Source organism: Ruegeria sp. D1(2025) (assembly GCF_056536425.1).
Genome location: NZ_JBQFPO010000008.1, coordinates 1 through 55,649 on the forward strand (window position 1 = coordinate 1; position 55,649 = coordinate 55,649).

General features: G+C 58.6%; 57 protein-coding genes, 1 tRNA gene and 1 pseudogene (1 of these 59 running past the window's edge). 27 read left to right on the forward strand and 32 right to left on the reverse strand.

Features of this window, described 5'->3' with window-relative positions; translation table 11 throughout:
* Positions 1-340 (reverse strand): hypothetical protein (locus tag ACR1XU_RS16755; protein WP_480907463.1); only part of this gene is annotated, 340 nt, incomplete at its 3' end.
* A gap of 316 nt (positions 341-656) precedes the next feature.
* Here ACR1XU_RS16755 and ACR1XU_RS16760 point away from each other — a divergent pair.
* Positions 657-1,082, forward strand: a complete 426-nt coding sequence (locus ACR1XU_RS16760; RefSeq protein ID WP_480907570.1) for a cation:proton antiporter domain-containing protein — start codon at positions 657-659, stop codon at positions 1,080-1,082.
* A 1,162-nt stretch (positions 1,083-2,244) separates the two neighbouring features.
* On the opposite strand, the pseudogene ACR1XU_RS16765 reads toward ACR1XU_RS16760, so the two are convergent.
* Both ACR1XU_RS16765 and ACR1XU_RS16770 read right to left on the reverse strand, forming a co-directional pair.
* Positions 2,245-2,670 (reverse strand): annotated as a pseudogene (locus ACR1XU_RS16765) (integrase core domain-containing protein); the annotation flags it as partial.
* Between the two features lie 478 nt (positions 2,671-3,148).
* Positions 3,149-3,769: a response regulator transcription factor gene (locus ACR1XU_RS16770; RefSeq protein WP_480907465.1), complete on the reverse strand. Its 621-nt coding sequence runs from the start codon at positions 3,767-3,769 to the stop codon at positions 3,149-3,151.
* A 135-nt stretch (positions 3,770-3,904) separates the two neighbouring features.
* On the opposite strand from ACR1XU_RS16770, the gene ACR1XU_RS16775 reads away from it, so the two are divergent.
* Both ACR1XU_RS16775 and ACR1XU_RS16780 read left to right on the forward strand, forming a co-directional pair.
* A complete protein-coding gene (locus ACR1XU_RS16775) occupies positions 3,905-4,384 on the forward strand; it encodes a molybdopterin-binding protein (RefSeq protein WP_170617483.1) in 480 nt (159 codons plus the stop codon).
* A gap of 48 nt (positions 4,385-4,432) precedes the next feature.
* Complete coding sequence (locus ACR1XU_RS16780) at positions 4,433-6,970, forward strand: hybrid sensor histidine kinase/response regulator (protein WP_480907467.1); 2,538 nt, start codon at positions 4,433-4,435, stop codon at positions 6,968-6,970.
* 604 nt (positions 6,971-7,574) lie between these two features.
* On the opposite strand, the gene ACR1XU_RS16785 is transcribed toward ACR1XU_RS16780, so the two are convergent.
* A tRNA-Thr gene (locus ACR1XU_RS16785) sits at positions 7,575-7,650 on the reverse strand.
* Between the two features lie 180 nt (positions 7,651-7,830).
* On the opposite strand from ACR1XU_RS16785, the gene ACR1XU_RS16790 reads away from it, so the two are divergent.
* Positions 7,831-8,706: a hypothetical protein gene (locus tag ACR1XU_RS16790; protein ID WP_480907469.1), complete on the forward strand. Its 876-nt coding sequence runs from the start codon at positions 7,831-7,833 to the stop codon at positions 8,704-8,706.
* A 193-nt stretch (positions 8,707-8,899) separates the two neighbouring features.
* Here the strand turns inward: ACR1XU_RS16790 and ACR1XU_RS16795 are convergent, their stop codons facing one another.
* Complete coding sequence (locus tag ACR1XU_RS16795) at positions 8,900-9,169, reverse strand: DUF2312 domain-containing protein (RefSeq protein ID WP_170614681.1); 270 nt, start codon at positions 9,167-9,169, stop codon at positions 8,900-8,902.
* Between the two features lie 163 nt (positions 9,170-9,332).
* Between ACR1XU_RS16795 and ACR1XU_RS16800 the strand changes: the two genes are divergently transcribed.
* The gene (locus ACR1XU_RS16800) at positions 9,333-9,551 is read left to right on the forward strand and encodes a hypothetical protein (RefSeq protein WP_170614682.1); all 219 of its coding nucleotides are present in this window, start codon (positions 9,333-9,335) and stop codon (positions 9,549-9,551) included.
* 10 nt (positions 9,552-9,561) lie between these two features.
* Here the strand turns inward: ACR1XU_RS16800 and ACR1XU_RS16805 are convergent, their stop codons facing one another.
* Positions 9,562-9,777 (reverse strand): hypothetical protein, encoded by a 216-nt coding sequence (locus ACR1XU_RS16805; RefSeq protein ID WP_170614683.1) that lies wholly within the window; start codon positions 9,775-9,777, stop codon positions 9,562-9,564.
* Between the two features lie 253 nt (positions 9,778-10,030).
* On the opposite strand from ACR1XU_RS16805, the gene ACR1XU_RS16810 reads away from it, so the two are divergent.
* Genes ACR1XU_RS16810 through ACR1XU_RS16825 form a run of 4 tightly spaced genes read left to right on the forward strand, consistent with a single transcriptional unit; the run spans position 10,031 to position 12,222 of the window.
* Positions 10,031-10,894, forward strand: a complete 864-nt coding sequence (locus tag ACR1XU_RS16810) for an MBL fold metallo-hydrolase (RefSeq protein WP_170619544.1) — start codon at positions 10,031-10,033, stop codon at positions 10,892-10,894.
* A 33-nt stretch (positions 10,895-10,927) separates the two neighbouring features.
* Positions 10,928-11,350 (forward strand): YeeE/YedE family protein, encoded by a 423-nt coding sequence (locus ACR1XU_RS16815; protein ID WP_321254338.1) that lies wholly within the window; start codon positions 10,928-10,930, stop codon positions 11,348-11,350.
* Positions 11,350-11,781, forward strand: coding sequence for a DUF6691 family protein (locus ACR1XU_RS16820; protein WP_170807957.1), 432 nt, complete (start codon positions 11,350-11,352; stop codon positions 11,779-11,781). The genes ACR1XU_RS16815 and ACR1XU_RS16820 overlap by 1 nt, the downstream gene beginning before the upstream one ends.
* A gap of 9 nt (positions 11,782-11,790) precedes the next feature.
* Positions 11,791-12,222, forward strand: coding sequence for a TIGR01244 family sulfur transferase (locus tag ACR1XU_RS16825; protein ID WP_170807956.1), 432 nt, complete (start codon positions 11,791-11,793; stop codon positions 12,220-12,222).
* Here the strand turns inward: ACR1XU_RS16825 and ACR1XU_RS16830 are convergent, their stop codons facing one another.
* The 5 genes from ACR1XU_RS16830 to ACR1XU_RS16850 all read right to left on the reverse strand — a co-directional run bounded on the left by ACR1XU_RS16830 (position 12,223) and on the right by ACR1XU_RS16850 (position 18,087).
* Complete coding sequence (locus ACR1XU_RS16830) at positions 12,223-13,332, reverse strand: FliM/FliN family flagellar motor C-terminal domain-containing protein (RefSeq protein ID WP_480907473.1); 1,110 nt, start codon at positions 13,330-13,332, stop codon at positions 12,223-12,225. It lies immediately after the preceding gene.
* A gap of 77 nt (positions 13,333-13,409) precedes the next feature.
* Positions 13,410-16,088: an ATP-binding protein gene (locus ACR1XU_RS16835; RefSeq protein ID WP_170614689.1), complete on the reverse strand. Its 2,679-nt coding sequence runs from the start codon at positions 16,086-16,088 to the stop codon at positions 13,410-13,412.
* Entirely contained in the window at positions 16,076-16,390 is a 315-nt protein-coding gene (locus tag ACR1XU_RS16840) for a hypothetical protein (protein WP_170807953.1), read from the reverse strand. Before ACR1XU_RS16840 ends, ACR1XU_RS16835 begins: the two co-directional genes overlap by 13 nt.
* A complete protein-coding gene (locus tag ACR1XU_RS16845) occupies positions 16,387-16,767 on the reverse strand; it encodes a response regulator transcription factor (RefSeq protein WP_170680831.1) in 381 nt (126 codons plus the stop codon). The genes ACR1XU_RS16840 and ACR1XU_RS16845 overlap by 4 nt, the downstream gene beginning before the upstream one ends.
* A 78-nt stretch (positions 16,768-16,845) precedes the next feature.
* Positions 16,846-18,087, reverse strand: a complete 1,242-nt coding sequence (locus tag ACR1XU_RS16850; protein WP_480915638.1) for a short-chain fatty acyl-CoA regulator family protein — start codon at positions 18,085-18,087, stop codon at positions 16,846-16,848.
* A gap of 278 nt (positions 18,088-18,365) precedes the next feature.
* Between ACR1XU_RS16850 and ACR1XU_RS16855 the strand changes: the two genes are divergently transcribed.
* The 4 genes from ACR1XU_RS16855 to aat all read left to right on the forward strand — a co-directional run bounded on the left by ACR1XU_RS16855 (position 18,366) and on the right by aat (position 21,598).
* Entirely contained in the window at positions 18,366-18,902 is a 537-nt protein-coding gene (locus ACR1XU_RS16855) for a LuxR C-terminal-related transcriptional regulator (RefSeq protein WP_170614692.1), read from the forward strand.
* Positions 18,903-19,054: 152 nt separating this feature from the next.
* Positions 19,055-19,558: an acetyl-CoA carboxylase biotin carboxyl carrier protein gene (gene accB / locus ACR1XU_RS16860; protein ID WP_170614693.1), complete on the forward strand. Its 504-nt coding sequence runs from the start codon at positions 19,055-19,057 to the stop codon at positions 19,556-19,558.
* Between the two features lie 9 nt (positions 19,559-19,567).
* Entirely contained in the window at positions 19,568-20,917 is a 1,350-nt protein-coding gene (gene accC / locus ACR1XU_RS16865; protein WP_170614694.1) for an acetyl-CoA carboxylase biotin carboxylase subunit, read from the forward strand.
* Between the two features lie 48 nt (positions 20,918-20,965).
* Positions 20,966-21,598: a leucyl/phenylalanyl-tRNA--protein transferase gene (gene aat / locus ACR1XU_RS16870; protein WP_480907476.1), complete on the forward strand. Its 633-nt coding sequence runs from the start codon at positions 20,966-20,968 to the stop codon at positions 21,596-21,598.
* Here aat and ACR1XU_RS16875 read toward each other — a convergent pair.
* The 6 genes from ACR1XU_RS16875 to ACR1XU_RS16900 form a co-directional block, all read right to left on the reverse strand.
* Positions 21,562-21,921, reverse strand: coding sequence for a DUF2155 domain-containing protein (locus ACR1XU_RS16875; RefSeq protein WP_170614696.1), 360 nt, complete (start codon positions 21,919-21,921; stop codon positions 21,562-21,564). The genes aat and ACR1XU_RS16875 overlap by 37 nt on opposite strands.
* Complete coding sequence (gene mlaD, locus ACR1XU_RS16880) at positions 21,918-22,370, reverse strand: outer membrane lipid asymmetry maintenance protein MlaD (protein WP_170614697.1); 453 nt, start codon at positions 22,368-22,370, stop codon at positions 21,918-21,920. The genes ACR1XU_RS16875 and mlaD overlap by 4 nt, the downstream gene beginning before the upstream one ends.
* Before the next feature lie 12 nt (positions 22,371-22,382).
* Positions 22,383-22,766, reverse strand: coding sequence for an NADH:ubiquinone oxidoreductase subunit NDUFA12 (locus tag ACR1XU_RS16885; RefSeq protein ID WP_170680842.1), 384 nt, complete (start codon positions 22,764-22,766; stop codon positions 22,383-22,385).
* A gap of 79 nt (positions 22,767-22,845) precedes the next feature.
* Positions 22,846-23,205 (reverse strand): RidA family protein, encoded by a 360-nt coding sequence (locus ACR1XU_RS16890; protein WP_480907478.1) that lies wholly within the window; start codon positions 23,203-23,205, stop codon positions 22,846-22,848.
* Between the two features lie 125 nt (positions 23,206-23,330).
* Positions 23,331-24,599 carry an ATP-dependent Clp protease ATP-binding subunit ClpX gene (gene clpX / locus ACR1XU_RS16895; RefSeq protein WP_170614700.1) on the reverse strand — a complete coding sequence of 423 codons (1,269 nt, stop codon included), beginning with the start codon at positions 24,597-24,599 and terminating at the stop codon, positions 23,331-23,333.
* 133 nt (positions 24,600-24,732) lie between these two features.
* Positions 24,733-25,365, reverse strand: coding sequence for an ATP-dependent Clp protease proteolytic subunit (locus ACR1XU_RS16900; protein WP_480907480.1), 633 nt, complete (start codon positions 25,363-25,365; stop codon positions 24,733-24,735).
* Between the two features lie 341 nt (positions 25,366-25,706).
* Between ACR1XU_RS16900 and ACR1XU_RS16905 the strand changes: the two genes are divergently transcribed.
* From ACR1XU_RS16905 to ACR1XU_RS16915, 3 genes are all read left to right on the forward strand, one after another.
* Entirely contained in the window at positions 25,707-26,048 is a 342-nt protein-coding gene (locus ACR1XU_RS16905; RefSeq protein ID WP_170614702.1) for a metalloregulator ArsR/SmtB family transcription factor, read from the forward strand.
* A 244-nt stretch (positions 26,049-26,292) separates the two neighbouring features.
* Positions 26,293-26,502: a hypothetical protein gene (locus ACR1XU_RS16910; protein WP_480907482.1), complete on the forward strand. Its 210-nt coding sequence runs from the start codon at positions 26,293-26,295 to the stop codon at positions 26,500-26,502.
* Positions 26,503-26,796: 294 nt separating this feature from the next.
* Positions 26,797-27,363, forward strand: a complete 567-nt coding sequence (locus tag ACR1XU_RS16915; protein WP_480907484.1) for a type II toxin-antitoxin system Phd/YefM family antitoxin — start codon at positions 26,797-26,799, stop codon at positions 27,361-27,363.
* An 87-nt stretch (positions 27,364-27,450) separates the two neighbouring features.
* Here ACR1XU_RS16915 and ACR1XU_RS16920 read toward each other — a convergent pair whose 3' ends face one another.
* Positions 27,451-27,903 carry a hypothetical protein gene (locus tag ACR1XU_RS16920; protein ID WP_170680848.1) on the reverse strand — a complete coding sequence of 151 codons (453 nt, stop codon included), beginning with the start codon at positions 27,901-27,903 and terminating at the stop codon, positions 27,451-27,453.
* Positions 27,904-28,071: 168 nt separating this feature from the next.
* Positions 28,072-28,557, reverse strand: a complete 486-nt coding sequence (locus tag ACR1XU_RS16925) for a hypothetical protein (RefSeq protein WP_480907486.1) — start codon at positions 28,555-28,557, stop codon at positions 28,072-28,074.
* Between the two features lie 375 nt (positions 28,558-28,932).
* Between ACR1XU_RS16925 and ACR1XU_RS16930 the strand changes: the two genes are divergently transcribed.
* A complete protein-coding gene (locus ACR1XU_RS16930; protein ID WP_480907488.1) occupies positions 28,933-29,502 on the forward strand; it encodes a hypothetical protein in 570 nt (189 codons plus the stop codon).
* Positions 29,503-29,592: 90 nt separating this feature from the next.
* Here the strand turns inward: ACR1XU_RS16930 and lepA are convergent, their stop codons facing one another.
* The gene (lepA, locus tag ACR1XU_RS16935; RefSeq protein ID WP_170614709.1) at positions 29,593-31,392 is read right to left on the reverse strand and encodes a translation elongation factor 4; all 1,800 of its coding nucleotides are present in this window, start codon (positions 31,390-31,392) and stop codon (positions 29,593-29,595) included.
* 519 nt (positions 31,393-31,911) lie between these two features.
* On the opposite strand from lepA, the gene ACR1XU_RS16940 reads away from it, so the two are divergent.
* Positions 31,912-32,223 (forward strand): hypothetical protein, encoded by a 312-nt coding sequence (locus ACR1XU_RS16940; RefSeq protein WP_170614710.1) that lies wholly within the window; start codon positions 31,912-31,914, stop codon positions 32,221-32,223.
* Positions 32,224-32,288: 65 nt separating this feature from the next.
* On the forward strand, positions 32,289-33,239 hold the full coding sequence (locus tag ACR1XU_RS16945) for a LysR family transcriptional regulator (protein ID WP_480907490.1): 951 nt from the start codon (positions 32,289-32,291) through the stop codon (positions 33,237-33,239).
* On the opposite strand, the gene ACR1XU_RS16950 is transcribed toward ACR1XU_RS16945, so the two are convergent.
* On the reverse strand, positions 33,236-33,679 hold the full coding sequence (locus tag ACR1XU_RS16950) for a low molecular weight protein-tyrosine-phosphatase (protein ID WP_480907492.1): 444 nt from the start codon (positions 33,677-33,679) through the stop codon (positions 33,236-33,238). The two genes, ACR1XU_RS16945 and ACR1XU_RS16950, sit on opposite strands and share 4 nt — an antisense overlap.
* Before the next feature lie 28 nt (positions 33,680-33,707).
* Here ACR1XU_RS16950 and ACR1XU_RS16955 point away from each other — a divergent pair, with 28 nt between their 5' ends.
* Positions 33,708-34,403 carry an NAD-dependent deacylase gene (locus ACR1XU_RS16955; protein ID WP_480907574.1) on the forward strand — a complete coding sequence of 232 codons (696 nt, stop codon included), beginning with the start codon at positions 33,708-33,710 and terminating at the stop codon, positions 34,401-34,403.
* Positions 34,404-34,463: 60 nt separating this feature from the next.
* Positions 34,464-35,072, forward strand: a complete 609-nt coding sequence (locus ACR1XU_RS16960) for an HdeD family acid-resistance protein (protein WP_480907494.1) — start codon at positions 34,464-34,466, stop codon at positions 35,070-35,072.
* Between the two features lie 98 nt (positions 35,073-35,170).
* On the opposite strand, the gene ACR1XU_RS16965 is transcribed toward ACR1XU_RS16960, so the two are convergent.
* The 5 genes from ACR1XU_RS16965 to meaB form a co-directional block, all read right to left on the reverse strand.
* A complete protein-coding gene (locus ACR1XU_RS16965; protein ID WP_480812287.1) occupies positions 35,171-35,644 on the reverse strand; it encodes a copper chaperone PCu(A)C in 474 nt (157 codons plus the stop codon).
* Between the two features lie 40 nt (positions 35,645-35,684).
* The gene (locus ACR1XU_RS16970) at positions 35,685-36,035 is read right to left on the reverse strand and encodes a hypothetical protein (RefSeq protein WP_170614715.1); all 351 of its coding nucleotides are present in this window, start codon (positions 36,033-36,035) and stop codon (positions 35,685-35,687) included.
* Between the two features lie 397 nt (positions 36,036-36,432).
* The gene (gene rpmB, locus ACR1XU_RS16975) at positions 36,433-36,720 is read right to left on the reverse strand and encodes a 50S ribosomal protein L28 (RefSeq protein WP_170614716.1); all 288 of its coding nucleotides are present in this window, start codon (positions 36,718-36,720) and stop codon (positions 36,433-36,435) included.
* Between the two features lie 222 nt (positions 36,721-36,942).
* Entirely contained in the window at positions 36,943-38,079 is a 1,137-nt protein-coding gene (locus ACR1XU_RS16980) for a Hint domain-containing protein (protein ID WP_480907496.1), read from the reverse strand.
* Positions 38,080-38,244: 165 nt separating this feature from the next.
* Positions 38,245-39,222 (reverse strand): methylmalonyl Co-A mutase-associated GTPase MeaB, encoded by a 978-nt coding sequence (meaB, locus tag ACR1XU_RS16985; RefSeq protein ID WP_480907498.1) that lies wholly within the window; start codon positions 39,220-39,222, stop codon positions 38,245-38,247.
* 123 nt (positions 39,223-39,345) lie between these two features.
* Here meaB and hrpB point away from each other — a divergent pair, with 123 nt between their 5' ends.
* From hrpB to ACR1XU_RS17000, 3 genes are all read left to right on the forward strand, one after another.
* Positions 39,346-41,793: an ATP-dependent helicase HrpB gene (gene hrpB / locus ACR1XU_RS16990; protein ID WP_480907500.1), complete on the forward strand. Its 2,448-nt coding sequence runs from the start codon at positions 39,346-39,348 to the stop codon at positions 41,791-41,793.
* A 177-nt stretch (positions 41,794-41,970) separates the two neighbouring features.
* Positions 41,971-42,429 carry an NUDIX hydrolase gene (locus tag ACR1XU_RS16995; RefSeq protein ID WP_170614720.1) on the forward strand — a complete coding sequence of 153 codons (459 nt, stop codon included), beginning with the start codon at positions 41,971-41,973 and terminating at the stop codon, positions 42,427-42,429.
* Positions 42,430-42,519: 90 nt separating this feature from the next.
* Positions 42,520-43,998, forward strand: coding sequence for an inorganic phosphate transporter (locus ACR1XU_RS17000; RefSeq protein ID WP_170614721.1), 1,479 nt, complete (start codon positions 42,520-42,522; stop codon positions 43,996-43,998).
* Positions 43,999-44,004: 6 nt separating this feature from the next.
* On the opposite strand, the gene ACR1XU_RS17005 is transcribed toward ACR1XU_RS17000, so the two are convergent.
* The gene (locus tag ACR1XU_RS17005) at positions 44,005-44,979 is read right to left on the reverse strand and encodes a 2-dehydropantoate 2-reductase (protein ID WP_170680873.1); all 975 of its coding nucleotides are present in this window, start codon (positions 44,977-44,979) and stop codon (positions 44,005-44,007) included.
* Positions 44,980-45,130: 151 nt separating this feature from the next.
* Here ACR1XU_RS17005 and ACR1XU_RS17010 point away from each other — a divergent pair, with 151 nt between their 5' ends.
* Positions 45,131-45,850: a response regulator gene (locus tag ACR1XU_RS17010; protein WP_170614723.1), complete on the forward strand. Its 720-nt coding sequence runs from the start codon at positions 45,131-45,133 to the stop codon at positions 45,848-45,850.
* Between the two features lie 346 nt (positions 45,851-46,196).
* Here ACR1XU_RS17010 and aspS read toward each other — a convergent pair whose 3' ends face one another.
* The 4 genes from aspS to ACR1XU_RS17030 all read right to left on the reverse strand — a co-directional run bounded on the left by aspS (position 46,197) and on the right by ACR1XU_RS17030 (position 50,449).
* Positions 46,197-47,972: an aspartate--tRNA ligase gene (gene aspS, locus ACR1XU_RS17015; RefSeq protein ID WP_480907502.1), complete on the reverse strand. Its 1,776-nt coding sequence runs from the start codon at positions 47,970-47,972 to the stop codon at positions 46,197-46,199.
* 79 nt (positions 47,973-48,051) lie between these two features.
* The gene (locus tag ACR1XU_RS17020) at positions 48,052-48,723 is read right to left on the reverse strand and encodes a CPBP family intramembrane glutamic endopeptidase (protein ID WP_480907504.1); all 672 of its coding nucleotides are present in this window, start codon (positions 48,721-48,723) and stop codon (positions 48,052-48,054) included.
* Positions 48,720-49,367, reverse strand: a complete 648-nt coding sequence (locus ACR1XU_RS17025; protein ID WP_170680879.1) for an aminotransferase class IV family protein — start codon at positions 49,365-49,367, stop codon at positions 48,720-48,722. Before ACR1XU_RS17025 ends, ACR1XU_RS17020 begins: the two co-directional genes overlap by 4 nt.
* Positions 49,322-50,449, reverse strand: coding sequence for an aminodeoxychorismate synthase component I (locus ACR1XU_RS17030; protein ID WP_480907506.1), 1,128 nt, complete (start codon positions 50,447-50,449; stop codon positions 49,322-49,324). The genes ACR1XU_RS17025 and ACR1XU_RS17030 overlap by 46 nt, the downstream gene beginning before the upstream one ends.
* Positions 50,450-50,627: 178 nt before the next feature.
* On the opposite strand from ACR1XU_RS17030, the gene carB reads away from it, so the two are divergent.
* Together carB and ACR1XU_RS17040 are read left to right on the forward strand one after the other, a co-directional pair.
* The gene (carB, locus tag ACR1XU_RS17035) at positions 50,628-53,972 is read left to right on the forward strand and encodes a carbamoyl-phosphate synthase large subunit (protein ID WP_480907508.1); all 3,345 of its coding nucleotides are present in this window, start codon (positions 50,628-50,630) and stop codon (positions 53,970-53,972) included.
* A 219-nt stretch (positions 53,973-54,191) separates the two neighbouring features.
* Positions 54,192-55,316 (forward strand): beta-ketoacyl-ACP synthase III, encoded by a 1,125-nt coding sequence (locus ACR1XU_RS17040; RefSeq protein ID WP_480907510.1) that lies wholly within the window; start codon positions 54,192-54,194, stop codon positions 55,314-55,316.
* Between the two features lie 65 nt (positions 55,317-55,381).
* On the opposite strand, the gene ACR1XU_RS17045 is transcribed toward ACR1XU_RS17040, so the two are convergent.
* Positions 55,382-55,649: the 3' portion of a hypothetical protein gene (locus ACR1XU_RS17045; protein WP_170614729.1), read on the reverse strand. Its footprint extends 194 nt past the window's final position; 268 of the gene's 462 nt are visible here — the last part of the coding sequence; the start codon falls outside the window, past its right edge; its stop codon occupies positions 55,382-55,384.

A 55,649-nucleotide genomic window follows, 5' to 3' on the forward strand; every position in this document is an offset into this window, starting at 1 on the left:
AACGGGCCACGGTTTCGAACCATTCCTGCGCGTCAGCAACCAATCGCTCCGTCGAGTGGCGCTGCCATTCCGCCATACTCTGAAGGGCTTTCGACGGTTCCGACGGGTTAGCGTAAGACACTTCTCGCGCAGCTTGCAGGGCCGTTCGGACCGCCTCATGTCGCCGCTCGAACCAATGCTGCGCAAAGGCCTCTGTTTCCTCAAGCATTTTTTCTTGCGCGTCCCAGAATTGTTCGATCTGGGCACCGAAGGCCAGATTGCCAGACATGGGCGGCTGCATATTCTTGAAAACGTCCACGAGTGAAGCCGGGTAATATGACTTGGACTTCTTTGTCGACATCGAAAATTCCTCCTCATTCCCTGATTGACCTATTGTGCCACTTGCGGTGGGCATCCGCCTTAATACAGATCAATATCTCTTATTCTTAGGATCCTCGGTTCAGACCGTGTAAGGATATTCGCATTCGCTCCGACATCAGTTCCTACAAGGCAGGGTCGGAGTTTGAGTAGTCTAGACAAGAAGTTAACGCTTGGTTTTATGTGCACGTTGCCGTCTTTCTGATTACCCTTGGTGTCCTCATCCTTGCCGGATTGGCGTGCCATCCGCTTGTCTGACCGGGCGCTTGAAAACGGGAGAGCCTCTGAAAGCCGAAGCGGTGTGTTTCGTCTTTCTGACAGCGGGTCTTTCGCTATTGCTGAAGGTTTCGTTTCTTTTATCAGGCATGGTTGCAGGCGCAGTTGTCGGAAATCTTGCCCACCATCATGACCGTGCTTTTCATGAGATCGAGCACATTCAATGGCCATTCATCATCCCGTTCTTCCTGTTGGCTGGCGCCACGTTGGATATTGAGGCCTTTGGCTTGATGGATTGGGCCGGTACTCTTTTCCTGATCTTGCGCGCCGTGGCACGCCTTGTCGGGGGGTTATTGCGGAGCAACCCTACGCCGCGAATGATCCCATCCCTCAGCAGCGCGGATTTTTCTTGCCTGCGGCGCTGCGACGCGGAGCCGGGTCAGGCAATCACGCTAACTACATGTTACTTCCACCCTTCGGGGGGCCCGCGTTGCTCTTGTCCCCTCTAGCTAGCTTGCAGCGCGGGCCAACTAGTACCGTTCGTTTTTCTGCTGTGCCTGTCTCGCCGCCGCTGATGATGCGCAGCGAGAGTTGAACCTTTACGACCCACAACCGCATAGTTGATTTCGGCGACTGATATGTCAGCAGGACCTTGTGCAAGCAGTTCGCTCGGACTTTTAGTAAGATACCGACATCTACTATGGAATTGCTGACATTGACGCTTCTACTTCCTTCAATCTAGAACAGCACGTCGCCAACTGGTGCGCCGGGAGGGACCGACTACATCGCTATCAAAATCGGACCTGAAGTACCTCGTTCAAGAGACAGCCGCGGACAGCGAAATCACAACAACGCCGATCAGAAAAAGCCGCAGAACGCTGCAACTCTAAACCAAAAAAGTGTTCAACGAGATTTAAGAAAATAGTACGAAATGGCTTCTGAAACAACGCGACCCGAGTGTCGCACACCTCGAACTCCTCGAAAAAAGCGAGTGGACCAGACCGTGAAGCTGATATGCACTGCCAATTACAATCAGATCAAGCATACTACCTGTCGCAATTGATAGCTTTGTGATGGGTGGAGCGAGGGGCTGGACGAGGGGGTAAGAGCCAGCCCCTCTCTCACAAGGGGGAATTCCGGAGTGGTAGAAGTGTTCCGTTGAAGACAACTTACCTTGAGCACCCAATCCTCGAAATTGGGGAATTCCCGTAGCATTGCAAAATCTGGCGAAATAGTCTGTTTCCAAAAGGCAAACAGTAAGTTTCGTAACGAGCAGCGGGCATAATTTTGCCACCATGCAATCCTCTGACCGTGGGTGGCACGCGTTGATTTTTGCGCATTCCGAATATTGCGACCGGTTATGAGCGGGTTGTTGGGTTCGGCGTGCCGCCCCACGAGCCCCAAAAAGCTCGCTGGAGAATTGAATTGCGGTTTTTTAATGTCAGAGCACAACCGCATTTTTCATTCCACCGACCCAATTTGAACAACCCGAACAAGTAGCAGTGTGGAGCGGCGCGCCTTGATGAGGATTTACGATTTCAATGAGGGGGTGCGAGTTCGGCGCGTCGCACCATGCCCCAAAAGGTGTACTGAGAGCAGAGGACTATGTCCCCACGAGCCGTTTGCTCAAGCTTTCTGATGCGTAAAATGAACTGCTCCCCTTCGAGTCTGCTAATTTAGGTTAGCTCTGCTCAGGTTTTGGTCTTCCTTTGACCGGTTAGCATATTCGTGTGGCGTCAGGCCCGAGAGGCTAGAAAGAGGTCGGTTGCGATTGTAGTCGGCGCGCAATGCAGCAATCGTGCGACCGGCATGGCGCAGAGACTGGAATAGGTGTTCGTTGAGGCACTCCTCACGCATCCTTCCGTTAAAGCTCTCGACCACGCCGATTTGTATGGGCTTGCCTGGCGCAATGTAGTGCCAATCGACCTTGCGATTTCCTTGCCACTTGCGCATCGCGTTTAAGGTCAGTTCGGTGCCGTTATCTGAGACTACCAGGCAAGGATAGCCACGCAACTCAGCGATCCGATCCAACTCACGGGTGACACGTGCGCGCCCCCAAATGGATATGTCCACGACGGCAGCCAGGCATTCCCGGCTGTGCACTCTGAGCCTGCCACCTGTACTGGTCCACCGCTATGTTTAGGAAACGGAGGACCATCAATTGCTACTATGCCCGCCCAACCGAGAATGGTTCAATTCGTCTGACGTCCTTTTTTTGAAATCGCACGATCTGTGAGTTTTTTCTCGCTTCAGCTGCGTTCGATTACTATACTAAAGTAGCAATCTGTGAGTGGTTGTGATTTTTAGATTGTTCTGGTCGCTCCTCTACTTGTTAGGTGGAGCGACTAATTCTTTGCTGGATTCCGGGCAGTATCCGTTGATTGGGGCCATTTAGCCAACCCATAAGTGTGCCTTTTGACCTTGTTCTGAGCTAGAAAATTCCAAACGTGCCGCAAGAATTTTTGTTAGGTTGAACCAAGACAGTGCCGGCAACTTGATCGCCTGAATGATCGTTGCGCGGGCTGCAATTTGGGTTGAGTATAACATCAAGTCCGTTTGCTTTTATTTGGGCCTACTATCCCCGAGAGTGTGAACTTGACTTGGCAAGCAACGCGGCTTGAGTTCTGTTACTCACTCCAAGTTTTCCAAGTATGTTCGTGACGTGAAATTTTACCGTCACTTCTTTTAGTAGCAGGTCTTGTGCTATCGATTTGTTGGATTGGCCGGATGCAAGCATGTCAAGAATCTGTTGTTCCCGAATTGTCAGGCCATAGTCCTTTGGGAAAGCACCGGGCTGCTTTTGTTGAATGCCTGCTGAGCGCGCGATCGACCTATCTCCGGTAAGTTCATTGATACTGTCGAGCATCAAATCCACTGGCATGGACTTTGGAAAAAAAGCGAGTGCCCCAAGTTCAATGGCTCTGTCAGCAACTTCAGGGGAGGCGACACCGGAAATAATGGCTGTTTTTTGGTCTGGAAAACGTGATTTGAGTCGAACCAGTCCTTCCAGATCGTTCATACCTGGCATCTGATAGTCCAGAATCGCGAGGTCGATGTTTTTGAAGGCAGAAATCACAACATAAGCTTCTTCTGCACTTGCAGCTACCTTTACTTCAAACCCAGCTTTTTCGGCCAGATAGGTGGCCAATGTATCGCGAACCAGTTGATGATCATCGGCAATTAAGATGGTACTCATCAAGTAACGGAATGCCCCCGAGAAAAAACTGTTATGCCACAAGCAACGATCGACCTAGGTTCATTCATTCGCTGTTCGACGCTCGAAGCAGTGACAACGCCACAGTAACATCATGCTTCCAGGGAGGCCAATTCTATGAGTTCAAGAAATTTCCTTAGCATCACTACTGCTGTCGCCTTAGTGTGTTCTTCAACGGTCAGAGCGCAAGACCAAATTCCGTTGACAGTTGTATTTGCCGGAGGAGAACAGAAAAACCTCTCATTGGAAGATCTAGACACAATGAAACAGGTTTCCTTTTCAACTTCAACAATCTGGACAGATGGAGTTAACCAATTCAGCGGTGTTCCGGTTGCCAGCTTGCTTCAATACCTCGATGCCGAAGTTCAACAGCTTAAACTGTCCGCTTTGAATGATTATTCGGTGAAGATACCTGTTGCCGAGCTAGAGGCAGAAGTACCGATTATCGCAACCCGAGTTGACGGATCAACCATGTCGGTTCGCGAAAAAGGACCTTATTGGGTCATGTTTCCATTTGACGATAGGCCCGACTACAAGACTGAGTCGAACTATTCACGTGCAATTTGGCAACTGCAAACAATTGAACTTCTCGAATGAATTACGAAAGTTCCTTGGCTGTCTGGAGAAACTGTTTTGGAGGGTCGAATGATAGGGGGTCTAGCCAGGCTCGTCTTTCCCGCGACTGTTTTGGTTCTTGTGGCAGTCGTAGTTGCCTTGGGAAGAAGCCTTTGGATTGAACAGCGGGCTTTAGCGACTGCCGGCAATGAGAATGCCCAATGGACAGTTCTACAGCTGGATACTGAATTCGCTAATTTGCGATCCGTTTTGCTGGAAGAAGCTTCGCGGTACAGGCCAGACTCTCTGAGAACCGTAATACAAACACAGATCACTTTAAGCCGGATTGATCTTGTAAGCCACGGAATCGCAAGAGACATAATCGAAAGCGATAGCCGTGCATCAGAGTTGCTGGAACAACTAAAAAAGTTCGCCGAGGAGGCTACACGGCTAACTCAAAACTATGATGCACCCGTCAATGTTAGTGAACTCGCCGATTTGGCGTCTCTCTATCAACCGGCAGCACGTGAACTCGCGTTGCTGGGTATTATCATCGGAGCAGAAAGAACGGAGGCTCGTCGGCAAAAGTTTTCATCTGCACTAAGAAACGCTGGTTTGGTCGCTATTTCGGTTGTTTTCGTGTTGGCCGCCGTACTTTTGTTTTTGTACAGATCGTTGCAGATTTCTAGGGAACGCGATCTTGCGCTTCGGGAGACAACTGGCAGATTGGAATCGACGGTTTCCGCTTCTCTCGATGCCATAGTGATCGGCAATGAAAAGGGAGAAATTGTAGAGTTCAATAACGCTGCGGAGAGAGTATTTGGCTGGAGGAAAGGGGAAGTTCTTGGCAAAAACATCAAGAGCACAATTCTTCCAGGAGCTCATTTTGACCAAAGCGGCAGATTTGATGACAACAAGGGTCCCAACCTGATCTCAGGGCTCACTAAAAGAAATCGGGTTGAGATAGTGGGCACTCGACGCAACGGGGATGAGTTTCCTGCTGAAATCAATGTCACAAGGGTATCGAACGCCGCGGGAGACTTGGTCGCAGTATATCTACGTGACATAAGTGACAGAAAACGTAACGAGCAAGCGCTTTTGGAGGCTAAAGAAAGAGCAGAGCGAACTGATCGCGCAAAATCGCGGTTTTTGGAAGTCATGAGCCATGAGATGCGGACTCCACTAACTGGCATTCTAGGAGTTCTGGACTTACTCAAAACCACAGATCTTACCGAAAGGCAGAACCATTTTTTGGAAGTGGCTGCGGGATCCGGAGAAGTTCTTCTAGAGCAGATTAACGAAGCCCTTGATATTACTAGAATAGAATCCGGCGCTTTGGTTCTCTCACCAGTTTCGTTCAACCCTCACGAAAAGGTATCTCAAGTCGTTGCAGTTCTTGAACCATTGGCTGCCGAGAAGGGGCTGAAGCTGGACTCTGATCTCGACCCAAGCTTGCTTGGTACTTTCATCGCCGACGAAGTACGCTTCGGCCAGATTGTTACAAACCTTGTTGGAAACGCGATCAAGTTCACTTCCACCGGAATTGTCAGTGTCCAGATGAAGTTCGAAGACGCACAGCAGGCTCGAAACTTAGTCTTGACTGTTTCAGATACCGGAGATGGAATTCCTACGGATCAGCTTGAAGAAATATTCGGTGACTACGTGACCCGTGCACCGGTGAAAGGGCGATTATCTAGAGGAGATGGACTCGGACTTTCAATTTCAAGGCGAATTGCAAGGTTAATGGGGGGAGATATCACTGTAGATTCGCATTTGGGGCACGGAAGTCATTTCACTCTCAAGCTTCCTCAGATGAAAGTGGAAGAACAGCCGCAAAACGTGCTTGAAGACGATCATACAGCTTCAAATTTCACCTTGCCCAACACCAAAAAACTAAGCGTCCTTGTCGTCGAAGACAACGTCGTCAACAATTCAGTCTTGTGCGAAATGTTGAATAGCTTGGGCCACAGAGTCCATTCTGCGACCTCTGCGGCCGACGCATACAAAATGGCAACAAGTATGCGGTTTGACGTTATTCTCATGGACGTTGGTCTACCGGACATTGACGGATGCGAACTCACCAAAATGATCAGGAATTCCAAGGGAGTGAATAGATTTTGTCGGATTCATGGTCTGTCTGCTTATAACGAAGATGCACTCCTAAAAAAAGCCTTGGCCGTTGGAATGAACGGTTACACGACCAAGCCGATTCGCCTGAGTGATCTCAAGAGAGTCTTGCTGGGGGAGCCCATATATTCAAACACTAGGCAGCCTAGCACTCCTTTAATCGACAGTAACATACTCCAAGAGCTGGGTGGTACCTTAGGTGCAAAGCAAATGCGAAAAGCTATTTTGGATTTCTTCCAAGAGATGTCAGATTTCTTTTTACAACATGAGAGGATCACCGATTTAAGCGAAAGAAGTGAGCTTTCCTCCCACTTGCATAAGCTAAATGGAGCCGCTGCATTGTTCGGTTTTCGCTCATTGACAAAATCAATCGAGACTACGCGAATAACTGCCACGAAGGCTGATGTGGCCTCTCTAGAGATTGCCCTTGGTAGACTAAAGAAAGACACAAAGGACACTCGCGAACAGGTTGATAGGCTACAGTTTCCACAATCTCTTTAAGTTTCCCAACAACAGTAAGGACCTTGTATGAACTAGCAATACTTAAGGCCAGCAAAGTGTGTGCAAGTCTAGTCTAATTGGTAGGTTGAGAAAGTCGTGAGATCAAAAATAATGGGATGTGAATTTCAAAGTTTAGAGCGATAACCACTCACCGGAACAACGCTATCGTTCTAAGCCCGCCGGCTCCGCTCGGCGGGCTTTTCTATTTGTACAGCACTGTCTAAATTGTAGGAGCAAGGCTTTGCAGGATTGGCCTCGTAGAAAATCTCCGGGGACGGAAATGCTTTTCGGACGCCGAACACAATTGATTAGTTCAGTCGGGGATGTTTGGCCATGATGGTCGAGCAGAGACTGAACTGGTCCGACGCAATTGACGTCGTGAAGGGTATGATCGAAAACAGGTTCGCTCGGTGACTTAGAATGATAGTTATGAATTTGTAGGTTTTTTGGCTTAGCCTCTTTGAACCTTGCGCTCTCATACTTTGTCCAAACGCGCAGGCCTTGAGAAATATTTCTCAACCATCAAAAGGGTGGCTAGTAGGGTGGATAAAAATTAGCAAAAACACATTAACTAATTGTTATATTTTTGATAAATTAGGATTTTTGGTGCCCCCACACGGACTCGAACCGCGGACCTACTGATTACAAATCAGTTGCTCTACCAGCTGAGCTATAGGGGCGCTGACGTCCGATTACTCTCTCCGGAAAGGGACTGCAACCCACAAATTTTGCCCGCATAGAAATCTATCCCAGAACGTTTTGATAACTGCACCGCTGTTCCCCGTTGCGAATTTGACTGTGGTTGCTGCAGGCTGTAACCCGACAGGGCACCATGGGGACGCAAGGGCTGAAACGGAAAGATGCAGGTTGTCATTCACGCAGGCGGAGCTTTTGCGGACGATGGTCGGCTGCTGAACTCATTGCAGGCGAATTTGAACATCCTGTCTGCGCATGGGGTGTCTCTGGTTGGACCACGGCGCTATCGACAGGTTTTTCGGCCTGTGTTCAACGCGATAGGATCGCATCCGGTTTCCACTGATGAGCTTGTCCGGCTTATGGAAATACTGCCGGATGACGAAAACACTAAGCGAACAATATTCACCAGCCCGGATTTCATCGGTGAGCCGGTCGAGGCCATAAAGGATGGACAGTTCTATCCTGCGGCCGGGCAACGCATGGCCATCCTGGAACACGCCTTCCCAAATGATCAGGTCGAGTTGTTTTTCGGGCTGATCAATCCCGCAAGCTTCATTCCGAAAACCCTAGCGGCACTTCCGCAAGACCGTCGCGATCAGATCCTCCGGGACACCGATCTGAGCTGCCTGAGTTGGCTCAGCACGATAGAAGATATTCGCGATCTTGCACCCGGGGTCGGCATAACGCTTTGGTGCAACGAGGATACGCCTCTGATCTGGGGGGATGTGCTGCGCGCGATGGCCGGGCTAGACGACGATGTGGTGATGCAGGATGAATATGCCTTCCTCTCTTCCCTGCTGACGGAACCCGGCAAGCGCGAGGTTCTGGCGCTGATCCGTCAGGACCCTCAACCCGACAAGCATGTTCTGCGCGAGGAACTGGCCGGGATCTTTGAAACACACGCATTGCCTGAAGAGGTTGAAGAGGAGTTGGAATTGCCCGGCTGGAGCGCAGATATAGTCGAAGCGTTTTCCGAGCTTTACGAACAGGACCTAGCCCGAATTCAATCCATGCCGGGCATTCGCTTTCTGAAACCCTGATGGTCGGCCAAGGGTAGCAGTCATCAGGTATGGGGTGCTACCACCGCGGGTGAACCTCGTATTGGGTTTGATGATTTACGTTAGCAAGGATTGAAGACCCACACTGCGCCTGAACGCTGCGACAGCCCGAAATTCGCGGGCTTCCCCCTAAGACCCGAGCAGAATGGCAGCACAGAACCCCGTGGTTCTGAGCCTAGCTCATACCCAAAGCTTCTTTGTACATTTCAAGAACCGCCTCTTCCTCGGCGATGTCGTCCTTGTCCCGTTTGCGCAGCGCGATTACCTTGCGCATGACCTTGGTGTCGTAGCCGCGCGCCTTGGCTTCTGCCATCACCTCTTTTTGCTGTTCGGCAATGTCTTTTTTTTCGGCATCGAGGCGCTCGAACCGTTCGATGAACTGGCGCAATTCACCCGCCGTCACACGGTAGTTGGCGGTGGCCTGATCTTCGGTCATGTCTTCCATTTACGTCTCTCCCAGAGGCTGCGGTCTGATGCTGTGACATCGGGCAATATGCCGGATACATCGGTGCCGTCCGGGCCGCAAGCACCCAATAGCGGGCCAGGCTTGTGCCATCCGGCCTGATCCGCTAAGCGCAGCTTGAGAAAAAGGCAATATGTGGAAACCCATGTTCGAACTCATCACATGGAGCGGGGCCGCTCTTTCGCTGGCGGGGCTGGCCGGGCTGGTCTGGTGCATTCTGCGCGTGATGAAGGCGCGCAAGGCCGGTCTTTCGGATGATGAATTGCGCGCGGCTGTTCAAAGCGTTCTGCCGTGGAACCTCGCCTCATTGTTTTTATCGGTGATCGGGCTGATGCTGGTCATCCTCGGCATCTCGTTCGGATGACCAACTAAGCTCAGACTGGCAGGTTGTCGAAGCGCGCTTCCATGGCGTCTTCGCACAGCGACGCATCCAGACGCTTCAGGCGGGACGGCACATGCAGCCCCCGCTGATGCAGACGGTCAATCATTTTGCTGACGGAGGGCTGAAGGGCCAGTCGTGTTTCAAGGCATGCACCCTGCAATTGACGCTCCAGTTGTTCAGCTTCTGAGTAGAGATTCTGTTTCGACATTTCCATCCTCCCAAATGGTGCCAGTCTTGCAGATATGCGTAGTAAGTAACGGTATTGCGACTTTCAGAACATTTCCACCCAAGGTTGCGGATTCCCGCCGGTTCCCGGGGAAGATTTCGCCACTTTGCGCGCACTGCATGAATTTTATGCGGTTCCGAGTCAGAATGCCTTGACCGACATCAACAAGGAATTGATGATTGCATCACATTCCGAATTTACTATATGATATGTGATACGTTTAATGGGGGTGTGCATGACACCAGTAGTGAAAGCCTTTTTCGATCCGGATACATTCACCGTATCCTATGTCGTGCAAGAGCCCGAAGGCACTGCGTGCGCAATTATCGACAGCGTGCTGGATTTTGACCATGCATCGGGGCGGACCGGCACGGGTTCGGCAGACCGGATCATCGAATACGTCAGGTCCGGCGGACTGAAAGTCGAATGGATTCTGGAAAGCCATGTGCATGCGGATCACCTGTCGGCCGCGCCCTATCTGCAGCAGGAGTTGGGCGGAAAGATCGGGATAGGCGCCCAGATCGTCACGGTGCAGGACACGTTCGGCAAGGTGTTCAATGAAGGTACGGAATTCCAACGCGACGGCAGTCAGTTCGACGCTCTGTTCTCGGAAAATGACAGCTTTCACATCGGCCAGATGCGGGGCGACGTTCTGCATACGCCCGGGCACACCCCGGCTTGCATGACCTATGTGATCGGTGACGCGGCTTTTGTCGGGGACACCCTGTTCATGCCCGATTTCGGAACCGCACGTTGCGATTTTCCAGGCGGCTCCTCGGAAATGCTGTATGCCTCGATCCAGAAAATCCTGTCCTTGCCGGATGAAACCCGGATTTTCGTCGGGCATGACTACAAGGCACCCGGACGCGACGAGTTTGCCTGGGAAACAACCGTGGGCGAGCAAAAGGCGCTGAACGTACATATCGGACAGGGACGCAGCATCGAAGAATTCGTGGAAATGCGGGATGCGCGGGATGCCACACTGGCGATGCCCCGGCTGATCCTGCCATCGCTACAGGTCAATATGCGGGCCGGGCAGATGCCGCCTGCGGACGAAAAAGGCGACGTATTTCTGAAGCTGCCCCTCAACAAGCTTTGACGCGTACAGGCGCTTAGAAGAAGGCAAAACAATATGAATGCAGACTGGATATGGGGCCTCGCCGGAGGCCTTCTGATCGGGCTCGGCGCCGCGGTTTATCTGTTGGGAAACGGCCGCATCATGGGCGCCAGCGGTATCCTTGGCGGGTTGGTGGATCGCAGCGGCAGAATGACCGAGCGTTTGGCGTTCATCGCCGGTGTTGTCGCCATACCGGCATTGCTTCGCCCCTTGATGAATCCGCAAGCTGAAACCCATCTGACCGGAAACATCGCGGTTGTGATAGCCGCCGGCCTTCTGGTTGGTGTCGGCACCCGGATCGCAAACGGCTGCACCTCCGGGCACGGTGTGTGCGGCATCTCGCGATTTTCAACGCGTGGGATCGTTGCCACGATTGTCTACATCGCTGCGGGCGGGCTGACGATTGCCCTGCTGCGGCACGTCTGGGGGGTGATCTGATGCGTATTTTGATTTCTCTGATTGCCGGGTCTCTATTCGGGGCAGGCCTTCTGATCTCGGGCATGACGGACACCACCAAGGTGCAAGGCTGGCTGGACGTGTTCGGCAATTGGGATCCGACCCTGGCCTTTGTGATGGGAGGTGCAATTCTGCCTATGTTGGTTGCCTGGCAGCTGACGACCAACCGCGCACCTCTGGTGGGTGGGCAGTTTCCGACCGCACCTTCGTCGGAACTGGATCGCCGTCTGATCATTGGATCGGTTCTGTTCGGGGCCGGCTGGGGGCTGGCCGGATTGTGCCCGGGCCCGGCCATTGCGTCGCTCAGCTACGGCGGGGTTGGCGGCGTTGTGTTTATGGTCGCAATGATCACGGGAATGTTGATGGCTCCAACCCTTGGTTCGCAACTGGACAGAACCGCAAACCCGGCCTAAGCAATCAGAATGGAGATTCGACCAATCACCCCCCGCTATGCCGTCTCGCCACAAATCACGGTCGAGGATGTGCCAGCTATCGCTGCGGCTGGATTTGCTAAAGTCATCTGCAACAGGCCCAACATCGAAGTTCCGGCGAACATGCAGTCTGACGCCATCGGACAGGCAGTTCGCGATGCAGGGATGGAATACGAGGTTTTGGAACTGACACACCAGACCATGACCCCCGAGAACGTGGCGCTTCAACGTGAACTGGCGGAAAGCTGCAGCGGGCCGGTTCTGGCTTATTGCGCATCAGGCACGCGATGCTCGGTGGTCTGGGCGCTGGGACAATGTGATCGGATGAGCACGGATGACATCCTGTCCGCTACAACCAATGCAGGTTACATGCTGGACAACCTGCGTCCGGCATTGGATCACATGCGCCAGGAAAAAAGCTGATCAGAAATTATGGCCCGGGTCGGTTTCCGGCCCGGTCAATCCAGCAAGCTGGGATATCTCGGCGGCCATTTGGTCCGTGTCCTCAAAATTCAGTTCCGCATCGGCTGATGTCAGCAAACGCGTGTCTCTTGGCAAGGAGGCCTCAACCGCATCGACTTGTGCGGTTGGATCTTTGGGGATCGACTGTTTTTCGTCGGGCTTGCTTTCCAGAAATGCCAACGCTGCCGCATCGGCGGGAACAGGTGTAATTCCTTGCTCATTCAGCCGAACAGCGCGCATTCCCCCACATTGACCCAGACGACCGACAGCGACGGGGCTTTTGTCAATCGTCAGGAGCCTGGTACGGTCCAGCCTTGCGCCGGTCAGGGGAACAACATCGCCCACCTTTAATTCCGACAATGTTGTCAGGGGCAGCGACATCCGGCAGATCACGGAGTTCAGTTCAGCCCGTAAAACGCCGATCGCCTGATCCAGTCGGGGCCCTGTTTTCTGAATGGCCGCGTCACCGGTTTCCACAACCAGTGCTGGCTCGGGTTGCAGAAAGCACATCTGACCTTGCCGCGCCCCTCCGCCCAGCTCCACAGTCAGGTCGAAAAGGCGGTATCTGTCTTCCACCAACGCCAGTGACAAGGCCCGTGTATCCGGCAGGCGGGAAGCAAACTCAAACCCCGACAGGCTCGCCTGATCGGACGCCAAGGCGACCAGATCGACGGACCGAGCCAGCGTATCTTCGATCAGAGGTGCCACCATGGCCGCATCTGTTTCAGTGAAAGGACGCGGCTGAGGTTCACCCGGCAGCACCTCACCGAAGGCTTGCGCCTGCACGATCGCGGACACAGCGCCGGGGTTCAGACAAACGGCAGCCATGACCCCATTTTCCGCCCGAAACAACAGCAAAAGCCAGTCTTTCCCTATCAGGTCAGCCAACCCGTCCTGCGGGCAGGTCGTCTGTTTTGCGCCGATTACAGTTAGTGGTAGGTTCCATTGTTCGCCCGCAGCCCTGGCCAGTGCCAGTCGGAGGGCCCGCACGACCGGTCGGGGCGTGTCGTCGGGTTCGGTCGGCCTGATTGCAAGCTTACGCGCCAAAGCCGCATTGACGGGTTGTGTCATCGCCCTGTTCGCACCTGATTCCGAATTCCAGATTCAGGTGTAACCCAGCCGAAGTTACGAATGTCTTTAGACGGCCGCTATTGCGCAGCCTGCCGGTAGGCCAGCGGCAGGCTGACCCGGAACGCCGCCCCGCCCTGCCCCGCGAGATAGTTGATCTCGCCGCCCAGCCGCTGCACGATCTCGCGGCAGATCGCCAGACCCAGCCCCGCCCCCTGAGCTTTTTCTACCCCTACGCGGGCAAATTTCTCGAACACAACCGAACGCGCTTCGGGGGGGATGCCAGTGCCATTGTCCACGAAGTCAATCACCACCTGACCGCCAATGTCATGAGCCGAAATCGTCAGTTCCGGATCGGTCGCGTCGCAGTATTTCTGAGCGTTCGAAATCAGGTTGATGAACACCTGGGCGAGGCGATCCAGATCCGTGTGCAGCGGAATCCGTTCAGCACCACGCACCCGCCGCACACTCAGAGTCTTTTCGGTTCCTGCAAGCGCGCTGGCGACCGCTCGATCCAGAACCGAGCGCAACGTGTCGTCCCCCATATTCAGACTGACCTTGCCACTTTCCAGAACACTCAAATCCAGCAGATCGTCCAGCAAACGAGTCAAACGCAACGCCTCGTCATGAATGATCGCGGCATATCGGGTCTGTTCCTCGCGCTTCAGCCCATCCGTGTCACGCATGATCTCGGAAAAGGCCCGGATCGAGGTCATTGGCGTACGCAATTCGTGGCTGACCTGACTAAGGAACGTGTCCTTTTGCTCGGAAATCTGCGTCAGCTTCGTGTTGGCTTCGCGCAGTTTTCGCGCCGTGCGGCTGAGTTCTGCGGACTTCTCCTCAAGCTTGCTGGAATATTCCAGCAGTTCCGCGGATTCGTCCGCGACCGCCAGCAGATCTTCGACGGAAACCGATGCACCGCCAACGATCTGTCCGATCATGGCATGGGCTGTAGCGGCACCAACCGAACCGCTCAACTCGCGTTCCAGCCGTTCCAGAAACCCCGGCGTCGGTTCAGGCAGATCGGCGCGCCCGCCCTGTTGTCTGGCCTCGGACTGAAAGAACTCCTGCGCGGGACCGGCGCCCAGAATCCGCTGGGTCATGATCATCAGATCTTCGCTTTGAGCGACCGAACCGGTCCAGCCACCCGGCGCGACGGAGTGATCAAAGACATTGACGAACTGCGCACCCTGCAGGCGTTCAAGCGGGCTGGGAAAGCTCAGCAACGAGGCGATACAGAAGGCAACAGTGTTCAGCGACATGGACCACAGAACGGAATGCACCATCGGATCGATCCCCTCGATCCCGAACAGCGCCTGTGGCCGCAGCCAGCCCCAACCGAACAGCCCGTTCTGCACAACGCTGTCAGGCATTATGGCGCCGCCCATTCCCGGCAGAAGCAGGGTATAGATCCAGAGGACGAACCCAACGCTGAGCCCGGCAAGTGCTCCGGTTCGAGTGGCACCGCGCCAGAACAGGCCGCCGACCATTGCCGGCAGAATCTGGGATACACCCGCAAAAGCAATCAGACCGATCGAGGCCAAAGCCGCCCCGCCCCCCGACAGCCGGTAGTAAAAGTAGCCCAGCGCCATCAGGGCTGCGATGGACACCCGGCGGGACATCAACACCACGTTGCGCACGTCACCCGAAACCGAACCGGAACCTTCCTGCGTGCTCAGCCAGATTGGCATGACGATATGGTTCGATACCATGGTCGACAGCGCCATCGCAGTCACGATCACCATAGACGTGGCCGAGGAGAACCCGCCGATAAAGGACAGCATCGCCAGCCAGTCATTGCCCTGCGACAGCGGCACGGTCAGAACGAACAGGTCCGGGTTCGAGCCTTCGGGCAACAGATCCAGCCCCACAACGGCAATCGGAACGACAAACAGACTCATCAGCAGCAGATACAGCGGAAATGCCCATGCAGCGGTTCGCAGATGACTTTCGTCATCGTTTTCCACCACCATGACCTGGAACATGCGCGGCAGACAGACAAAGGCAGCGGCGGACAGGAAAACAAAAGTGGTCCATCGGCCCGCATCCACGTTCCATCGACCGATATCCGACGCGTCGATACGCTCCATCATCGGGGAGATCCCCCCCGCAACGCCCCAGACCACAAACGCACCGACGGCAAGCAGGGCGAACAGTTTCACCACGGATTCCAACGCGATGGCCGTCACCACACCGTGGTGTCGCTCGTTCGCGTCCAGGTTGCGTGTGCCGAACAGGATGGCAAAAACGGCAAGACCTGCGGCGACCCAGAATACACTGGAACCTTCGCGATAGAGGCCCGAGGGGTCTGCTTCGGCAAAAATGGAAAAGGACAGGGTTATCGACTGTAGTTGCAGCGCGATGTAAGGCGTGCCGCCCAGTACCGCCAGAATAGTCACACAGATGGCCAGCGTGTTGGACTTGCCGTAGCGGGAGGAGATCAGGTCCGCGATCGAAGTCACACGCTGACTGCGTCCGACCCGGACCAATTTGCGCAGGCCCCACCACCAACCGATCATCACCAAAGTCGGCCCCAGATAAATGGTCACGAATTCCAGCCCCGAACGGGCTGCGTTTCCGACCGCACCGTAGAAGGTCCAGGCGGTACAGTAGATCGACAGGGACAGCGTATATATCAGCGGTGAACGCAGCCATTTACCCTTGCCCGCTGCCGCCATTCTGTCGGCGGCGAACGCAACTCCAAACAGCAACACCACATAGCCCAGGCAGACCAGGATCAGGACGTTCAGCGTTGCCATTGATCCGTATCCGCCTCGGTTTCGTCGCGCCGGGACAAACGCCTGGCCGCATATCCAAATCCCACACTGGCCAGAATAAGCAGCCCCCAGCAGGCAAAGATGTAATAGATGGCCGAGGACAATGGAACACCGGCCCCGGCACTATCTACCGAGGGCCATAACAGCGGGATTGCAACAAGGGCGCCGCCGAGAACAGGCAGCAACCGGGCCGCATCCATCAACCTGCGCCGACGATAGCCTTGACGTTCAAGAAACAGCGAAGACCGCCCCGCTGGCGGCTGATGGTCTTCGCTCTGGCTCATGTCCGGGTGGCCTGTGCGTGCAGGTCCCGCACCGCTGTCAGAACTTCGGCATTGGAAAACGGCTTGGTCATGAACCGGCTGACCCCCGCATTTTCAGCCATTTCGCGGTCGCGGGACTGGCCCCGCGCAGTCAGCATCAGGACCGGCAGAGCTTTCATCTCGTCCAGCTCGCGTAAATCCCGCAGGATGTCCATGCCGTTTTTCCCCGGCAACATCACGTCCAGTATCACCAGATCAGGGTTTGCCCCCTGAATCACTTCAACCGCATCGGTACCCTCGGCATGGGTTTCGACCTGCCAGCCTTCACGCGTCAGCAAAAACCGAATGGCCTCAGCAATGTTCGGCTCATCCTCAATCAACAGAACCTTACGGCTCATATTTGCAATTCCTCCCCGAGACCGGCCACGCGCCCGGCGACCTGTCACATTCAGATTAAGCGCTATGTTACGAAACTGTCAAAAACCTTCACTCAGAATCGACGGTTCGCGGCGCGATCCGCATTCCGGGTTTGGGCACACACGGCAGCCGGGACCGGCGCGGACACTTGCATTACTTGTGTCTCCGGCAAACTCGACCGGTTGCACCAGCATGACAGACCGGTAATCCGGCCCGTCCTCGTGACCCGATATGCTGTGGGGCCAGGCCACCGCGTGACACTCGAATTCTGCCGCTGTTCTGCCAAGTTGCAGAACACGCCTGCGGATCGGCACCAATGGCCGGTTCAACGCCTGATACAACGGCCACAGCGGGCAGGCTTCGCCGTATCGCGGCAAGGCAAACCCTTGTACCGGCTTGAAGAAAAGGATGCTTCCCGAGGCGTCGCAGATCACCAGGCCTGTCGGGCGGGTCAGCGTGTCTTTGGGCAAAAAGGCCAGCCTGCGCAATACCGTGGCGTGGTCGACCGAAAACCGCGCCGCCAGTTTCAGCGGATCTGTTCCTGTATCAGCCAGGGCTGCCTTCAGTGGCTCAAGCGGCAGGGCCTGTGCGTCCCGTGCATAAAGCCCCAGAAGATCGCGTGTGACGGCCCTGGCGGCACCAGAATCAAGCGCGTTGAGGTCTATTTCGCCGGTCGCTCCGTTCTCTTCGATCATTGGGAAATGGTGCGCATGATCCGAGAAGAACGCCTCGGCCTCTTCCAGCGGCACACCCCTGCGATCGTTTGCCGAGTCGTTGTCATCCAAATAGGCCACCAACGCCTTTGAACTGTCGGCCAGACGTTCTGCATCCTGATGAAGGTTTCGATGAAACCGGTCCTGCCACTCGGCCTCGATATCCCGGGTGTCGACCAGAATGGCTGCCGTGGATCGAATCGCTGCTGCCGTCGACAGAACCTCGTGCATGGATGCGGCCAGGTGCGGGTCATGCGTCAGGCGATCGGACAGTGTTTCGACCGTGCGTTCAAGCGACACGACCCGCCGATGCATCTGTGCCAGCACCTTCGCCCACCCAGGAAAGCGACCGGCAAATTCTTCCAGCCCGTCAATTTCGGCGGAATGGCCGACCGATTCCGCCGCAGCCTCCCGCAGGGCTGAAATCAGCGTGGCCTCGATACCTTGCGTCAGTACCGAAGGTTCCACCATCAGAACTGACGCTATATCGACCAACAGCTTACCGCCGATCCGGCGTCGATTGTGTTCGATCAGATTCAGGTAAGAGGCCGAAATGCCGACCTGCCGGGCAAGTTCGGACTGGCGCATACCAGCAATCTGCCGACGTTCCCTGATACGGCTTCCTGTCAATACACCCCGAATTGCAGCATCCCCCCTTCGGTTGCCGCTACTGTATATCCCAGATTTGTTTTCAGATAAAATTATTAATAAAAGAAGTTTAGGGCACTATTATCAAACAGTCTTTACACAATTGACAAGCTATACCGTACCATGCGTTTCGTTAAATATTCACCAACAGGCATCCCCGTTCGATCTATTTCTACATACCACTTCATTTTCACCACAAATCCCGGCACGATACAGAAATGAGCGACCCTGCATTCGAATACGCGCCGATCGGCCTTGTCGAGTTGGAAAACCGGATCATCCGGCGATGCAATCTGCAATTCGCGCGCACCTTTGGCGGCGAAGAAGCAGAATATCGCAACATGCCGCTGCTGCATCTCTACCCGTCCGTGGCCGACTGGGAGCGCATTGGCGCGCGCAGTCTGCAGGTGATGCGCGATACGGGCTACTACACGGATGAACGCGTCATGCGTCGGCGCAATGGCGATCTGTTCTGGTGCCGGGCGCGCGGGCGCTCGCTGACGCCTGATGACCCGTTTCGACATGGAATCTGGAGCTTTTCTGACATCTCCGAAGAACGGCCACTGGTCGAGTTGACCGCGCGGGAACGCGAAGTGGCCATCCTGTCGTGCCGGGGGCTATCCGCCAAGGAGATCGGCGGAGAACTGGGCCTGAGCTATCGCACCATCGAGGCCTACCGCGCGCGGCTTCTGGAAAAGTTCGGCGCCCGGAAACTGCCCGAGCTTGTCGCCAAATTGTCGGGGATGCCATTATGAGCGCCTCCCCCCCTCACGTTTCCGAATAAAACCCCAATTTAGAAGGGCGAGACGGCACTTTTCATGACCGATCGCATGGCTTATAACGCTGCCTAATCAGACCAAAGCCCGCACGAAACAGACGGGCCAAAGGGGAACCGTCGAGGACACTCATGACAGATACCAAGCACGAAGCGGATGTGGCGTTCATCAAGGCATTGGCCGAACTGTTGCGCGAAAATGACCTGACCGAATTGCAGGTCAAGCGCGAGTATGGCGAGGAAGACAGCCTGAACGTACGCGTCAGCCGCATGTCGCAGGCCGTGCCTGCCCCGGTTCAGATGACCGTTCCGGCCGCTGCACCGGTCGCTGCCGCCCCCGTTGCTGCTGCGGCTCCGGCCCCTGCGGAAGCGCCCGCCGCTGCCGAAGATCCCGCCAGCCACCCCGGCGCCGTGACGTCGCCCATGGTTGGCACTGTCTACATGCAGGCCGAACCCGGTGCACCCTCTTTCATCTCTGTCGGGGCATCCGTGTCCGAAGGCGACACGTTGCTGATTGTCGAGGCGATGAAGACCATGAACCACATCCACGCCCCCAAGTCGGGTACAGTCAAACGTATTCTGGTCGGCGATGGCGACGCTGTGGAATTCGGCACCCCTCTGGTCATCATCGAGTAAGGCGGGCCCATGTTCGACAAGATCCTGATTGCCAACCGAGGCGAGATCGCCCTGCGCGTGATCCGTGCCGCGCGCGAGATGGGGATTAAGACGGTCGCCGTGCATTCTACCGCTGACAGCGACGCCATGCATGTGCGTATGGCGGACGAATCGGTGTGTATCGGCCCTCCGCCCAGCCCGCAAAGCTACCTGTCGATGCCTGCGATCATATCGGCCTGTGAAATCACCGGAGCGCAGGCCATTCACCCCGGCTATGGCTTCCTGTCCGAGAATGCCGAGTTCGTGCAGATCGTCGAGGACCACGGCATTACTTTCATCGGCCCCACTGCAGAACATATCCGCATCATGGGCGACAAGATCACCGCCAAGGATACGATGAAAGCCCTGGGCGTGCCCTGCGTTCCGGGATCGGATGGCGGAGTGCCTGATCTGGCAACAGCCAAGCAGATCGGTGAGGAATTCGGCTATCCCGTCATCATCAAGGCCACCGCCGGTGGCGGCGGGCGCGGCATGAAAGTCGCGATGAATGCCGACGAGATGGAAAGCGCATTCATGACCGCGCGCGCCGAGGGCAAGGCCGCCTTTGGCAACGACGAGGTCTATATCGAGAAATACCTGACCACGCCGCGCCACATCGAGATTCAGGTGTTCGGCGATGGCAAAGGCAAGGCCGTACATCTGGGCGAGCGCGATTGTTCGCTGCAGCGTCGCCACCAGAAGGTGTTTGAAGAGGCCCCCGGTCCCTGCATCACTCCGGAAGAACGCGCCAAGATCGGCAAGGTCTGCGCAGATGCGGTGGCCAAGATTAACTACATCGGCGCCGGGACCATCGAGTTTCTCTATGAGAAAGGCGAGTTCTATTTCATCGAGATGAACACCCGCCTGCAGGTAGAACATCCCGTCACCGAAGGTATCTTTGGCGTCGATCTGGTGCGCGAGCAAATCCGCGTCGCCGCAGGTGAGCCGATGTCCTTCGGCCAGGACGATCTGGAGATCAACGGTCACGCCATCGAAGTTCGGATCAACGCTGAAAAACTGCCCAACTTCTCGCCCTGCCCGGGCAAGATCACAGCGTATCACGCGCCGGGCGGACTGGGCGTCCGGATGGATTCGGCGCTTTACGACGGGTATTCGATCCCGCCCTATTACGACTCACTGATTGCCAAGCTGATCGTGCAGGGCCGTGACCGGGCCGAAGCGCTGGCGCGGCTGGAACGCGCGTTGGGTGAACTGATCGTCGACGGTATCGACACCACAGTTCCCCTGTTCCACGCGCTTTTGCAGGAATCTGACATTCACAGCGGTGACTACAACATTCACTGGCTGGAGCGTTGGCTTGCGCAAAACATGGCCCAGTAAGACAGCGGTATTGGGTGGTCACACCCACCCAATGCCCGGCCATAAATCATGAGCCTGTCTCCTGAACTTCTGCTGCACGGGTATTCCATCGGTATCTTTCCGATGGCCGAGCACCGCGACGCGGCTGAACTGTTTTGGGTTGATCCCAAACTGCGCGGAGTGTTTCCGCTGGATGGGTTTCACATTTCCCGAAGCCTGGCCCGTCGCATACGAAACGCGGATTATTCGGTTTCAATCGATCGTGACTTCGCCGGCGTTGTCGATGGGTGCGCAGACCGCGCGGACACCTGGATAAACGCCGAACTGCGCGATCTATATCTGCAGCTTCATCGCTCGGGCCATGCCCATTCGCTGGAAATATACGCCCAAGGCAGATTGGTCGGAGGCGTCTATGGCGTGGCCCTCGGTGCCGCGTTTTTTGGCGAAAGCATGTTTTCGTACCATACCGATGCGTCGAAGATCGCCCTTGCCTATTTGGTGGACCGATTAAGTCAGACCGGATTTCAATTGTTCGACACGCAGTTTCTGACCGCACATCTAGCCTCGCTTGGCGCAATTGAAATCCCGCGCGCGCGCTACCAGCAGGCTCTGGAAAGGGCGGTCAATGCCAGCGCTCATTTTTCCGCCGAAATCTCTCAAACCCCTCAGGGGGTCATACAGCGGATTACCCAAACGTCATAACGGGAATGGTCCAGCGCATTCAGCGCGGGCGAGGTTGCAATCATCCAGCCGTCAAACAATTGCTCGGTCTTGCCCTGTTCCCAGATTGTCAGGAAGGCAAACGCATCGCCGGTGGGGTTTTCAATCGGATACCTGCAATCGCCCAAAGCGACATCCAGCCCAAAGATGGTCTGCGTCTCGCCGCTTTGCAACTCGACATCAACGGTCTGGCCACTGACCTTGTCCAGACCACGCAGCATAGCACCCGGCCCCGACGCCACTTTTTGCTGGGCCATTGCGCCGGTTGCGGACAGGACAAGCGCCAAAAGCGCTGCGCGCATCATTCGCTGCCGTCTCCGGCCACAAACTTGACCAGCAGTGAGATCAGGCTGACGGCACCCTGCGTATCCTCGACCACGTCTCCGGGTTCAAAAAAGAAGGGCGAACCGCCGGGCATGACTTCAACAAAGTTCCCGCCGAGCAACCCCTCGGAAGAGATCACGATGGCACTGTCATCCGGCACCAGGACACCATCCGCAATCGTGAAGGTTGTATCGGCACGATAGGTATCGGCGTTCAGTTCGACACCCGTCACAGTCCCGATCTTCACCCCCGCCAAGCGCACGTCTGTTCCGACCCCCACACCTTCCAGGGATCGGAAGGATGCGCCCAGTTCATAGCCCGTGCGGTTTTGCGACAGGCCGGTGGATTGGCTGGCATAAACGCCAAATGCGACGGCGCATGCCAGTACAACACCGCCGACCAAGACTTCGGTCATGTTATGGGTAGACATCGCTCGCCTCGCCTATTCCGGGCTCCAGGCCTCATAGTCGGATCGCTCGACCGGTTCGGCCCGGCGCAACGATCCAGCAGGCATGTATGCCAAAGCTGTTCCCGTCAGGTTTTCCTGATGCGGTTTTTCCCAGGACTTGTGCGCAAGCGGTTTGTCGGTGGGCGGCTCATCCCAGGTACGGTGCAGCCAACCGTGCCAATCCGGATCGACCCGGCTGGCCTCGACCTCGCCATTGAAGATGACCCAGCGCTTGCTGTCATCGGCATTGCGGTAAAAAACATTGCCTTCGTTGTCTTCGCCAACCTTGATGCCATTGCGCGAGGTGAAAATCCGTGTGTTCAGGGTCGCCCCATTCCACCAGGTCACCGCCCGCAATAGAGTGTTCAGGATTCCCATCGGTTGCCTCCGGCATTTAAGTCAAGGAAGGTATGGACCAAAGGCCGGGCAAGGTCCAGTACCACGCAACGCATCTGCGTCATTCCGGCAAAACCGCGGTTACTTCTATTTCGATCCTGTATTTTGGGTCGATCAGGCCACACTCGATCATCGTCGCTGCCGGAGGGTGCTCTCCGAATATTTCGGCCAGGATTGGCCAGCACGGCGCAAATTCCATCCGGTCCGGCAGCATATAGGTGACCCGAACCACGTCGGCGAAACCCGCTCCGGCCTCGGCCAGTGCCTTTTCGATGATACCCAACGCGGACCGGCATTGTTCGGCTACCGTATCGCCCTGCCCGACCGTGCCCGCGACATGAACAAGCCCACCGACCACAACCGCGCGGCAATATCCGACCTTGGCCTCAAACTCGCCGCCCGAGGAAATACGCTTGATCACACTGCTCTCCTTAAGAAGGTTCATCCGGGGTTTGCACCGCGGTGCTTTCGAGAGGCTCTGCCTCGATGGGGGCAGCGCCCCCCTGGAAAGGGCGAAACCAACCGACTTTTCAGAACCGTGTCCGATCAACCCGCAGAGGCGGATTCCTGTCCGGCATCGGCATAGATGAACAGAGGCTGAGCGTCTGACATCACGGCCTCTTCATTGACCACCACTTCGGTCACGTTTTTCATCCCCGGCAGGTCGAACATGGTATCCAGCAGGATGTCTTCGAGGATCGAGCGCAAACCACGCGCGCCGGTCTTGCGTTCGATGGCCTTCTTGGCGATTGCCTGCAATGCGTCATCGGTAAAGGCCAGTTCGGCATCTTCCAGCTCGAACAGACGCTGATATTGCTTGACCAAGGCGTTCTTGGGCTTGGTCAGGATGGTAACCAACGCGTCCTCATCCAGATCTTCCAGCGTGGCCAGAACCGGCAGACGGCCGACAAATTCCGGGATCAGGCCGAATTTCAGCAGGTCTTCCGGCTCAAGATCCTTGAAAATCTCGCCGACACCGCGCTCGTCATTCTCGCGGACGTCTGCGCCGAAACCCATGGCCGAACCCTTGCCGCGCTGCGCGATGATCTTGTCGAGCCCGGCAAACGCACCACCGCAGATGAACAGGATATTCGTGGTATCCACCTGCAGGAACTCCTGCTGCGGATGCTTGCGGCCACCTTGCGGCGGAACACTGGCCACTGTGCCTTCCATCAGTTTCAGCAGCGCTTGCTGGACGCCCTCGCCCGAGACATCGCGGGTGATCGATGGGTTTTCTGACTTACGCGTGATCTTGTCGACTTCGTCGATATAGACAATGCCGCGCTGCGCACGCTCGACGTTGTATTCGCTGGCCTGAAGCAGCTTGAGGATGATGTTTTCGACATCCTCACCCACATATCCGGCCTCGGTCAGCGTCGTCGCATCCGCCATGGTAAAAGGCACATCCAGAATCCGTGCCAGCGTTTGCGCCAGCAGGGTTTTGCCGCAACCGGTGGGGCCGATCAGCAGGATGTTCGATTTCGCCAGCTCGATATCATTGCCCGCCTTCTGGGCATGGTTCAGGCGCTTGTAGTGGTTGTGCACGGCAACCGACAGAACCCGTTTGGCAGTGGCCTGACCGATGACATAATCGTCCAGCACCTCACAGATATCCTTGGGCGTTGGCACGCCATCCGAAGATTTCAAACCACTGGCCTTGGTTTCCTCGCGAATGATATCCATGCACAGCTCGACGCATTCGTCGCAAATGAACACGGTCGGGCCGGCAATCAGTTTGCGCACCTCATGCTGGCTCTTGCCGCAGAAACTGCAGTAGAGCGTGTTCTTGCCGTCACCGCCTGAATTCGTCGCCATGTTCTACCTTTCGGGCTCCATCCCAGCGACCCCCTCGAGCCGCGCTTGCCGCCTTTTGACGCAGCTTAGGCCAGCGCCGGGGCCGCTACAATCTCAAAATCGCACCTCGCGCAGTGCGCGCGAGGTTTTGAACTCAGGCCTCTTCTCCGCCCGTCTTGGCGCGGTTTTCGACGATCTCGTCGATATGGCCCCAGTCCTTGGCTTCTTCCGGGCTCATGAAATTGTCACGATCCAGCGCTTTTTCAACCGCCTTTTTGGTCTGTCCGGTATGACGCACGTAGATATCATACAGGCGATCCTTGAGCTTTTGCGTCTCGGCCGCATGGATCATGATATCGCTGGCCTGACCCTGATAGCCACCGCTGGGCTGATGCACCATGATCCGGCTGTTGGGCAGCGAAAAGCGCATGCCTTTCTCGCCCCCAGCCAGCAAAACCGAACCCATCGAGGCCGCCTGACCGATCACCAATGTCGAACATTTCGGCTTGATGTACTGCATTGTGTCGTAAATCGACAAACCGCTGGTGACGACTCCGCCGGGCGAGTTGATGTAGATCGAGATTTCCTTGTTCGGGTTTTCCGCCTCAAGGTGCAGCAGCTGCGCCACGATCAGGTGGCTCATGCCATCGTGTATCGGACCGTTGATGAAAATGATCCGCTCTTTCAGGAGGCGCGAGAAGATGTCGTATGCGCGCTCGCCCCGGCTGGTCTGTTCGACGACCATCGGGACAAGAGTGTTCATATATGTGTCTACGGGATCGAACATTCGGAACCTGCCTGCTTTGCTATGGATCGGGACACTACCCGAAGAAAAGTTACACGAGTCTTAGTATCGGCACAGAGGGGCCGCAAGGGGTCGGCTGACATCGGTCAGGTATTCTTGCTTTTGGAATTGTCGAGTGGCATTTGAGGGCGCTCGTGGTTTGGATCGGTGTCCGGAAAATCATCGAAATGCGGTTTGGCTTCGGTGGCTTATGTCTTTCATCACGGTATTTTGATGCGTGCATATTGTGATGCATGATCAATAACTGTATCTACACAGCCCATATTGAGCGTCTGTAATTGGTTAACACCTGCCCCTTTATCGGGCCAAGAAGGATCGGAACAATGGCACTGCCTCAGCTCGCACAGGACATGAACCCTGAAGACCTAGACCGTATGGTGACCAGCGCCACAGAAGCGTCCAACTTTCTAAAAGCTATCAGTCACGAAGGTCGCCTCATGATCCTGTGCCATCTGGTGTCCGGAGAGAAATCTGTGACCGAGCTGGAGACTTTGCTGTCTGCCCGTCAGGCCGCTGTATCGCAACAACTTTCCCGTTTGCGGTTGGAAGGCCTTGTGACGCCCCGCCGGGAAGGCAAAGCCATTTATTATCGCCTGGCAGATGATCGCCCGCGCCGGATACTGGAAGTGGTTTACGAGCTATTCTGCGCTGGGAAACACGCCTGACAACTGTTCCACTACGGACAACGGACAGGCCAAAAAACTCAATAGCCACACATTGAACAACTACCGAGCGGCCTCTGCATATTGCGCAAGCGGCGACAGCACACCCCATATATAGTTGCGCACCTCAAAAAGGTCATGTAGGATGTTACCCACAGGTGCATAGACGCGGCATTGCATATCCTGACACAAATGCGGGGTTCTTTTGCTCAAGCAAAAGAACCCCGCTCTCGTTGGCAGGTGAGTAGTGGCAGCCTGTATGAACCCGGGGTTCGAAAAAGGAAAAGGCGTCAGGTGCGCAGACGCGGTCTTTGCATGTATCCTTGCGGACACCCCTGACGCCTTGCCGGTCCGATCCGTCCCGAAAGACATCACGATCCAGTTGCCCGGCCCCCGAAAGGACCAAAGCTGCTACGTCACGCTCAATGTCGCGGCGCAGCACGCACGAACCGTCTGAGAGGCTGATCATCTGATCCGGACATAAAGCCCAACTCAACCGATCCGCCACCGGTAAGCCATTGTGATCAAAACTAAATCCTAAGATCCGCCTTCATCACCGCGGCCCCCTTGGCCCTTGCGTCCCGCTTGGGTTCCTAAGAACCGCTGCGGTGATCAGACTGTTACATTCACACCCTCAGCCGACAAGAAAATAGCACTGCAGCATAAAAATTAGACGGGGATAACCTGTTGGTATCCACCGGGAAAGAGTTGTGGACAACTCTGAAATCCGCGATGCCGCGTGGGGTTGAGGGTGGATAAGTCCGGACATGAAACAGCGGCCCGATTTTGGGCGATTTCTGCAGGTGCGAAGGCCCCGCGCTGTGCCTTAGGCCGAAATTGCAGGGTTAATACATCCATCGGACCCGCGATCTTTCGAATCGTACATACGGAGATTCGCCGATGCGCTGCACAATTTTCCACGACCCGCGCCCATCTGGGTGATCTGGTCACCCGCGCTCAGGATCCCCGCGAGGTGATCATCCTGACCCGCCACGGCAAACTGCCGGCGGTGCTGATCTCGGTCGCCGAGGTGAACCGAATCTGGCACCTGCAGGACGATGACGAGATCGGGTGGAAACATCCCCTGAACGGCATCCGCGGAATGTGGTCGCTGGGACGGAACATTCCGGGGATGGAACCGGGGCCGGACGGCACCTATGTCACCGCGCACGGGGCCGCGCTGAAGGTTCGCGAAATCCAGATGACCCGCGCCAAGGAACGCCGCATTCTTGCGCCGGGCGGTCTGGACCCTGTCGCGGGCGGCGAGCTTGCCGCCCGGCCCGTCCCCTCCTGGCGGAGACGCTGGTTCCGTTTTTGAGAAGCGTTCCGGCCCGGGCGGGATTACCTATTACGCGCTGCCAACGACAGCCAGTACCCCCTACAGCCCGACCGGGCCGGAAACACTTCAGTTCACCTGACGTTCCAGAACAGTGCTGTAGGTCGTTCCGTTCCGCAGGCTACGGAAATCCGCATAGATCTTGCCATCCTCATAGCGGGCATCGATCAGGGCATTCACGCCAATCGTCGGATCGGCCGAGCTTTCGACGATGCCGATCTTGCCCGACCCGTCCAGACTGACCGAGCCTGTGGCGTCATAGACAGTCCAGTCCTCGCTGGCCGCACGCCGCCATTTGCTGGGTCCCCAGAACACGTTGTCCTGCTGCTTTTCGATATGCAGCACCCATTCGGCATTGTTAAAGCGCGGCACGTCACCGGTGGCTGTGCGCGACGGTGATACCGTGGTGTAGCTGCCGGCCCAGGTGCCGCGCAGATCCGGTGTGGCATCTGCCAGCGCGGCGGTTCCAAGGGCGAGGGTGGTGGCCAGAGCGGCGGCTCCGGCAGTCATGTATCTGGTCATGGGCTCTCTCCTTCTCTCTGCAAAACAGATTGGGAGGGCGAAAGCGGGTTACAACTTACCTAAGGGAAACTTCATGATCGGTTCATCCAACGCTCAGGCGATGCCCACGCGGTTCGGGCGCGCGAACCCCTGCCCGCACGCCCGATACCATTGCTTTGAACTGGAAAGTCAGTTCATCGTGATACTGCCGGTTATCGTGTTCACGAACGTCTTGGTTTCCTGATCGGTCAGCGACGAAAACGTGCCGCTCCCCGAAGCGGTGCCCCATCCGCCAGTGCCACCCGACACCGTCCAGTCCCCGGTCAGCGCGCCATCCGCGCCGAGACCCTTGGCGACCCAGCTCAGCACCGCCTTGTCCCCTGACGCGGTGTCGAACACGCAATTGCCAGTGCCCGAGGCCGCGCCCGCATTGATCAGCAAAGCGCCAAAGCAGGCCCCTGTCGCCCCTTCCAGCGGATGGCCGGACGGGACCTCGAAACTGTCGTAATTGGTCTGCGTTTTCACCACCGCGTGGCCGTCAGAAATGCCATAGACTTCGTTGGCATTCATACCCATCCCCTTGCCCGCGGAATCATAGGTTTCCGCGGATGCCGAGGCGGCGAACAGTCCGATGGCAAGGACAGAGATTGCGGTCGTCTGAAAGAACTTTTGCATTATACCCTCTCGTTTCTGAGGCCTGGGCGTTGCAAGTTTCTGGACAAGAAATGCGTCCACCTGAACGCGGTCCCCCGGAGAGACAATACCACATTCTGATCAGATGGTTGGGTCTAAATTGCGCGTATGGCGTAGCGGGTGGTCGATGGATTTGAGGGCAGCGCTAGTCTGAGGGGAAGCGTTAACGCGCCGCCCGTTTTGCTGGAGGCAAGTCTTCGGTTTGACGGGGGCGGGCCGGCAAAGCCCGGCTGTGCCGCCCGGCGGCTGAGTCGGTTTGACAGCGTCAAAAAATGGAAGATAAAAACAAATTCTTGCGGTAGTTGTTCATTTCAAACTCAATCAGCTTTTTGAAAGAGCAACAGTTCGAGTAAATGTATGAATGATCAGTATCCTGACAGAGGCACGGCTATGGAAGGATTACTTCCAAAACAGTTCGTCTATGATCTCGGGCTCTATTTACAAACCTGTGCTCATATCGAACTTTTGACAAGCGCGTTGATTGTTTGCCTAAATGGACTGAAGCCAGAAAACAAAGACTGGTTCGCTCGGTACTGCCAAGTTCGAAAGCTCTCTACTAAAGAGCTCATTAAAGAATTGAAAAAATCTAGCAGACTAGCGAAAAACTTCGGTTTCGATGAAGACTTGTTGGCGTTGTCAAATTGGATAACAAGATTTGTTCAAAACCGACATATGGCTGCACATGGCGCTTTTTTCGGATCGCTCAATGGATTCCTACGTGTCGACTATGTGACGAACAATGGCTCGAGAAACGACCCCGACTTCAAACGTGCAACAATTGCCGTGACGCAAGAAAACATTGAAGAGGCGCTCCAAGATGCGGATCGAATCTACCACATCGTCCTCGGAATGATTGGCTGTATCCATGCAGATCTGCCACTAAAAATTCTTCGGGCAATCGTGCCGATAGTGGAACACCCTTCTTAGAAAACTCGATCGCTCACCCACCCCACCGCGCGGGCACGCAGTTGGCTGCGCCAACAGCTTTTGCTCAGCCGCCTTAAAAATGGCCAGCCTTTAACTATCCATCTTCAATGCAGAGATGAATGCCTCCTGCGGGATATCGACCTTCCCGAACTGGCGCATCTTCTTCTTACCGGCCTTCTGCTTGTCCAGCAGTTTGCGTTTCCGCGTGGCGTCGCCTCCGTAGCACTTCGCGGTCACGTCCTTGCGCAGCGCCGAGAGGGTCTCGCGGGCAATGACCTTGCCTCCGATGGCGGCCTGGATCGGGATTTTGAACATGTGGCGCGGGATCAGGTCCTTGAGCTTTTCGCACATCGCCCGGCCCCGCATCTCGGCCCGGTCGCGGTGAACCATGGTCGACAGCGCATCGACCGGTTCGTCATTCACAAGGATCGACATCTTGACCAGCGCATCCTCACGATAGCCGGTCATCTGGTAGTCGAAGCTGGCATAGCCCTTGGTCACCGATTTCAGGCGGTCGTAGAAGTCGAAGACGACCTCGTTCAGCGGCAGGTCATAGACGACCATGGCGCGGCTGCCCGCATAGGTCAGATCCATCTGGATGCCGCGACGGTCCTGGCAGAGTTTCAGCACGTCGCCGAGGTATTCGTCGGGCACCAGAATGGTCGCCTTGATGCGCGGTTCTTCCAGATGATCGACTTTGGACAGGTCCGGCATGTCGGCGGGGTTGTGCAGCTCGATCATCTCACCGTCTTTCATGAAGACGTGGTAGATCACCGACGGCGCCGTGGTGATGAGGTCGATATCATATTCGCGTTCGATGCGGTCGCGGATGACCTCGAGGTGCAAGAGGCCCAGGAAGCCGCAGCGAAAGCCAAAGCCCAGCGCGGCCGAGGTTTCCATTTCAAAGCTGAAACTGGCGTCGTTCAGGGCCAGTTTGTCGATCGCGTCGCGCAGGTCCTCGAATTCGGCCGAGTCCACGGGAAAGAGGCCGCAGAAGACCACCGGCTGCGCGGGTTTGAAGCCCGGCAGGGCGACTTCGGTGCCGTTGCGGTCATTGGTGATGGTGTCACCGACGCGGGTGTCGCGGACCTGCTTGATGGAGGCGGTGAGAAAGCCGATCTCGCCGGGGCCAAGGCTGTCGATCATCTGCATTTCGGGCCGGAACACGCCGACGCGGTCGACATGGTGCAGGGTGCCGTTTGACATGAACTTGACCCGCATACCCTTTTTCAACGTGCCGTCCATGATGCGGACCAGAACGATCACACCCAGATAGGCGTCGTACCACGAGTCGACCAGCATCGCCTTGAGCGGCGCATCCAGAGTGCCCTTCGGCGCGGGCAGCTGACGCACGATGGCTTCCAGCGTCTCATGGATGCCCTGCCCGGTCTTGGCGCTGACCTGAATGGCGTCGGTCGCGTCGATGCCGATCACGTCCTCGATCTGCTCGGCCACGCGGTCACAGTCGGACGCGGGCAGGTCGATCTTGTTCAGCACCGGCACGATCTCATGATCGGCGTCGATGGCCTGATAGACGTTCGCAAGCGTCTGCGCCTCGACCCCTTGGGTCGAGTCCACGACCAGCAGCGACCCTTCGACCGCGCGCATGGACCGCGAGACCTCATAGGCGAAGTCGACGTGGCCGGGGGTGTCGATCAGGTTCAGCACGTATTGCTCGCCGTTGTCGGCGGTATAGTCGATCCGGACCGTGTTGGCCTTGATGGTGATGCCCCGCTCGCGCTCGATGTCCATGCTGTCGAGCAGCTGTTCCTTCATGTCGCGATCCTGCACCGTTCCGGTCTCCTGGATGAGCCGGTCGGCAAGGGTGGATTTGCCATGGTCGATATGCGCGACGATGGAGAAATTGCGGATATGAGCGAGGTCTGTCATGTTCCGCGTATTAGCGGGTTTTTTAAGGCGGTCAAGGTGGAGAACGACTGCAATCGGAACCTGAGCCAAGAAAGAATTGGAGCTTGGCAAACGAATGCCGACAATACTGTGCTCTGCGGTGGGTTGCAGTGAAACTGCCGTCACCTGCGTCGGCAATCGTGTCTTGCCTGAGGGACAGATGCTGAAGGTTGGATTGGAAGACCTGCAGGTCTGGTGCGCGCAGAACTGATCCTGCCGAAGAAGGGGTTATCCGATGGAACATTCCGGTCGCCGGGGCCAGTGCATACTGCCGAGTATTCCAGACAATCGAAGCGTCCATTGAAGCTGTTCAAGAGTAGTTGGCGTTCCTGCCTTGACCGGTGCCGGGCTGAAGCCCGGCCTACGGGTGTGGCGGGGTTGACCCCAGTAATCACTTTTTCGCAACGCATGATTGATCCGAACCCCCGATTAATTCATACTCCGCCGCAGACCGAGGGGGGCGTCAGATCCCTCCGGGCAGGCAAAAAACGAGGCTCGAGTATGAAACAGTTCCTCTTAATCGCATTCTGTGCGGCGTCGCTGACGGCGGTGGCTCCGGCCCCTTCGTATGCGGCCAAGATCAAACAGGCATGTCTGGCGTCCGACCGGGCGGCGGCGACGCGGGATCGGTGCAGCTGCATTCAGCATGTGGCCAATCAGGCATTGACGCGCAGCGACCAGAAGACCGTCGCCAAGTGGTTTACCGACCCACACAAGGCGCAGGAGTTAAAGATGTCGAAAACCGCGCGCGATGACGCGCTGTGGGATCGGTATCAGAACTTCGGCCAGATGGCGCAGGCGATCTGCAGCTAAGCCGGACGCAATCCTTGACCTGACGCCCGCTGCCCCTCAGAAAAGGCGCAGCGAGAGGATTTTGCATGGTTATGAAAGGGCTGAGCTTGCGCGGCCTCGAAGTGTTCGAGGCGCTGGCGCGGACGGGATCGGTGGCGCAGGCGGCCGAGATCACCGGGCTCAGCCAGCCGTCGGTCAGCCAGCAGTTGCGCAATCTGGAAAACGCGCTGGGGGCCGAGCTTGTGGATCATGGGCGGCGACCGATGCGGCTGACACAGGCCGGGCGCAGCTTTCTTGCCCGGACCAGGGCCGTGCTGGCCGAATTGCAGATGGCGCAGAGCGAGCTTTCCGTGATGGACCTGGGGCATCTGGCCACGTTGTCCATCGGTCTGATCGACGATTTCGACAACGAACTGACCCCACGCCTGGCAACGTTGCTGGCCGACAGCCTGACCCGGTCGAAATTCAAGCTGATCACGCTGTCCAGCCTTGACCTGTTTCAGGCGCTTGAGGAGCAGCGGTTGCATCTGGCGGTCTCGGCCCATAGCGGCGAGGTGCTGGAGGGGGTGGTCGAGTACCCTCTGGTCCGCGATCCGTTCATACTGGTGGCCCCCAAGGGCGCCGGAGGTGTGGAGGCCGCGCTGCGGGACTTGCCGTTCCTGCGGTATGCCCGCGAACAGTTGATCAGCCGCCAGATCGAGAGCCAGTTGGCGCGGCAGCAGGTCGAGTTCGAGGAACGGTTCGAGATCGGCTCGCATCTGGCACTGATGGCGATGGTGGCGCGGGGCTTGGGCTGGGCGATCACCACACCGCTCGGCTATATGCGGGCGGCGCGGTTTCATGACGGGCTTGAAGTCTATCCGGCCCCGTTCGGAGCGTTTTCGCGCACCATCTCACTGTTCACCCGCACGGACTGGCCCGACGAGGTTCCGCGCGAGATTGCGGGCATGATTCAAAGGCTGATGCGGAGCCATATCCTTGACCCCGCGATCGAGCAGGTGCCGTGGCTCAGCGACCGGCTGAAGGTGATCGGCTAAGCCCTCAGGTGGGCGTCAAGCCCTTCGACCGCCGCTTCGATCAGGTCAAGCGCACCGTCAAAATCACGGGTATAGTACGGATCGGGCACATGGTCGGCCCCGGTCTGGGGCGCGAAGTCTGTCAGCAGGCGGACAGGGGTTTGGTTGCCCGGTGGGCGCAAGGCCTCGATGTCTGCCAAGTTGCTGGCGTCCATCCCGATGATCAGGTCGAACCGGTTGAAATCGGCCGCCAGGAACTGCCGCGCGCGCAGGTCGCTCAGGTCGATGCCCCGGGCGTTGGCGGCGGTCTGCATCGGGCCATAGGGCGGATTGCCGGTGTGCCAGCCCATGGTGCCGGCGCTGTCGGTTTCGTGCTGCGGGGCACGGGCGCGGAACACGCCCTCGGCCGCGGGTGAGCGGCAGATATTGCCGAGACAGACAAACAGGATACGGTGGGTCATGAGCCAAGGTTTAGCGCGCGGAGGAGACATGGGAAAGATCGTCATTCTGACCGGTGCCGGAATTTCAGCCGAAAGCGGGTTGAGCACGTTTCGCGATGAAGGCGGATTATGGGCGCAGCACCGCATCGAAGATGTGGCCACGCCCGAAGGTTTTGCCCGCGATCCGGCGCTGGTCCACGGGTTCTACAATGCCCGCAGAAAACAGGCCGCGCAGGTACAACCGAACGCGGCGCATGAAGCCTTGGCACGGCTGCAGCGGGATTGGCGCGGAGACGTGGTCATCGTGACCCAGAATGTTGACGGCTTGCATGAGGCGGGCGGTGCCAAAGGGGTCATCCATATGCATGGCACTCTGGCCGGCGCATTGTGTTCAGCCTGCAACCATCGCTGGAAGGCCCCGACGGAAATGGTAGTGGGCGAACGTTGTCCCGCCTGTGACCATCCAACCGCCCGCCCCGATGTCGTCTGGTTTGGCGAGATGCCCTATTTCATGGACGACATCTATGATCATCTGGCCGACGCCGCGATCTTTGCCGCCATCGGCACATCGGGTCAGGTCTATCCTGCGGCGGCTTTTGTGCACGAGGCGCAGGCCGCCGGGGCGCAGACGATCGAGCTGAACCTTGAACCGTCCTCCGGAGCGTCCCATTTTGATGAGACGGTATTTGGCCCGGCCACACAGATCGTGCCCGGGTGGGTGGATCGGCTGCTGGATCGCACCTGATGCCATCCGTTACAACCGGGTTCACGCGTATTGGATGAGACCCGAAGACAGGAGACGCCGATGGAGGAACATCAGACCCGGAGCGGTGAAGTTCTGGAAGACGGCACATTTGCAGGGCGGGACGCGCTTGGTGACAAGCTCGCCAATCTTTGGTGGACATTCCTGCTGCGTGGGCTGATGGCCGCCGCACTTGGGCTTGCAGCCCTGTTCTGGCCGACCGGCAGCATCACGGTTCTGTTGCAACTGGTCGGTCTGTTGCTGATTCTCGATGGCGGGCTGACGTTGCTGGGGTTCGGGCGGCGCGGGTTGATTGGCGGGTTTGGCATCAGCGCCGTGCTGATTGGCCTTATCCTGCTGATATGGCCCGAAGGGACCGCCCGGCTTGCCTTCTTCCTGCTTGGGGCCTGGGTGCTGATTGTCGGGATCGGATCCGTCATGACGTGGCGGCAGATGCACGAGATGGACCCGGCAGGGCCGACCCTGCGCAATTCCGGAATCATCGCCATTCTGATCGGTTTGGTTCTGATGTTCTGGCCCGGGAGCGGGTTGGTGGCGCTGGGATGGGCAATCGCGTTTTCCGCGCTGGCATTTGCCGCCGTAATGTTCTGGCTGACGGCCCGGTTCAAACGGACCCATGACCGGATCGCCATGCGAGTCGTCAACAGATAGCAAACATACCCGGACCGCCAAAGGGCAACAGGCCGGGCTAAAGCGCCGGCCTGACGCATGGATGACGGCCGCAGAGCGGCCTGAAGACGGGCGTTGGTTCAGTTGGAATGCGAGCCGTGGCCGCCCTGATCCTGACGCTCGAGATCGACCGGGACCTCGACCGTGACTTCACCGGCCTGTTCGAAAATCAGGGTGACAGGAACGGTTGCACCCTGTTCGAACGGCTGCTTCAGGCCCATGAACATCACGTGATCGCCGCCGCGTTTCAGCATGTGGACCTCGCCCGCGGGGATGGCAAAGCCTTCCTCGACATGCATCATCTTGGCGACGCCGTTTTCGTCTACCTCGTGGGTATGAAGCTCGACCCGTGCTGCCACATCCGACGTCACACCGATCAGACGGTCATCCTGACCGCTGTCATTCCGGATCATCATGAAAGCTGCGCCCGCCTTGGCCGATTTGCCCGAAGATCTGGCATAGGCGTCTTCGACCAGGATCAGGTCCTGGGCAAATGCGGTAGTGGCCATGGCTACGGTGGCGATGGTGGCGAACAGGGTGGATTTGAAGGACATTGTGCCTCTCCTTTGATTTGATCTGAAAACTGGTTTGGAATCAGATCAGAAAAGGAGGCGCGCGGGCCGGTTTGCGCGGCAGCGTCCGGGCGACGAGGTTTTCGGCCAACGGCAATGGGGCCGGTTGCGAAAGGCGCGGAGCAGCAGGCAACTCAGGTTGCGCCGCCGCCAACGCCCCCAGAAGGCTCAGGGCGTAGTCAGGGCAGTAATGCGGGGCTTTGGTGGGCTGGCCGTCTTCGTCCATGTAGACGACAACCGGGCCGGTTCCGGTGCACAGCACCATCTGACCAACGGCGCGGTCCATCCCCCGCGATACAGCCACCCCCTGCCCGGTCAGAATGACGAGCAGGGAAATGGCCAGAGCCAGATTTTGCTTGAATACGGATCTCATCTTATCCGCGATATACGCCCGCTTTCGCGCGCGTCACAAGGGCATTCGCCTGCGTCCTTTTCTCCGCGTCAGGTATCCACGCCGTTACGACGGACTTGGCTTTTGGTCAGGCTGGTGTGAAGATGGTTCACCCGTCTCTGCATCCGCGTGCAGGCCGCAAAGGTTCTGGCGCAAACGGTAGCCAACAGAGAGAAAAAGTAAAACGATTTTAACGACATATCCACAATCTCCACCGGAATTGCGAGTCAGACAATAGACCCGCAACCGATGGGCGTCTGTGAACAATTTCACGAAAGAGAATAAAACTATTTCTCTTTGAGGAACAGTTTGCAATCAGGCCAAGAAAAAGGCCCCGCACCGGGCGGGTGCAGGGCCAAAACTCTTGCTGTGAGAAAGATCAGGCCGAGGCTTGTGCCTTGGCGATTTCCTTTTTCACTTTCAGCGCGTTTGCCGACAGCTCATCGTCTTTGGCTTTGGCCAGGAACGCGTCCAGACCACCGCGGTGGTCAACCGAACGCAGAGCAGCAGCCGAGATGCGCAGCTTGACGCCACGGCCCAGTGTTTCGGACTGCAGAGTAACGTCGTTCAGGTTCGGCAGAAAGCGACGCTTGGTTTTGTTGTTGGCGTGGCTGACATTGTTGCCAGTCATCGGGCCTTTTCCGGTCAGTTCGCAACGGCGCGACATGGTTTCTTCCTTTGTTTCTGGAGGCCGGGCTACTGCCTGCGGCCAAATCACAAGGGGCGCAACCCGAAGTCGCGCCCGAAAACTGGTTGGATGCGTGTAGTGGGAATCGGCGGAAGGGTCAAGACGGATGCTGCGAATTCTTTCCGACACCTTCGGAGGTAATCCACGATGTCAGACCGAGCTATCCGTTTCGGGCAATATTCGCAATCCTTGCTGCCCGGATCACGAGTTCAGAAGCAGGGGCTTGTTGTTGCGCAAGTGGCGCGCGACCAGCCGGGCCTGTTGCGGCCCGCGCGGAATGAAACGGGCGGGATCCGTCTCATGTGTCACGTCCGCCAGTTCCGGGAAAATGGCGAAAATCTCCTCGCGGGCCGCATCGCTGAGGGTCTTGAGCGCCTCGGGTCCGGTGAAAAGGCTTTCGGTGGGGGCGTCTTCGGCGAAGATGATCTCGTGCCGGTCAAAGAGCAGGTGAAAATACTCAACCTCAGCCAGCGTGTCATCAACATGGATACCCGGCAGTTGCGTCAGCTTGATTGCGGGGATCAGCACCTCGGGCGCGCCGAACATGCGCATGGCGATTTTCGACCGCACCACCATGCGGTGCTGCCGGGAGACCAACAGATCCTGCTGCGGCAACCCGCCGCCCAGGGCTCCGGCATGGATCCGGACAGGCCGGAGTTTGGGGTTGGCGGCAAGAGTCTTTGCGCCCATGCGGCGGCGACCGATCCAGCGGATGGGCTGCAGCCCGTGGCCGCCGGTGGGAAGTCTGTTGCCCGTGCGCAGGTTCTGGATGGGCACGGGTCCGTGTTCGGTCTGAATTTTCGTGTCGCGGGTAAAGCAGGGAACACCGGCTCCGTTTTCGAAGGTGGAATAGGTCACGGTGCTGCCCGATGGCAGGGTGAACGTGCCACTGGACAACGAATAACCTGTCCCGGCCACAACCGTGATGGTGCCAAATGTGTTGTCGGTGATGACCGTGCCCGCAGGCAGGTTCAGCGTATCGGTTCCACCGCCACCGCGTATATCGCCGGACACATTGGTGCTTTGGAAATCGAGCGTATCATTGCCGCCGCCCAGGCGGATGTTGGAAACGTCCGACCCTCGGACGGTGACCGTGTCGCCTGCGCTGCCGGCCGCCAGCGTGCCGCCGATGGCGCTGCCCGTGATGGTGATGTCATCGCTTCCGGCATTACCGCGCACATCACCCACGATCGTGCTGTTCGAGACGTTGATGACGTCATTGCCCTGCCGCCCACGGATATTGTCGATCGGCGACCCTTGCGGCGTACCGTTCAGGGTGCCGTTGTTGTTGGTGACGTCGATGTTGTCGGCACCGTTGGTGCCATTGATATTGGGCATGATCGACAGTTCCCGTTGATCTGTTCAGTCTGGCTCCTGCCCTGCGGCATCAACATGTGCCACCTTGAGGGACGAGCGCCCGAGCGCCCGGATCCCGTTAAGTATTCATATATAATACAACATTAGATGGAATCGCACCACCTTTGGCGGAATTCCGGCCCGAACCTACTGCCCGGATAGGGTGCCGAGCATACGCTCCGCCGCTGCGGTGGGGCTGATATCGCCTGATCCAACCTCGGCGCTCAGCCGCTCCATCTCGGCGCGGATTTCGGGTGCGTCAAGCTGCGCCAGAAGGGCATGGCGCACCTCCTGATCGAACCAGAAGCGGGCCTGCGCAGCTCGGTTCGCGTGCCAATGACCGTTGTCGCGGCGCCATTGGGTGAGGGATTGCATCTCGTCCCAGGCCTGTTCCAGCCCATGTTCCTCGACCGCCGAGACGGTCATCGCCTTCGGAAAACCTTCGGGGTCCTGCGGACGTTTTCGCAGCAGGCGCAGCGCACCGGCATAATCGGCGCAGGTGCGGGTGGCGGTGGCCTTCAGGTCGCCGTCGGCCTTGTTGACCAGAATCATGTCGGCCATTTCCATGATGCCGCGCTTGACGCCCTGCAATTCGTCGCCGCCTGCGGGCGCAAGCAGCAGCAGGAACAGATCGGACATTTCCGAAACCACGGTCTCGGACTGGCCGACGCCCACGGTTTCGATCAGCACCACGTCAAAGCCGGCCGCTTCGCACAGGGCAATCGCCTCGCGCGTGCGGCGGGCAACACCTCCCAGGTGGCTTTGGCTGGGGGACGGGCGGATAAAAGCGTTCTTCTCGCGGCTCAGCCGTTCCATCCGGGTCTTGTCGCCCAGAATCGAGCCGCCCGAGCGGGCCGAACTGGGGTCGACCGCCAGAACCGCGACGCGCAGCCCTTGCCCCGTCAGCATCATGCCAAAGCTTTCGATGAAGGTGGATTTGCCGACACCCGGCGTCCCCGAAAGGCCGATGCGCAGCGATTGCCGATCCGCTGTTGCCAGATGGGACAGCAATTCGGCGGCCTGCGCCCGGTGATCGGCGCGGCGGCTTTCGACCAACGTGATGGCGCGTGCCAGCGCGCGGCGGTCGCCCTGCAGAATTCTGTCCCCAAGCTCGGCGGTGTTCATGGATGGGTCCCTCGTCGAAATTTGCCCTAGATGACGGAGTGGGCCCGGGTTTGTCCAGTGCCCGCGGCAAGGTTTCGGCGCACGCGTTCTGGACCTTGGCGGTGCCATTGGGGATAAGGCGGCATGACCCGACTGCCGATAGATGATGCCCTGCCCGATCTGATCTCAGCGCTGAAGGCGCGGGGCCGTGCCGTGTTGCAGGCCCCGCCCGGCGCGGGCAAAACCACCCGGGTGCCACTGGCGATGCTCGACGCCGGTCTGTGCGATGGCAGGATCGTGATGCTGGAACCCCGGCGTCTGGCTGCGCGGGCGGCGGCCGAGCGCATGGCCGAAACCCTGGGAGAGCGCGCAGGCCAGACCGTGGGCTATCGGGTGCGCGGCGATGCCAAAGTCTCGAAAACGACCCGGATCGAGGTTGTGACCGAAGGTATTCTGACCCGGATGCTGCAGTCCGAACCCGACCTGCCGGGTATTGGCGCGGTGATTTTCGATGAATTCCACGAACGGTCCCTGAATGCTGATCTGGGTCTGGCCCTGTGTCTTGAGGTCACGGCTGCGCTGCGGGACGACGTGATCCTGCTGGCGATGTCGGCGACACTGGATGCAGAACCGGTGGGGCAGCTGATGGATGCCCCCCTGGTGACGTCAGAAGGGCGCAGCTACCCGGTTGAAACACGCTGGCTGGACCGGCCTTTGAGCGCGCAGGCACGACGGCTGGATGCGCTGGTCGATCTGGTCGTGCGGGCTGAGCGTGAAAGCCGCCCGGCAGGCGGCGGGATGCTGGTGTTTCTGCCGGGCGAAGGTGAAATCCGGCGCGCCGAGTCGGCCTTGTCGGGGCGGTTGCCCGGCGACTGCGTGGTACGGCCCTTGTTCGGGACAATGCCCTTTGCCGCCCAGCGCGCCGCAATTGCGCCAGTTGATCAGGGGCGCAAGGTGGTGCTGGCAACATCAATTGCCGAAACCTCTCTGACCATCCCCGACATACGGGTGGTGGTCGACATGGGACAGGCGCGACGGGCGCGGTTCGATGCCGGATCGGGCATGTCCCGGCTGGTGACCGAACGGGTCACGCGGGCCGAGGCCACGCAACGTGCGGGCCGAGCCGGTCGTGTCGCCGAAGGCCTGTGCTATCGGCTGTGGTCGAAAGGCGAGGATGGCGCCATGGCCGCCTACCCACCCGCCGAAATCGAGGCGGCAGATCTGACCGGGCTGGCGCTGGAGCTTGCATTGTGGGGGGCCGAACCGGGCGATCTGGCATTTCTGACGCCACCACCCGAGGGGGCCATGTCCGAAGCGCGGGCACTGTTGGCGATGCTGGGTGCGCTGGATGCCCGTGGGCGGATCACTGATCACGGGCGGGCGCTTGCGGCGCTGCCCCTGCACCCTCGTTTGGGGCACATGCTGGTGCACGCGGGTGCTGACGCCGCGCCGCTGGCGGCGTTGATGGCCGAACGGGATCCGTTGAAGGGCGCGCCAGCCGATCTGTCCCTTCGACTTGAGGCATTACGAGACCCACGCGCTTTCCAGCGTAATCGGGTCTGGCCGGTGAACATGAGTGTTGTGGAGCGCATCAAGGGCGAAACCAGGCGGTTGCGGGCGCAGTCCGGCGGGGCTGGTGAATTGTCCCCTGCGACCATGGCGGCGCTGGCCTATCCCGACCGCGTCGGTCAGCGGCGCAAGGGGAACGTACCACGCTATGTCCTTTCAGGCGGCAAGGGTGTTGTGCTGGACAATGGCGACACGCTGGCCGCCGCACCCTATCTGGTGGTGATCGATACGGACGGAAACCCGCGTGAGGCCCGCGTGCGAATGGCGGTGCAGATCACCGAGCGGGACATCCGCGACCTGTTCATCGATCAGATCGCATGGATCGACAGTTGCGACTGGTCTAGGCGCGAACGCAGGGTCGTGGCCCGCCAGCAGGAAAGGTTCGGGGCGATCGCTCTGGACGACAGGATCTGGAAGGACGTGCCCGCAGAACAGGTGGCGCGCGCCATGTTGGACGGTGTACGCGATCTGGGGTTGCGTCTGGACGGGGCCGCCGCCCGGCTTGCTTCCCGGGTGGAACTGGTCCGGGCCGGAGGGGTGGACCTGCCGGACTTCTCGGTCGAAGGGCTGCTGGCGGATCTGGAAAGCTGGTTACTGCCGATGTTGGCGGGCGTGCGCAATGCCGAGGATTGGAAACGCTTCGATCTGTTGCCTGCCCTGCGGGCGCGACTGGACTGGACGCAGACGCAAGAGCTGGACCGCCGCGCACCAGGATCGTTCGAGACACCGCTGGGTCGGAAAATTCCGATCGACTATGGCGGGGCGGTGCCCGAAATCTCGGTCCGGTTGCAGGAAATGTTCGGAGTGACGCGCCACCCGGTCATCGGGGATGAGCCGTTGAAGATCACGCTGCTGTCACCGGCGCAGCGCCCGATCCAGATCACCCGCGATTTGCCGGGTTTCTGGGCGGGGTCCTATGCGGATGTGCGCAAGGATATGCGGGCGCAATATCCCAAACACCCCTGGCCGGAAGATCCGACTCAGGCCGACCCGACCCTTCGCGCCAACAGGCGCCACAAGTGAAGACAGCGCCCCGCGCGGGATTTCCAGCGAATTTTCGTGACCGCCACCGGGTGTGCGTGAGCACGTGGTAGAGTCGGAGCGGCAACACTTTCCGGAAATGAAAGCTCGTTGAAAACACTCCGTTAGGTTCCTAAATGATATCTGCCTAATGTAGGTTATGGAAACTGACGCGAACACATGAAAAACAAGCTACAAAAGCTCTGGAACGAGGTCGGAAAACCTCTGTTTCAGCGCCCGGAACGGGTGCAGTTTGCCGCGCTTTGCACACGCAGAACCGAAACCGGTGAGGATGTTCTGCTGATCACCAGCCGCGAAACCAAAAGGTGGGTCATTCCCAAGGGCTGGCCGATTGACGGCCTCGACGGGGCCGAGACCGCTTTGCAGGAAGCGTGGGAAGAGGCCGGCGTGCGGGCCACTTCTTTCGACAAAACGCCGATCGGGCATTTCACCTATGACAAGATCCTGAAGGACGGCACATCCCAGGCGGTCCGGACAAATGTCTACCGCATACCGGTGACGGAACTGTCGGATCAATACCCCGAGGCGCATGAACGTCAGCGGTGCTGGGTGTCGCCCAAAGTGGCCGCGGAACGTGTGAACGAGCCGGAATTGCGCGATTTGCTGCTGCATTTGTAACAGTAAAACGTAAAATTGATGACATGTCGGTTGCCCAACCTGCCGAAAACCGTTAGCGGCCTGCATCCAAATCCCTAACGGCCCAAACAGATGTCAGAATCGCAGACCAAATCCCGCTGGCGCGCACTGGACAGCGACCTTCACCGTATTTCACGGCTCGAGCATGCGAATGCGCATGTGGCGCGGCCGTTGCTGGCCCCGGGGATCGCGCTGGCCTTCATCGCGCTGGCCGGTTTGTCCGCAGCGGTACTGTTCGGTCAGGCCGATGGCAGTCTGATCGTGGTCGCGGCCGCAGGGTTCGGGGCCTATATGGCGATCAATATCGGCGCCAATGACGTGGCCAACAATATGGGCCCTGCGGTAGGTGCCAACGCTCTGACCATGGGCGGTGCGATCCTGATCGCCGCCGTGGCCGAAAGCGCCGGAGCTTTGTTGGCCGGCGGCGATGTGGTTTCGACCATCTCGAAAGGCATCATCGATCCGATGTCGGTGCAAAACAACAACGTCTTCATATGGGCGATGATGGCAGCGCTGATTTCATCGGCTATGTGGGTCAACCTGGCCACCTGGATCGGCGCGCCGGTGTCCACGACCCATTCGGTGGTCGGCGGCGTCATGGGCGCCGGAATTGCGGCGGCCGGGCTGAGCGCGGTGAGCTGGGGCACCATGGGGGCCATTGCCGCCAGCTGGGTCATTTCGCCGGTGCTGGGCGGCGCAATCGCCGCCTGTTTCCTTGCGCTGATCAAGGCCAAGATCCAGTATCAGGACGACAAGATTGCCGCTGCCCGCTTTTGGGTTCCGATCCTCGTCGCGGTCATGGCGGGGGCATTTGCCACCTATCTGTCCGTCAAGGGCCTGAAGCGGATCGTGAAGATTGATCTGGAATACGCCCTGCTGATCGGTCTGGCCGCAGCCCTGCTGGTCTGGGCGGTTACCGTGCCTTGGGTGCGACGAAAGTCCGAAGGTCTTGAAAACCGCACCCGGTCGCTGAAAACCCTGTTCGGGTTGCCTCTGGTGATTTCGGCCACGTTTCTGAGTTTTGCCCACGGTGCCAATGACGTCGCCAACGCGGTTGGCCCGCTTGCGGCGATTGTGCACGCGGCAGAGTTCGGCGATTTCTCGGCCAAGGTGTCCATTCCCACATGGGTGATGGTCATCGGAGCCTTCGGCATTTCGTTTGGCCTGTTCCTGTTCGGCCCCAAGCTGATCCGCATGGTCGGAAGCCAGATCACCAAACTGAACCCGATGCGCGCATTCTGCGTGGCCCTGTCGGCAGCCATTACGGTAATCTTCGCCAGTTGGCTGGGCCTGCCCGTCAGCTCGACCCACATCGCTGTGGGCGCGGTTTTCGGGGTTGGCTTCTACCGCGAGTGGCACTCGGACCGCCGACGGAAAGTTACCAACCGCCGGCGCTCGTCCGAGTTGCAACTGGCACCTGAAGAGTACCAACGCCGCAAGCTGGTACGCCGGTCACATTTCATGACCATTGTGGCGGCATGGGTCATTACAGTGCCTGCGGCAGCGGCAATGTCTGCGGTGATATTCTGGGTGCTGACGGCGTTTTCCTGAGCTGTCTCAAGCCCGGACCCGGTCCGGTGTCAAAGGCTCGGCAGGGGCCCTTTCGATCAGGGCCTGAACCTTTGTGCATAGTGGCGCCGAAGTGCCTGCTTCATTGGCGATGCGAACGATCTCGCCCTGCAAACTGTCGATTTCCGTCGGCCGGCCTGCCGCCAGGTCATAGGCCATGGATGTGCGTGCGCTGGGGTCAATGGTCAGCATCCGGGATGCAATCCGGGTAAAAAGCGGTGTTGGCAGACGCAAAACATATGGCGTCATCCACGCCGGAAGCGGCGTGGTCGACGCGACGGGATGACCGGCGGCTTTCAGCACGCGCAGTGCTTCACCCATCTGATCGGCCATCAAACGCCGCCACGCCCGGTTCATGAGCTGTTCGCGCAGGGTCAGGCCGGACAGGGCATTCAGGGCGTTGTTGAGGTTGATGACCAGTTTGCCCCATTGCACCGCCTGAATATCGTCACTTTCAGACACCGGCAAATCCGCGCTGCCCAGCGTCTGGCCCAATGCGCCTGATCCGCTTTCGATTATGATATCGCCGGAGGTTGCCCGGTGAAAACAGGCGGGTTCTGTCGGCACAACGTTGAATGGCACCATTCCGGCGCGCACATCGTGCCCCGGCAAGGCTGCGCGCAGGATGCGTGCGTTTTCCATACCATTTTGCCACGACACAATCGGTGCGCTTGTCGGTGTGAAGCGGGCTATATCCGCCGCCAGATCCGCCGTGGCGCCCGTTTTGACCGACACAATCACGATCCCGGCCCGGGACAGGCAGGCCGGGTCTTCGCTCAGGGTCAATCTGTCCGGCGCGATGTGACGATGCAGGCCCGAGAAATCGGTCACCGTCAGGCCCTGCCCCCGGATCGGGTCCAGAATTCGGGCGCGACCCAGCAAGGTGACCTGATGCCCCGCATCGGCCAGTAACGCGCCGCAATAGCACCCGATGCTGCCGGCTCCGGCAATGACGATGTTCATGACGGCCCTCCTGCCGTTGGCGGGTCAGAAGGTTTGGTAGCACGAGCCGACGGGAAACGGCCAGTGTTTGCGTCTGGCGTGCTGCGCAAAATTAACCCTGTGTTAGCCAGGAGATCCTAGCGTGAGGCATCTGCTGATCAGGAGGTCTGCCATGGACGATTCGAACCCTTTCGAGGCCACACGCCCTTTGCCCACCGCCACGCGCCCGCTTTTGGGGCAAACCATTCTGGTTGTCGAGGACAGCCGTTATGCCTGCGATGCGATCCGGCTGATGTGTCTGCACAGCGGCGCGCGGATCCGGCGGGCGGACTGTCTAACGTCTGCGCGGCGTCATCTGAAGATCTATCGCCCATCGGTCATTCTGGTGGACATGGGGCTGCCCGACGGGCCCGGGGCGGACCTGATTGCCGAACTTAACGAGGCCTCGCCCCGGATCGGCGTCATACTGGGTCTGTCCGGCGACGACTGTGCCGAGCAACTGGCAATGCAGGCCGGTGCAGACGGTTTTCTGAACAAGCCCCTGAACTCTCTGGCCTGTTTTCAGCGCACCATTCTCGAGTTGCTGCCCGAAGATCGCCGCCCCGGCGGACTGCATGCCATCCAGGATGAGGTCATACGCCCCGATCCGATGGCCTATCAGGACGACATGGCCCATATCGCCGACGTTCTGGCCGGGCCAAACGACCACCGGACGCTGGACTATGCCGCGCAATTCCTGACCGGCGTGGCCCGCGATGCGGAAGACACGGTGCTGGCAGACGCCGCGCAAAAGCTGGCCGCGTCTCGGGCTGCGGGTGCGCCTGTCACCGCGCGGGCGGCGCAGGTGGCCGGTATCGTTCAGTCCCGCTTACAACAGCGGGAGGCGATCTGACATGGTCACGGCGTATTTCATCACGGCCACGCTGCTGTTTCTATGGGCCTACCGGCAGACGCGCACGGCGGCGCGAAGTATTCGAAACAACCGGCAGCATCTGGAAAACCCGCTTGACTGATCCGCTGGCTGAGCGGCTGATCGTCGTCCGGTCAGACCCCTGCGTGAGTGGTGAGGCCAGGATGCCGAGGGGAAAGGCAATTCACGCCTTGCGCCAAATGAGGTGGGTTCGTGTGGATTAAGGGATTGCATCACCGGTCAGCGCGTATCGATGCGCGGGGCCTATGGCGCGATCCCGGAAACGGCCCGTCAGGGCAACCGCCCGCGCAAGGCGGGCGTTACCGGATCACTCCTGCGGAATGAGGCGCAAGCCCAGTTCCATAAGCTGATCCGAGGTCGGATCGGACGGGGCGTCCATCATCAGATCCTCGGCGCGTTGGTTCATCGGGAACATCATGACCTCGCGGATGTTGGCCTCATCGGCCAGCAGCATAACGATCCGGTCGATACCGGCAGCACAGCCACCGTGCGGCGGCGCGCCGTAATGGAAGGCATTGAACAGGGCACCGAAGCGGGATTTGACTTCGTCCTCACCATAACCGGCCAGTTCAAAGGCCTTCAGCATGATTTCGGGTTTGTGGTTCCGGATCGCGCCCGAAACCAGTTCATAGCCGTTGCAGGCCAGATCGTACTGATAGCCGCGCACGTCCAACGGATTGCCGTTCAGCGCCTCCATCCCGCCTTGGGGCATCGAGAACGGGTTGTGCTCAAAATCGATCGCACCGGTTTCCTCGTCCTGCTCGTAGATCGGGAAATCCACGATCCAGGCAAAGGCAAAACGGTCCTTCTCGGTCAGGTTCAGTTCTTCGCCGATCACGTCGCGCCCTTTGCCTGCAACCTTTTCAAAGGCTTTCGGCTTGCCGCCCAGGAAGAAAGCCGCATCGCCGACACCCAGACCCAACTGATGACGGATCGCCTCGGTCCGCTCGTGGCCGATGTTCTTGGCCAGCGGGCCGGCGGCCTCCATGCCTTCGCCCTGATCGCGCCAGAAGATGTAGCCCATACCGGGCAGACCTTCTTTCTGGGCAAAGGCGTTCATACGGTCACAGAACTTTCGGCTGCCACCAGTCGGCGCAGGGATGGCGCGGATTTCGGTGCCTTCCTGCTCGAGCAGCTTCGCGAATATCGCAAAGCCAGACCCACGGAAGTGGTCGGAGACCACTTGCATTTTGATAGGATTGCGCAGGTCGGGCTTGTCGGTGCCGTACCACAGGGCCGAGTCCTTGTAGGAAATCTGCGGCCAGTCCTGATCGACCTTGCGACCACCGCCGAATTCTTCGAACACGCCGGTCAGAACGGGTTGGATGGTATCGAACACGTCCTGCTGCTCGACAAACGACATCTCGAGGTCGAGCTGGTAGAAATCGGTAGGCGAGCGGTCGGCGCGAGGGTCTTCGTCGCGAAAGCACGGCGCGATCTGGAAATACTTGTCGAAGCCCGACACCATGATCAGCTGCTTGAACTGCTGCGGGGCCTGCGGCAGGGCGTAGAACTTGCCCGGATGCAGGCGCGAGGGCACCAGGAAGTCGCGCGCGCCTTCGGGTGACGAGGCGGTGATGATCGGCGTTTGATACTCGCGGAAGCCCTGATCCCACATACGTTTGCGCATCGAGGCGACAACGTCCGAGCGCAGGGTCATGTTCTGCTGCATCGCCTCGCGGCGCAGGTCCAGATAGCGATAGCGCAGGCGGGTTTCCTCGGGGTATTCCTGATCGCCAAAGACCATCAGCGGCAGTTCTTCGGCGGCGCCCAGCACTTCGAGTTCGCGGACATATACCTCGATCTCGCCGGTCGGCAATTTCGGGTTCACCAGTTCGGCATCACGCGCCTTGACAGTGCCGTCGATGCGGATGCACCACTCGGACCGCACCTTTTCCAGGGCAGCAAAGGCGGCGCTGTCGCCGTCGCACAGCACCTGGGTTACGCCGAAATGGTCGCGCAGATCGATGAACAGCACGCCGCCGTGATCTCGGACCCGATGCACCCAGCCGGACAGGCGGACGGTTTCACCGACATTGGCGGCGGTCAGAGCGGCGCAGGTGTGGCTGCGGTAGGCGTGCATGGATCATATCCCTTCGGGCGCAGAATTCGTCGCGCCGATACACCCCGTCGGGCTTGGAAAGTCAAGGCGGGTCGCGCCGTCAAAACGGCCTTTGCACGTTGCCCGAGTAGAAATAGACGCCCAGCCCGGCCGCGAATATGATATTGCCCGCAATCGCGTGCAGCAGCACCGCGTAGAAAAACGATCCGCGCTTGCGGTAGGCCCAGGTGAACAGCAGCCCGCCGCCGAAGGTCATGAGGGCGACAATCCAGCTCCAGTACATCAGGTGCGCCAGTGAAAACAGCGCTGCATTGAGTAGATAGGCCGCGCGGCCGTCCGGCAGGATCGCGTGATAGCGGCGGAAGAACAGGGGCCGGAAAAGCAGCTCCTGCGGCAGGGCCGAGGCCAGCGGATACCCGAGCCAGATGATGGCCAGAAACTCGGGCCGGTGGAGCAGCAGGTAGAACGCTGCGTCCTGCCGTGTCCACAACACCAGGATCGAGCAGAACAGGGCCATGGCGATGATGAACACCAACAGTTCGGCCCAGGACCAGTTGCGCCAGTTCCAGCGTAGTTCGGCCCATGAAAAGCCGGGCGTGTTGTGCAACAGAACGATCCCGATTGCCGTGAAGACGAACAGCATCGGAAACATCCAGTTCGGCGGGAAAAGGACGGCAATCAGGACAGGGACCGCAACGAAGAACAATCCGAACTCCAGCCAGAGCCGGACACGGGTAGTCGGCGGAAGGGCCCATTCGCCAAACGCGCTCAATGCTGCACCAGTTCAGCCGGGATCAAGCCGCGAAGGGAATTGCCGACCCAGAGGTTCCGGGCGTTGCGCAGATCGGCCAGGGTAAGGACCGCCTGAGTGGTTTTTCCTGTTTCCAGAAGCTGCTGCCGCAGAATGCCCGGCAGAAGACCGCAGGTCAGTGCCGGTGTCAGGTGTTGGCCCCGCGAGGTTTCGATAAACAGGTTCGTTATGGTGCCCTCGCACAGCTCGTCCAGTTCGTTGAGGAAAATCAGCTCATCCGTTCCGGCAGGCAACGAGGCCCGGGCGGTGTCATAGGTTTCGCGTTGCGTGGTCTTGTGCCGCAACCAGATATCCGACGAAGACAGCCGTGTTTCGGCCACGGCAATCCGCCAGACCGCAGGATTGTCGGCCAACACCCCGGTGGTCACCTCGAAACGGCCCGACACGTCCATCGTCAGACGACACCGCAGCGGGGTATCGCCCGTTATGGTCTGCAGCGCCGATTGTGCGTCGTCCGGGGAAAACGGCAGGTGCAGGGCGTTTGCTGTGCGCTGCATCCGGTTCAGATGAAGATCCAGCCGGATCATCCCCTGGCCCGGCCGGTAGGCCAGTGTTTCAATCAGGCGGAAGTCAGTCTCGGCTGGCGGGCAAAGCGGGCTTTCCATAGCGCTTCCTCATATTCGGACGGGGCGGTGCTGTCCCAGACGACACCGCCGCCGACATTCAGCGTGGCCGCGCCGTTTTCCACCATCAGGGTACGGATCGCCACGTTGAATTCCGACCGTCCGTCCGGCGCTGCCCAGCCGATTGTGCCGCAATAAATGTCGCGCGGCCAGAGTTCGAGGTCGGACAAAATCTCCATCGCGCGGATTTTGGGCGCGCCGGTGATCGAGCCACAGGGGAAAAGTGCCGTGAGGATATCGGACAATTCCGCGCCCATATGAAGTTGCGCCTGCACCAGCGAGACCATCTGATGCACGGTGGCGTAGGTTTCGACCTTGAACAGTTCGGGCACCCGGACCGACCCGGGCAGGGCGACGCGGCTGATATCGTTGCGCAGCAGATCGACGATCATCAGGTTCTCGGCGCGGTTCTTGTCGTCGGTCGACAGGAATGCGCGGCGGCGGGCATCTTCGGCCATGTCCTCGCTGCGCGGCTGGGTGCCCTTCATCGGGCGGGTTTCGATCCTGCGGTCGGCGTCGGTGCGGAAAAACAGCTCGGGCGAGCGGCTGAGCAGATCGGGCAGATCGTCTTGCTCGATCAACGCGCCGTGGCCTACAGGCTGGCCTGCAGCAAGGGCCGCGTATAGCGCGGCGCTGTCGCCTTCGACAGTCAGATCAATCGGAAAGGTCAGATTGGCCTGATAAATGTCCCCGGCCCCGATCGCGTCATGAACCTGTCGAAAGGCGCGGGTATACCGGGCCTCATCCCAGCGTGGCTGAAAACCGGTCACCCCGCCGGCGGCGGGGGGAAGATCACGTTGTGTGGGCGCGGCATAAACGCCAAAACACAGAAGCGGCAGGCGGCGATCTTCCGGCAGACGGTCGTTCAGGCGCGGCTCTAAAACATAGCCAAGCTCGTAGCTGGCGTAGCCTGCCAGCCATGCACCGTCAGTGCGCGCCGAATCCAGCGCCGCCATCGCCTGGGGCACGTCCTCCGCCTTGTCCGCGCGGATCACTCTGGCTGGCCGGTCGAAACTGGTTCCGGGTCCGGCTGGCCCCTGATCGAAACGAATTCGCACGTGCATCCTCAATTTACCGTGCTGCGCGGTATAGAGAATACGGCGGTAAGGGAAAGAGGGGAAAGCGGCAATTTCATCCCTGTTTCCGATCCCCCTTGAACCTTTTGGCGCGGTCCCTATAACGCAGGACAATTTGGGCACTCGGAGGGTGCCCTGACTCGCGGACAATCGAAGGAACCAGGCCATGCCCAGAAGAACCGACATCCAGTCGATCATGATCATCGGGGCCGGCCCCATTGTCATCGGACAGGCCTGCGAATTCGACTATTCGGGCGCACAGGCCTGCAAGGCGCTGCGGGAAGAAGGGTACCGGGTCATTCTGGTGAACTCGAACCCCGCCACGATCATGACCGATCCCGGTCTTGCGGATGCCACCTATATCGAGCCGATCACGCCCGAAGTGGTTGCCAAGATCATCGAGAAAGAGCGCCCCGACGCCCTGCTGCCCACGATGGGCGGGCAGACCGGGTTGAACACCTCGCTGGCTTTGGAAGAGATGGGTGTGCTCGAGAAGTTCGGGGTTGAGATGATTGGCGCCAAGCGCGATGCCATCGAAATGGCCGAGGACCGCGCCCTGTTCCGCGAGGCGATGGATCGGCTGGGTCTTGAAAACCCCAAGGCAACCATCGTTACCGCTCCCAAGCGCGAGAACGGCTCCACCGATCTGGATGCCGGCGTACAGATGGCGTTGGACGAACTGGAAGAAATTGGCCTGCCTGCGATCATCCGCCCCGCCTTTACACTGGGCGGAACCGGCGGTGGTGTTGCTTATAACCGCGAGGATTATATCCATTTTTGCCGCTCGGGCATGGATGCCTCGCCGGTTAACCAGATCCTCGTCGACGAAAGCCTGCTGGGCTGGAAGGAATACGAGATGGAGGTGGTGCGCGACACCGCCGACAACGCCATCATCGTCTGTTCCATCGAAAACGTGGACCCGATGGGCGTGCACACCGGCGACTCGATCACCGTGGCCCCTGCCCTGACGCTGACCGACAAGGAATACCAGATCATGCGCAACGGCTCGATCGCCGTTCTGCGTGAGATTGGCGTCGAAACAGGTGGGTCGAACGTGCAGTGGGCGATCAACCCCGACGATGGCCGCATGGTCGTGATCGAGATGAACCCGCGCGTGTCGCGCTCTTCGGCGCTGGCCTCGAAAGCGACCGGTTTCCCGATTGCCAAGATCGCCGCCAAGCTTGCTGTGGGCTATACACTGGACGAACTGGACAACGACATCACCAAGGTCACGCCCGCGTCGTTCGAGCCGACCATCGACTATGTCGTCACCAAGATCCCGAAATTCGCCTTCGAGAAATTCCCGGGCAGCGAACCCTACCTGACCACCGCGATGAAGTCGGTGGGTGAGGCAATGTCCATCGGCCGCACGATCCACGAATCAATGCAGAAGGCGCTGGCCTCAATGGAATCCGGCCTGACCGGATTTGACGAGATCGAAATCCCCGGCCTGAATGTGGGCCTCTGGGACGAAGCCGACGACAAGGCCGCCGTCATCAAGGCGATCAGTCAGCAGACGCCCGACCGCCTTCGCACCATCGCGCAGGCCATGCGTCACGGCCTGACCGATGACGAGATCTTCGGCGTTACCAAGTTTGACCCGTGGTTCCTGGCCCGTATCCGCGAGATCATCGAGGCCGAGCGCACTGTCCGCAAAGACGGCCTGCCGGTTACCGAGGACGGTATTCGCAAACTGAAGATGCTGGGCTTCACCGATGCGCGTCTGGGCAATTTGTCTGGCCGCGACGAAGCCAACGTCCGTCGCGCCCGCCGCAATCTGGGTGTGAATGCCGTGTTCAAACGCATCGACACCTGTGCCGCCGAATTCGAAGCACAGACGCCCTATATGTACTCGACCTACGAAGCCCCGATGATGGGCGAGGTTGAATGCGAGGCGCGTCCGTCGGACCGCAAGAAGGTTGTCATCCTCGGTGGTGGCCCGAACCGGATCGGTCAGGGCATCGAGTTCGACTATTGCTGCTGTCACGCCTGTTTCGCGCTGACCGAAGCTGGGTATGAGACCATTATGGTCAACTGCAACCCCGAGACGGTCTCGACCGACTATGACACCTCGGACCGCCTGTATTTCGAGCCGCTGACCTTTGAACACGTCATGGAAATCCTGACGAAGGAACAGGAAAACGGCACGCTGCACGGTGTCATCGTTCAGTTCGGCGGTCAGACCCCGCTGAAACTGGCCAACGCGCTGGAGGCCGAAGGCATTCCGATCCTCGGCACCACACCGGATGCCATCGACCTGGCCGAAGACCGCGAACGGTTCCAGGCGCTGGTCAACGATCTGGGTCTTAAGCAGCCCAAGAACGGTATCGCCTCGACCGGCGAACAGGCGCTTGAGATCGCCGAAAAGATCGGTTTCCCGCTGGTGATCCGCCCGTCCTACGTGTTGGGTGGCCGCGCGATGGAAATCGTGCGCGATATGGATCAGCTGAAACGCTATATCAACGAGGCCGTGGTGGTTTCAGGCGACAGCCCGGTTCTGCTGGACAGCTATCTGGCCGGTGCGGTCGAACTGGACGTGGATGCCCTGTGCGACGGCACTGACGTGCATGTGGCCGGCATCATGCAGCATATCGAGGAAGCAGGTGTGCATTCGGGCGACTCGGCCTGTTCGCTGCCGCCATATTCGTTGTCGAAAGAGATCATCGGCCAGATCAAGGAACAGGCGTTCAAACTGGCAAAGGCGCTGAACGTTGTTGGCCTGATGAACGTGCAGTTCGCGATCAAGGGCGACGAGATTTTCCTGATCGAGGTCAACCCGCGCGCCAGCCGCACGGTGCCGTTTGTCGCCAAGGCGACCGACAGCGCGATTGCCTCGATCGCGGCGCGGGTGATGGCGGGTGAAAAGCTTTCGAACTTTCCGATGCGTCCGGCCTACAAGACCGTGGACGACACCAAGATCGCCGATCAGATGACACTGGCCGACCCGGACATGCCGTGGTTTTCGGTCAAAGAGGCGGTGCTGCCCTTTGCCCGCTTCCCCGGCGTCGACACGATCCTAGGCCCCGAAATGCGCTCGACCGGGGAAGTGATGGGCTGGGATCGCAGCTTCCCGCGCGCCTTCCTGAAGGCGCAGATGGGCGCCGGGATGGTCCTGCCGTCTTCGGGGCGCGCGTTCATCTCGATCAAGGACGCGGACAAGGGCCGGACGATGCTTGAAGCGGCGCAGGTGCTGGTGGCGCAGGGCTTTACACTTGTCGCGACCCGGGGCACGCAAAGCTGGCTGGCTGAACAGGGCGTGCCCTGCGACGTGGTCAACAAGGTTTATGAAGGCCGCCCGGACGTGGTCGACATGCTGAAAGACGGTCAGGTTCAGTTGCTGATGAACACCACCGAAGGCGCGCAGGCGGTCGAGGACAGCAAGGCCATCCGCTCGATCGCGCTTTATGACAAGATCCCGTATTTCACCACAGCCGCGGCCAGCCATGCTGCCGCTCTGGCAATCAAGGCGCAAGCCGAGGGTGATGTCGAGGTCAGGTCGTTGCAGGGCTGACACGGTTCAGCGCCCCAAAATGTCACGCGAAACCCTCGGAGCAATCCGAGGGTTTTTTCTGTCTCGGGCAGGTTGTTCACATAGTCGGGTAAGCCAGAGCAATCACGCCGGAGGTTACATCACCCGGCGTGTTCCCGCGCATTCCCTTAGGTCACCCAACCTTGATCTGCCCGCCTTGCATCGGCATTTTGTGCTGATCCAGACCAATCAGGACCGACCATGTATACGCCTGCCATCACCGGCTCCGGGGTTTTCACACCCGAAAATGTCATCACCAATGCCGAGCTTGTCGAAGCGTTCAACGCCTATGCCGACAAACAGAACGCCGCGAACGCGCAGGCCATCGCGGATGGGCGCATGGAGGCGATGCAGCATTCGTCGGAAGAGTTCATTCTGAAGGCGTCAGGGATCGAAAACCGCTATGTGATGGACAAATCCGGCGTTCTGGATCCGGACGTGATGCACCCGCTTCTGCGGCAGCGCGGCGATGATGAGCCGGGGATCATGACCGAAATGGCGGTGGATGCCTGCAAAAAGGCGATGGCGCAGGCCGGTCGCACGGCGGATGACATTGATCTGGTGATCTGCGCCGCCTCGAACCACGAGCGCGCTTATCCTGCCATTGCGATCGAGATACAGCAGGCGCTTGGTATCTCGGGCTTCGGGTTTGACATGAATGTCGCCTGTTCCTCGGCCACGTTCGGGATTCAGGCGGCCGCGGATATGGTGCGGTCGGGGTCTGTCCGGGCAGCGCTTGTGGTCAACCCCGAGATCTGCTCGGGCCATCTGGAATGGCGCGACCGCGATTGCCACTTCATTTTCGGCGATGTTGCAACCGCCACGCTGATCGAGCGGCAGGAGGACGCCACGGGCGCCCATTTCGAGATTCTCTCGACCCGCTGCGCCACGGCATTTTCCAACAACATCCGCAACAACAACGGCTTTTTGCGCCGCGCCCGACCGGCCGGGATGGAAGATCGGCGCGATATGCAGTTCATGCAAAACGGGCGCAAGGTGTTCAAGGAGGTGCTGCCGATGGTCAGCCAGCACATCACCGATCACATGGAGGCCGAGGGGTTGGGCAGTGACGATCTGAAACGGCTGTGGCTGCATCAGGCCAACAAGACCATGAACGATTTCATCGGCAAAAAGGTTCTGGGCCGCGTGCCCGGTCCGGGTGAGCAGCCCAATATCCTGCAGGATTACGCTAACACCTCATCCGCCGGGTCGATCATTGCATTCTCGAAATACTCGGACGATCTGGAAGATGGCCAGATCGGCCTGATCTGTTCCTTCGGGGCCGGTTATTCGGTCGGCTCTGTGATTGTGAGGCGGAGAGGCTGAGTTCACAATCATTCGGGCAAGCGGCTGTTCACGAAAATCGCATCTCGGACCCGAGTTCCGGCGGTTCAGCTGACGCTTTCTTCTTCCAGATGCAGCTTCATTTCGATCAGAACCTGCTGCAACAGACTGGTTTCTCTCAGCAGCCGCTTTGCCTCGTTCACGGTGATGATACCGTCTTCGATGGCAGCCTGGTATTCGGTCATCAGCATCGCAAAACGCTGGCTCAGGGCGATGACGTCCGAGTTCACGCCGCCGGTGCGCGGGGAGTCGGAATTCCGGCCGTCATACGACAATGTGATGTTATTGAGATCGGCCAGCGCAGAAGTAACGTGG

Coding starts and splice junctions, on each gene's coding strand:
- ACR1XU_RS16770 (WP_480907465.1), bottom strand. CDS start 3,769: ATGAGTACCATCTTAATTGCCGATGATCATCAACTGGTTCGCGATACA.
- ACR1XU_RS16775 (WP_170617483.1), top strand. CDS start 3,905: ATGAGTTCAAGAAATTTCCTTAGCATCACTACTGCTGTCGCCTTAGTG.
- ACR1XU_RS16780 (WP_480907467.1), top strand. CDS start 4,433: ATGATAGGGGGTCTAGCCAGGCTCGTCTTTCCCGCGACTGTTTTGGTT.
- ACR1XU_RS16790 (WP_480907469.1), top strand. CDS start 7,831: ATGCAGGTTGTCATTCACGCAGGCGGAGCTTTTGCGGACGATGGTCGG.
- ACR1XU_RS16795 (WP_170614681.1), bottom strand. CDS start 9,169: ATGGAAGACATGACCGAAGATCAGGCCACCGCCAACTACCGTGTGACG.
- ACR1XU_RS16800 (WP_170614682.1), top strand. CDS start 9,333: ATGTTCGAACTCATCACATGGAGCGGGGCCGCTCTTTCGCTGGCGGGG.
- ACR1XU_RS16805 (WP_170614683.1), bottom strand. CDS start 9,777: ATGTCGAAACAGAATCTCTACTCAGAAGCTGAACAACTGGAGCGTCAA.
- ACR1XU_RS16810 (WP_170619544.1), top strand. CDS start 10,031: ATGACACCAGTAGTGAAAGCCTTTTTCGATCCGGATACATTCACCGTA.
- ACR1XU_RS16815 (WP_321254338.1), top strand. CDS start 10,928: ATGAATGCAGACTGGATATGGGGCCTCGCCGGAGGCCTTCTGATCGGG.
- ACR1XU_RS16820 (WP_170807957.1), top strand. CDS start 11,350: ATGCGTATTTTGATTTCTCTGATTGCCGGGTCTCTATTCGGGGCAGGC.
- ACR1XU_RS16825 (WP_170807956.1), top strand. CDS start 11,791: ATGGAGATTCGACCAATCACCCCCCGCTATGCCGTCTCGCCACAAATC.
- ACR1XU_RS16830 (WP_480907473.1), bottom strand. CDS start 13,332: ATGACACAACCCGTCAATGCGGCTTTGGCGCGTAAGCTTGCAATCAGG.
- ACR1XU_RS16835 (WP_170614689.1), bottom strand. CDS start 16,088: ATGGCAACGCTGAACGTCCTGATCCTGGTCTGCCTGGGCTATGTGGTG.
- ACR1XU_RS16840 (WP_170807953.1), bottom strand. CDS start 16,390: ATGAGCCAGAGCGAAGACCATCAGCCGCCAGCGGGGCGGTCTTCGCTG.
- ACR1XU_RS16845 (WP_170680831.1), bottom strand. CDS start 16,767: ATGAGCCGTAAGGTTCTGTTGATTGAGGATGAGCCGAACATTGCTGAG.
- ACR1XU_RS16850 (WP_480915638.1), bottom strand. CDS start 18,087: ATGCGCCAGTCCGAACTTGCCCGGCAGGTCGGCATTTCGGCCTCTTAC.
- ACR1XU_RS16855 (WP_170614692.1), top strand. CDS start 18,366: ATGAGCGACCCTGCATTCGAATACGCGCCGATCGGCCTTGTCGAGTTG.
- accB (WP_170614693.1), top strand. CDS start 19,055: ATGACAGATACCAAGCACGAAGCGGATGTGGCGTTCATCAAGGCATTG.
- accC (WP_170614694.1), top strand. CDS start 19,568: ATGTTCGACAAGATCCTGATTGCCAACCGAGGCGAGATCGCCCTGCGC.
- aat (WP_480907476.1), top strand. CDS start 20,966: ATGAGCCTGTCTCCTGAACTTCTGCTGCACGGGTATTCCATCGGTATC.
- ACR1XU_RS16875 (WP_170614696.1), bottom strand. CDS start 21,921: ATGATGCGCGCAGCGCTTTTGGCGCTTGTCCTGTCCGCAACCGGCGCA.
- mlaD (WP_170614697.1), bottom strand. CDS start 22,370: ATGTCTACCCATAACATGACCGAAGTCTTGGTCGGCGGTGTTGTACTG.
- ACR1XU_RS16885 (WP_170680842.1), bottom strand. CDS start 22,766: ATGGGAATCCTGAACACTCTATTGCGGGCGGTGACCTGGTGGAATGGG.
- clpX (WP_170614700.1), bottom strand. CDS start 24,599: ATGGCGACGAATTCAGGCGGTGACGGCAAGAACACGCTCTACTGCAGT.
- ACR1XU_RS16900 (WP_480907480.1), bottom strand. CDS start 25,365: ATGTTCGATCCCGTAGACACATATATGAACACTCTTGTCCCGATGGTC.
- ACR1XU_RS16905 (WP_170614702.1), top strand. CDS start 25,707: ATGGCACTGCCTCAGCTCGCACAGGACATGAACCCTGAAGACCTAGAC.
- ACR1XU_RS16920 (WP_170680848.1), bottom strand. CDS start 27,903: ATGACCAGATACATGACTGCCGGAGCCGCCGCTCTGGCCACCACCCTC.
- ACR1XU_RS16925 (WP_480907486.1), bottom strand. CDS start 28,557: ATGCAAAAGTTCTTTCAGACGACCGCAATCTCTGTCCTTGCCATCGGA.
- ACR1XU_RS16930 (WP_480907488.1), top strand. CDS start 28,933: ATGAATGATCAGTATCCTGACAGAGGCACGGCTATGGAAGGATTACTT.
- lepA (WP_170614709.1), bottom strand. CDS start 31,392: ATGACAGACCTCGCTCATATCCGCAATTTCTCCATCGTCGCGCATATC.
- ACR1XU_RS16940 (WP_170614710.1), top strand. CDS start 31,912: ATGAAACAGTTCCTCTTAATCGCATTCTGTGCGGCGTCGCTGACGGCG.
- ACR1XU_RS16945 (WP_480907490.1), top strand. CDS start 32,289: ATGGTTATGAAAGGGCTGAGCTTGCGCGGCCTCGAAGTGTTCGAGGCG.
- ACR1XU_RS16950 (WP_480907492.1), bottom strand. CDS start 33,679: ATGACCCACCGTATCCTGTTTGTCTGTCTCGGCAATATCTGCCGCTCA.
- ACR1XU_RS16955 (WP_480907574.1), top strand. CDS start 33,708: ATGGGAAAGATCGTCATTCTGACCGGTGCCGGAATTTCAGCCGAAAGC.
- ACR1XU_RS16960 (WP_480907494.1), top strand. CDS start 34,464: ATGGAGGAACATCAGACCCGGAGCGGTGAAGTTCTGGAAGACGGCACA.
- ACR1XU_RS16965 (WP_480812287.1), bottom strand. CDS start 35,644: ATGTCCTTCAAATCCACCCTGTTCGCCACCATCGCCACCGTAGCCATG.
- ACR1XU_RS16970 (WP_170614715.1), bottom strand. CDS start 36,035: ATGAGATCCGTATTCAAGCAAAATCTGGCTCTGGCCATTTCCCTGCTC.
- rpmB (WP_170614716.1), bottom strand. CDS start 36,720: ATGTCGCGCCGTTGCGAACTGACCGGAAAAGGCCCGATGACTGGCAAC.
- ACR1XU_RS16980 (WP_480907496.1), bottom strand. CDS start 38,079: ATGCCCAATATCAATGGCACCAACGGTGCCGACAACATCGACGTCACC.
- meaB (WP_480907498.1), bottom strand. CDS start 39,222: ATGAACACCGCCGAGCTTGGGGACAGAATTCTGCAGGGCGACCGCCGC.
- hrpB (WP_480907500.1), top strand. CDS start 39,346: ATGACCCGACTGCCGATAGATGATGCCCTGCCCGATCTGATCTCAGCG.
- ACR1XU_RS16995 (WP_170614720.1), top strand. CDS start 41,971: ATGAAAAACAAGCTACAAAAGCTCTGGAACGAGGTCGGAAAACCTCTG.
- ACR1XU_RS17000 (WP_170614721.1), top strand. CDS start 42,520: ATGTCAGAATCGCAGACCAAATCCCGCTGGCGCGCACTGGACAGCGAC.
- ACR1XU_RS17005 (WP_170680873.1), bottom strand. CDS start 44,979: ATGAACATCGTCATTGCCGGAGCCGGCAGCATCGGGTGCTATTGCGGC.
- ACR1XU_RS17010 (WP_170614723.1), top strand. CDS start 45,131: ATGGACGATTCGAACCCTTTCGAGGCCACACGCCCTTTGCCCACCGCC.
- aspS (WP_480907502.1), bottom strand. CDS start 47,972: ATGCACGCCTACCGCAGCCACACCTGCGCCGCTCTGACCGCCGCCAAT.
- ACR1XU_RS17025 (WP_170680879.1), bottom strand. CDS start 49,367: ATGGAAAGCCCGCTTTGCCCGCCAGCCGAGACTGACTTCCGCCTGATT.
- ACR1XU_RS17030 (WP_480907506.1), bottom strand. CDS start 50,449: ATGCACGTGCGAATTCGTTTCGATCAGGGGCCAGCCGGACCCGGAACC.
- carB (WP_480907508.1), top strand. CDS start 50,628: ATGCCCAGAAGAACCGACATCCAGTCGATCATGATCATCGGGGCCGGC.
- ACR1XU_RS17040 (WP_480907510.1), top strand. CDS start 54,192: ATGTATACGCCTGCCATCACCGGCTCCGGGGTTTTCACACCCGAAAAT.